This window comes from Saprospiraceae bacterium, from assembly GCA_016709995.1.
In the GTDB taxonomy this organism is placed as follows: Bacteria; Bacteroidota; Bacteroidia; order Chitinophagales; family Saprospiraceae; genus JADJLQ01.
In genome coordinates this window covers 854,387-912,057 of the sequence record JADJLQ010000001.1, presented here as the reverse complement: position 1 = coordinate 912,057, position 57,671 = coordinate 854,387, and the positions used below count along the sequence as shown (strand labels likewise).

Below are 57,671 nucleotides of genomic sequence, written 5' to 3'. Positions count from 1 at the left end.
ATATGATTTGATGGTAGACTCAAGTTGTCTCACTGACCATTCATGCAATATGGCCTCCTTAAATAATTTTATTTGCAGCACCAGATTATCGATACCCGCCAAAGCCCTTGCATGACCCATTGATATTTTCTTCGTTTTTACTGCCTGTTGAATATCAGGTGGCAACTTAAGCAATCGCAAATAATTCGTGACGGTACTCCTGTCTTTACCCAGCCTGGAAGACATATCGTTATGGGTAAGTTTGCATTCTTCTATCAGCCTTGCCATAGAGATAGCGACTTCAATAGCGTTGAGGTTTTCCCGTTGTACATTTTCAATCAGGGCCATTTCAAGCATGCTCTGATCATTGGCTGATCTGATATAGGCCGGCAGTTCTTTTAATCCGATTAATTGGGCTGCCTTGGTCCTGCGTTCGCCGGATATGAGCTGGTATCGATTATTCGCAATTTTTCTAACGGTTATCGGTTGAATGATCCCATGAATCTTAATGGTAGCGGCGAGTTCATCCAGCGCATTCTTCTCAAATTCATTTCGGGGTTGATATGGATTTTTTTCAATTTGCTCGATAGGGATCATTTGCACGCTGGCCAAAGGTGACACCGAGGTGGATGGACTGGTTTTGTTTGTATCCATATTTCCAAGCAGCGCCCGGATCCCTTTACCTAATTCTTTTTTTTGGTCCATGGTGTCTATATGCTTTGTAATACCGGTTGTTTTTTCAAAAATTCGTCAGCCAGGTTCAAAAAATTGATGGTTCCTTTTCCAGCAGCATCGTACAATAAAACAGGTTTGTGCACACTTGGGGCTTCCCCGATTTTTGAATTTCTATGTACAATTGTTTTAAATATATAGTCTTGTGCATTTGTCCTAAGTTCATTGACCACGAGATTGGCCAGGCGAAGCCTTTGATCAAACATTGACAGGATGATGCCCTCGACTTCAAGCCCCGGGTTGAGATTTTCCTTTACCAGGGCAATTGTTCTTTTGAGCCGGCTCAGGCCTTCGAGGGCAAATATCTCGCATTGAATGGGGATCAACACACTATCCGCCGCAGTCAAAGCATTGATCGTGATCAAACCTAGGGAGGGTAGACAATCTATGATGATGTAATCGTATTTGTAGCTGACTTTGTCCAGTAATTTTTTAAGGATAAACTCCCGATTTTCTTTATAAACCAATTCTATTTCAGCTCCTACCAAATCGGGGTTGGAAGGCAAAATATCAAGGTTGGGGGTTTCTGTGGATAAAATGGCGTTCTGAGGATCTGCGTCGTTGATCATACAATCGTATAAGGTAGTAGTCAGATCATCCACTGCGATACCTACACCAGAGCCGGCATTGGCCTGAGGATCAGAGTCCACCAGCAATATGCGTTTTTCCAAAATCGCCAGGCTGGCGGCCAGGTTGATAGCTGTCGTAGTCTTCCCTACTCCTCCCTTTTGATTGGCGATAGCGATGATTTTAGCCATTGACTTCTTGCTTTAACATAAATAGCAAATTTACACCTTTTTAGATAAGCTATGGAGCCTCTGTTGTTTGTCCATGCCAATCTTAAAAATCAAATTATGGCCTCCTCCCCTGTTGTATTGACTTATGCACCTCTTTTTTGACCTAATTTGCTACATTTACAGCTATGACCAGAATCTTAGGCAGGCAATCATTTGGTTCCCCTGATCATACAGGAAAGTTACTCACTAAGGAGGAAGCCGGTGATTTATTAGCATCCTGGGTACCCAATATCAAACTTAGAAACCATATGTTTCAAGTGGGATATTTATTAAAGTGTTGGGCTGCAGAAAAAGAATCTTTACCTGAGGAAGACCAATGGAAATGGCAGCTCACAGGCTGGTTGCATGATGCTGACTGGGATCAGTGGCCTGACCTGCACTGTCAAAAAATAGTCGAAGAACTCGAATCCCGCAATGTAGACCCTGAAGTCATACATGCCATCGCGGCTCATGGCCCGCTTCACTTTGGCGTAGAACCTGAGAATAAATTGGACAAAATGCTCTATGCCTTTGATGAATTGTCAGGATTTTTGCATGCCTATTCCCTGATGCGTCCCGGAGGCTACGAAGGCATGGAAGTGAAGGGGGTTTTGAAGCGGCTTAAAGATAAAACCTTTGCAGCCCAGGTATCCCGAGAAGACATAGCAGATGGAGCAGCCCGACTTGGTATTCCGCTGGAAGAACTCATCCAGTTTGTTATAAATCATCAAGCCCATACCCCTGAATGCAAATAAAACACTTCTTCATTTTCATACTGGTCTCCTCGTGTAGCCTTTTATTTTTTTATTGTACATCTGACAAGGCACCCCGGCAAACACAATCTCTGGAATATGACATGATCTCCGTCAAAGACAGCGATGTAAAGACTTTAATAAAATATGATAGCCTGGGTCAGAAACTGATAGAAGGAAATGTCATCAATGGCAAAAAAAATGGTAGCTGGATCACCTACGCACCCGGAGGCGGGATCATGGACATCACCAATTATATCGAAGATGTCAAACAAGGTCCTTATATCAAACTCAATGGTGGTAACAATATCGTCGAGCAAGGCTCTTTCAAAGACAATAGTTTACACGGCCAGGTGATCAAATATTTATACGGCCATCTGGATGAGAAAATTGAATTTAAAGACGGTGTCAAAGATGGATGGGCCAGAAAATATTATATGCATGGTGGCTTACAATATGAAATGCAGGTCAAAGGTGAAATACAACAAGGACTGTACAGGTTTTATGGTGAGGATGGCAAACTGCAAATAGAAGAAACTTTTAAGGACGGGAAAAAAATCAGTGGAGGTATGGTCCATTAAGTCAAGCCGACATGGAATTAAATTTGTTATCCAAAAACTTTACTTTAAAACTCGATCAAAGTCTTCCTGAGAAAAGAATCTGGGACCTCATCAGAAAAAAATGGGTGGTATTTACCCCTGAGGAGATGGTGCGACAATTGTATATTCAATATCTACTCATTGAAAAAAAAATCCCGCTCTCCAGGATAGCGGTCGAAAAAGAGATAAAACTATCCAAAAAATCTAAACGCTGTGATATCATCCTCTATGATCATCAGGTGATCCCAAAAGTGATTATTGAGTGCAAGTCTCCGGATATTCAGCTTGACCACAAAGTGGTATCTCAAGTCGTCAGGTACAATCAGGCTTTAGAGGCGCCTTATCTTTGTATCACCAATGGATTGGTGCATCAATTTTTCAATAAAAACCATAATGGCTTTTGGCAACAAATTGACGAAATAGACTTTGACTCCATCCAAAAGGAATAAACCAAAAAATATTTATCAGTCAGGAATATTAACTTTACCCTATGCGACCCACCAAAATTTTGATCACCGGAGCCAATGGCCAGGTAGGTACAGCGCTGGCAGCAGCACTGCGTGAACATTATGGAGAAGATAAAGTGTTGTGCACCGATATCCGGAAACCCAAAGTAGAACATGGCCCCTTCGAAATGCTCGACATCCTCAATGTTCAACGAATGGCAGAAATCATAGAAGATCATCATATCACCCAGGTCTATCACCTGGCTGCTGTACTCAGTGCCAATGGTGAGTGGAATCCTAAAAAGACCTGGAATGTGAATCTCAATGGCCAACTCAGCATCCTCGAACTGGCTCATCAATACCAGATGGATAAAATTTTTTTTCCCAGTACCATTGCCGTCTTCGGCAAAACAACCCCTCAACAAAATACCCCTCAACATACCGCCGCAGAACCTGTGACCGTATATGGTATGAGCAAATTGGCCGGCGAATTATGGTGTCAGTATTATCATCAACGTTATGCAGTAGATGTCCGTAGTCTCAGATATCCAGGCATTATTGGTTGGCAAAGTCTGCCTGGCGGTGGAACGACTGATTATGCCGTAGAGATATTCCATCAAGCCATCAAATCCGGTCAGTATGAATGTTATTTGAATGCGGATACCACCCTTCCAATGTTATACATGGATGATGCTATACGCGCCACGATCGAGTTGATGGAAGCTCCTGAAGAAAATATCAGTATCAGGACCAGCTATAACCTGGCAGGTATCCCGGTGAGTCCTAAGCGTTTGTACGATGAGATCATTAAATATTACCCGGATTTTAAGCTGACTTACAATGTAGATTTCCGGCAGGAAATAGCGAATACCTGGACAGAAAGTATAGATGACCATGAAGCTCGTCATGACTGGGGATGGAAGGAAAAATTTGATATCACGAGCATGTCACAGGACATGATCATGCATTTAAAACACTATTACCATGCCTGATCATGATGCAATACTCTTAGACTTATATTCTATGTATTTTTTAAAAATAAATCAATCATGAAATTGAGACCATTATTAACAAATATATGCCTGGTACTATGCATGGCAGGTATATTCGGTCAAGATCAACAAACAAACTATCAGCTGCCTCCCAAAGCCATCATGGACTTAGCGACGGCGCCCCCCACCCCTACGGTATTGTTTACCTCTGACGGTACCTGGATGGTGATCATGCAACGCAATGCATTTATGAGTATCGAAGACCTTGCTCAACCTGAACTCAGAATAGCCGGCTTGCGCATCAATCCCAAATCTTTTGCGGGCAGCCGAATCCCGTTTATTGTCGATGTAAAATTTAAAAATGTCAAAAGTGGAATAGAATATGTCATTAAGGGCATGCCCAGGGATTCAAAAATATCCAATTTACAATTCTCTCCATCTGAAAAAAAAGTAGGTTTTATTCACCAGGGCACTGAAGGAAATGAATTTTGGGTAGCTGACATCAATACCAGGTCTGCCGAGAGATGGGGCAAAGCCAGCTTAAACTCTACGATAGGCAAACCATTTCAATGGATAGATGATAATAACATTTTAGCCAAAACCGTGAGGCTATCCAACTCGCCACCACAGATAAGTGCTATCCCTACCGGTCCTACCATACAAGAGACTGATGGAGTAGCCGCTCCTGCTGCCACCTACCAGGATCTGCTCAAAAACCCTGGTGACGCTATGCAATTTGAATATTATTGTTCCAGTGATTTGGCCAAAATCAGTGCTACAGGATCAACCAATATCGTTCAAAACAAGATCATCTCGGGTTTTGATCTTTCTCCTGATAAGAGATATATCTTACTGAATGTTGTAAAAAAGCCTTTTTCTTATTTAGTACCCTATTCACGTTTTGCATCGCAAATCGAAATCATCGACCTCAATGGTAAATCTACCAGGGTCCTGGCTGATAACCCTGTAGACGAAGTAAGACCGAAAGGTTTTGATGCTACTACCAAAAATCCACGAAACTTCCTGTGGAGAGACGACCAATCCGCCACCATCGCCTGGGTACAGGCTTTGGATGAAGGAGATGCAAAAAAAGAGGTTGAATTCAGAGACGCTATACTCCAGCTGCAAGCTCCATTCACTGGCAATCCATTCACCATATATAAGTCCGACCTCAGGCTCAGAGATATCAACTGGGGTGACAAAGAAATGGCCATCGTGACCGAAGGCATGTTTAGTACCAGGCAATCAATGATCAAACGATTTAATCCCATGCTGCCGGATTTGCGGGCTGATACTTTATTTAATTATTCTACAGATGATGCTTATAATGATCCCGGGAGAATCGTCACGACTCTCAATGATTATCATCGCGAAGTAGCCCTGAGTAATAACACCAAATCAAAGATTTATACCATCAGCCAGGGTGCTTCTCCGGATGGCAATATGCCTTACCTGGCTGCTTTTGATCTTAAACAAAAGACGCAGGAAATCTTATGGAGATGCAAAGCTCCTTATTATGAAATCCCCGTGCAAGTGATCGATTTACAGTCGGGTACTTTTTTTACTTCGAGGGAGTCTGTCACAGATGTGCCTAATTATTTTCTTAGAAATTTCAAAGGACTTAATCCGACTCAGATCACCCGATTTCCCAATCCACAGCCGCAAATGGATGGAGTAAAAAAGGAAAAAATTCAATACACCAGGGCTGACGGACTCAACCTGACAGCTATGCTGTATACCCCAAAAGGATATGATAAAGCTAAGGATGGACCGCTGCCGGTCCTGATGTGGGCTTATCCCCGGGAGTATAAATCTTCTACAGATGCTGCCCAGGTACGGGGCTCAAAATATATGTTTACCAGGGTGAGTTCCGGTTCACCACTATTTTGGGTATTGAGGGGTTATGCTGTGATGGATCAAACCGAAATGCCTATCATCGGCGAAGACAAAGATGAACCCAATGACACGTATTTACCTCAATTGGTACAAAATGCAGAAGCCGCGGTCAATAAGATCGTAGAGCTGGGTGTGGGTGACCGCAACAGAATTGGTATCGGAGGTCACTCCTACGGAGCTTTTATGACCGCCAATCTACTGGCGCACTCCGATTTATTCAAAGCAGGTATAGCCCGGTCCGGAGCCTATAACCGGACACTCACTCCTTTTGGTTTTCAGAACGAACAACGCACCTATTGGGAAGCACCGGAAATCTACAATGCCATGTCTCCTTTTATGCATGCGGATAAAATCAATGAGCCTATTCTCTTGATTCATGGTGAGGCAGATAATAATTCCGGCACTTTTCCCATACAAAGTGAAAGATTATACAGCGCCATTAAAGGCAACGGTGGTACTGCCAGGTTAGTGATGTTGCCTTATGAAAGCCATGGCTACACGGCCAAAGAAAGCATCTTACATATGTTATTTGAAATGGATAACTGGATGGAAAAAAATGTAAAATATCCCGGGACCATGAGCAAAAAACCCAAATCCTGATCTGCATTTTTAAAAAAAAGTCTTTACAATGAATGAGCATTTTTTATCTGAACTTCAGTCAGAACTGCAATCACTGCAGTCAAACAATTTATATAAAAAAGAGCGCATCATCACCAGCCCTCAGGGCCCTGTGATCCTAACAGCAGCAGCCGGCGAGGTCATCAATTTTTGTGCTAACAATTACCTGGGCCTATCCAGTCATCCTGAAGTCATACAGGCTGCCAAAGCGACGATAGACTCCCACGGGTATGGCATGTCCTCTGTTAGATTTATCTGTGGCACACAGGATATTCACAAACAGCTGGAGCAGAAGATTGCCGATTTCTTGGGGATGGAGGATGCTATACTCTATGCAGCGGCATTTGATGCCAACGGCGGTGTCTTCGAGCCCTTACTTGGTGAGCAGGATGCCATCATTTCAGACGAACTCAATCATGCCAGTATCATCGATGGAGTCCGATTGTGTAAAGCCAATCGCTATCGGTATAAACACAATGACATGGATGATCTTGAGGTCCAGTTAAAAGCTGCCTCCCAACACCGAAGAGTCCTGGTAGTCACTGACGGAGCCTTTTCGATGGATGGCACTATCGCTCAGCTCGATAAGATTTGTGATCTGACTGAAAAATATAACGCCCTGGTCATGATAGACGAATGTCATGCGACGGGTTTTATGGGTCCTACCGGCAGAGGCACTCATGAATACAGAAAGGTGATGGGGCGAATAGATATCATCACCGGCACTTTTGGTAAGGCCCTGGGTGGAGCCAGCGGTGGATTTACAGCTGCCCGCAAAGAAGTCGTAGAAATATTGCGGCAGCGATCAAGACCCTATTTATTTTCTAATACCCTTGCGCCTTCCATTGTAGGAGGATCCTTAAAAGTACTAGAGTTGTTAAATGCTTCTACGGCTTTACGGGACAGGCTGGAACAGCATACGAAGTATTTTAGAGCAGCCATGACCCAAGCAGGCTTTGACATCATACCCGGCACACATCCCATCGTGCCTATCATGTTGTATGAAGCCGAGATCGCTCAAAGGTTTGCCGCCGAGCTCCTGGCCGAAGGCATCTACGTGATAGGATTTTTCTTTCCGGTGGTGCCCAAAGGCAAAGCCAGGATACGGGTACAAATATCTGCTGCCCATGAGCAGGAGCATCTGGACAAGGCTGTGCGGGCGTTTACAAAGGTGGGGAGGGTTTTAGGAGTGATTCAGTGAGTGTATTCGATGACTTTGGGCTGGAGGCTCTGGATCAACATATGAAGCTAATATGGATAGATTGATAGTCATCTTTCAACCTGCGACAAATGTAATTGGAAATATAAGGTTTCCCCAACTATAAGGCCAGCATTGATTTTAGGTGCTGTTAGCGGATGTCCTTCTGTCTACCTATAATTGGAGTTGTATGTCGTCTTCTTAGATGAATACAGTTATGGCATATTCAATTAGGACTAATCTATTGTCTGTATTTTCTTACCAATTTATCCCAATCCGATAGCTTGCCTACAACAGGAACAATGGCGTTCATTATAGCCATAGCAAATGCAGGTTGAGGAGTTGAAAATTCTTTCAGTCCAAGTCTGGGACAGATATAATCGGTTCCTCATAAAGTTGTTTGAATAATTGTTTCACAATTTTAGAACGAAGCTTTGTGGTCTTTAAGCGACTTCACTTTAGGTTTGATAAATAATCTTGCAATAGCTGCAAACATCGTGAATATGGTGCCCGCTGCACCTGCAAACTTGTATTGTCCGGGAATTTGCTTGAGCAAATAGTCAAAATCAACTAACATCTGAAAACCCGGTTTATTGGGATTAGCTTGACTGTTTATTATTTCAAACCCCTGCACCAAGACATATTCAATGTCAAGTGCAGGTTTATATGTCGCTCTGAACTTTGTCTCTCTGTCAAGTGGATTTGAAAAGGTGTGTGCCGTGTTTGCTGAAACATTAAAACTTTGTCCTTCTTCAAGAACAATTTTCTTGCCTTTAGCCGAAAGTTCAAGTTTTCCTTCAATAACTTCAAAAATTTCATCTTGCAATGGATGAATGTGTGGCGGTGGACCATCTTTTCCAGCTGGAATAGTGCAGATAATTTCCGTAAAAGCACCTTGAGTGTCTTTACTTGTCTTTACAAAGGTGATTGTTTCACCAGTTGATTTTTCTGTTATGGATTTCATATTACCTTTATTTATTTTTGTGTTTAATATTAATTGCTTCTAACTTCCGGTTTAGTCGTCTATTCGATACAATTTGAACTTGGCCACCGTCGACTAGCAATACGCATAACGGTAAATTGTATGAGTAGTGTCAGATAGCGTGGTACATTCCTGTCTCACCGCTACGCAGTTTGAACGGGCTGCAAACCTTGATATGTAGACACTTTCTGCTATTACTTAACAAAATGTTGGTGGTTCGTTTTTATTCTACTATTAAATATCCATTCGTCTCTTCTACATATTTAGTAATGCATTGGCCATCCTGATACAATTCGACAATACTAAAGAAATCATCATCAATTGCACCAATTTCTAACCAAGTTTCCATAAAAATAGCATATCCACCTGGCCCAATATCCTTTTCACCAATTGTTTCACTTGAACTATTTTTGACTGATAAATGGATTTGCTTCTCACTCATGTTTGAAACAAGAAATCGCTCATTTCTATAAAATTGATTTTTATTTCTCGAAACCAAACCTTCACAACTTATCTGCCTGAATGAATTTAGGTTTAAACTTTTATACAATTGATGCAGACGACCAGCGTCGTAATTATGACGAATGACTTTTATCCTTCCTAATAATTCCATTGTAACACCTCTGTGAAACATAGTAGTCAATGTCATTTCTGAAGTTTTTGCCCAATAATTAAGTACCCTTTTTTTGTAGTTTTCATCGGTAATAAAAAAGTGGTAACGCTTTTCAATTGAAGGAGAATCTGCTTTAGCTATCCATAAACAATTAGACATTAGAAAATCTATGTTACCATAGAAAAAGTTTTTTAATGGTTCCTCTGTATAGTCATTATAAATAATTGACTTAATTAATTCCTTTGCGATCTTTATGATAGTTTGATATTTAGAGGAAATTAGCTCTTCTTTTTCTATCAATTTATTAATGTTTTCAGTGTTTAGTCTCAGTAATTGGTTCCTAAACAATAGGTTACCTAACATTTTATCATTGTAATAATCCTTGATTGTTACCTCTTCGTTAATTATTTTTCTTGTCAGCGAATCATTTATATAATAAATCTCAATAGCATCACTGGTCGCCTTAATATTCTGTATCAAATCTTCTTCTACTTTATCAAGTAAAACTTCCAATTCAGCATTTCTGATTCTTTCCTGATTCCAGTTGTTTAATTGCACTGCAATGAGGATTCCAATTACCACAAGGATAATTTCTCCAATTGCGTAAATAATATATCTTTTCAAGCTTCCTTCATCTAAAATTTTTCGCCTTATTTTTCGAAAGAACTTTATCATAGGATTTTCTTATTGTTTAATTTTTGAATGACGCATAACATTTATAAAAGTATCCGACAGCCCACAAAAGAAGGGCTATGCTCCTCGTTACTTTTATTGGGCCGTCGGTATACTTTTATGTTGACCGACAAGCAGGAGGTAGTATCTAAGGTGTAAAGTATGGATGCATGATGTAGCTTAAGGTGGTGAGTTGTTATCATTTTTATTGGGTGTTGATGGGTTGTAGGCAATTTTAATTCATTTGAATGTTAAATTTATGATTTTTTACCTTGTAATTTACGTATTTGAATACAATTTTTGATTTTTAGAAATAGATTGCACTAGCAAGCTGCCTTGCATAGTAGAGGTGTTGCTCTGGTCATCTTCTCGCCAATTATGAATCATCTTTAAAACACACTGCAACCAAGATCAGTGACAATTTTTGACATTGAGGGCACTGGTTATACCATATGTTATTCCAATTATAGTCGGAATTGTCAAGGTTGCACGGTCGTCCTACGCTTGCCTGTAACACAAAGGAATGTTGAATGAATTCCCTCATGCTGCGTCCAAAAATAAGCAATTCTTTCAAAGTGGGATTCATCAACATTCCAAGTTGAACGAAGCCGCTATCCTGGCAAAGAAAATCTCAATTAGTCCAGTAAAGGGTAAGTGTGATAAGAGTGAATGGTGGTTTAAAACGATTTTGACCCCTTACGGAAGGATAAATATGATGGCTTGCATAGCAAAAAATATGTAGCTGAATCATGTGGTGCAAAAGTTAGTCGTATTGATCTTCTTTTATGCATTCGAATGGATGAAATGTTTGTGTGATGGAATAGGAATAGCATGAGCACCAGGTGATTGCATCATATTATTCTGAAAATTGGGTTTAATATCTGGATTCATTGGAGGAGGAGCTTTAAGAAAATCTAAAGAAATAAATTTAAAAATGTAATTATTGTCAGGTATTACGATTTCCATGTAAAGCTGATCAGAGCCACATTGATCACACTTGAAGGCGGATTGCTTGCATAGCTGAGTAATGATTTGAAATAAAGTCCTCACAGTATCAGACTCTCTCCGTAAAGCATCGGGAATAGTATGAGTGCATTTAAATGAATGGTGATGAAGACCATACTTTCTGGTTTTTTGAAAATGAGGGGGAGTACATGTTCTAGTATCTGATGAATAGCGGGAATAGGATCGAGTTCTTTAAACGCTTTGGGGGCAGGGCAGCCAGACAGCTGATTTTTGTAATCATTATACAGAATGATTACTTTATGATTGTCTTTGAGGTATTGTAATCTATTATTGGAAATGGCCACGCGATTAATATATCGGGCAAGATATTTTTCGATTACAATAGTATTCATGGTAGGGTGAGTACTGTGTACTACCCATCTTATTTTTGAACTTCATGGAGTATATCATCTATGGGTAAGTGATAATTTATTTTATGAGTATGATAAAGCAATAAGAACTCTTGAATAAAAATATTTTTATAGGTGCTACAGATCGTGCGATACCGCTCGATTTTATCACTGAATTTCGGAAACCTCCATTGGTTGGTGTGTACATCTCCGCAGGATGCTTTGCATAATCCGCCAAAGGTGACCAAAGCGTGGACATGAATATGATACTTCATGTCTGATCCAAATGTATGGAGTATTGAAGTCATGCCAGGCGTAGCACAGTATTTGGCCATAATTGATTTTACAGTTAGCCATGCGACACGAAGGATAAGTGAATACATAATAGACTCATTGTTGCGAGCAAGTCCATTGAGCTGATGAGGTAACGTAAAAACGGAATGGATATATGGTACTTGTAGTAAAGTATTGCTGAGCTTATCCAGCCACTGTTCACGCTTGATGCTTTGACAGATCATGCAGTGACTATGACCACAGCTATGATAAACAAAATGTTTATGACCACAATCTTTGCAAATAAATACATGACCACCTAAAGCAGGCGTTTTGCATACCCGAATCGCGCGTATGAGTTTTATTTGTTGAATCGAAGGTTTGTAGATGCGGATATACTCTTCACCATGGTCTCTGAAAAGAGCACCTATGCTATTGGTGTTGGAATACCCCGATTTGGTTGATAACGGATCTGTAGAGAGTCGATTGGGTGTTTGATATATCGATGCCTTTCTACACATAATCCAATGTAGCGAATGGTGGTACGCAGATTTTTATGCCCCATTTGCTCCTGTAGGAATACTAAATCTGTGCCACCTTCGAGATGATGGGTTGCATAACAGTTTCGTAGTGAGTGTATAGAACATTTCTTGTTTATATGTGCCAACTTTTTACTTTGTGCCATGGTAAGCTGTACAGATCTGGGAGAGTAAGGCTTTCCCTTGTGAATACCATTAAATAAATATTTTATGGGTTTTACTTTTTATAATAATCTCGTAGAAGATCAATGAGTACAGGGGCACCAATATAAATCGATCTTTATTGCCCTTGCCTTTATTTACTCGTATCTGTAATCTATTACTGTCAATGTCTTCAAAACATACATTAATAGATTCGCTGAGTCTCATGCCTGTGGTATAAATGAAGGTGAGTAATACCTGTTGTTTATAGGTAGGGGCATTCTCAATGATTTTGACTACATCTTCTTTGGATAATATAGTGGGTAGTTTCTTCTCTTTGCGCGGTCTAGGTATTTTTTTAATATTCCAGGGCATTAAGATTATATTCTTATAAAATTTTGAATAGAAGAATAGTCACTGTTCACGGTCTGCCAGTCAAGACCTAGAGCATATCGATGTAATATATATTCTTTAGCTATGTCGTCAGTTAACTCTTCGTTGGGATGATGATCATGACAGTATCGAAGATAATAATGCACTATTTGATAATAGGTCTTGATAGTCCGGGGGCTAAAATTTTTAAGAATCATAAAATTCTTGTACTCTAGTAAATGCGAATCATACAATATCATAGAATATAGATTTAGTGATTGAATTCATTGATTCAAATGTAAATACTATGACGAGTATGTTGATGAAAAAAGCGATGATGAAACAGACTTTAGCAAAAGGGTTTGTTCAACGGTTTGGCAGTGCGGCGTGCACGATAGGAGGTTGACGTCATGTACATTGTTATGTGCATTCTTTCTTATATTTTTCGTCAAAGAAATTGAAACCTAAGTGATAAAACTGAGGATGCATAAAACCAATTTTATCCGATAATTCAATGGCTTCTATTAATCTTTTCTGTTCTTCATGAGATAGTTTGTCAAATATTGCTGGTGATATAAATCCATTTTCAAATTTCATTTTACCATTAGGCTACAGGTTACGGATCTCAAATCATTAGGTGTGTTCTAAATCATCTAAATATTTCATTGCCTTTTTGGGTTGGAATACAAGCATATAATATGTGGTATTATTTTCTGTTGGTGAACTGTTAAGTATACATGTTCCTACTTTACATTTGGATCATAAAATTATAAAATAGTATCAAGTAAAATTTTGGAGACATAACTGATGTGCAAGCAATCGGAATTTGATAATCTACAGTATGTACAAAATTCTTAGATCTCTTAAATTACTTGTTTTAATATGTTGTTTGTAAAGTTCTATGTTCTTCAAGTTCATCTACAGCCGCTTGACTTCAGTAATTCCACTTTGTTGTATCAGCTAAGTTCAGGTGATTGAATAAGGCTGTTGAAATGATTTTACTTGTTCTATTTTCGATGATAGTTCTCGCTGCAGCTCTTAGCATAATAGAAATTTATGTTCATATCTGTGATATCGACAGGATTATTTTAATCTTTTGGAACAAATGTATCGTGTTTATCACAAAATCCAAAGAAATGTTGATGCTGCTCCTTTTCCAACCTTTTTAAAATTCAAAAGGGTTTTATCCATCCTTGAAGACACCATGTTTCATCCATTCAAATTCGATAATCTTAAACTCCGTTTCTTTGAGTAAGCTTTCTTTATTTTGCCTTCACACTGGTTTGTCCGTGAAGAAGCATCTTTAGTTCTCCCGTTTTCAAGTCTGTTGCCCTTCTAAATTCTTCAAACATCTTTTGAAAGTGTTCCAGCATATTTTCCTTTTGATTGCATATAACATTTATAAAAGTATCCGACAGCCCACAAAAAAGGGCTATGCTCCACGTTACTCTTATAGGGCTGTCGGTATACTTTTATGTTGACCGACAAGCAGGTGGTAGTATCTAAGGTGTAAAGTATGGATGCATGATGTAGCTTAAGGTGGTGAGTTGTTATCATTTTTATTGGGGTTGATGGGTTGTAGACAATTTTAATTCATTTGAATGTTAAATTTATGATTTTTTACCTTGTAATTTACGTATTTGATTACAATTTTTGATTTTTAGAAATAGATTGCACTAGCAAGCTGCCTTGCATATTAGAGGGTGTTGCTCTGGTCATCTTCTCGCCAATTATGAATCATCTTTAAAACACACTGCAACCAAGATCAGTGACAATTTTTTGACAATGAGGGCACTGGTTATACCATATGTTATTCTTTTCTAATAATCTCACATGCCAAGGGACTTTTACTTTTGCAGGATGATAAGGGAGATTTAAATAGTAAGAAATCTCTTCGATATTAGCTTTACGATTTCTATTACTGAGATAACCATAACTGCGGATTTTAGTAAAATATTTAGGTAAAATATGTTGTTCAAACCTGCGGATAAACTCATTAGCCCCGAGTTCCATTTCTTTCACTTGACCCTCTGCTGTATAGTCTTTATAATCAAATGTTACAGTATCAGAATTAATATCGATTTTTTTGATTCTATTGTTAGTGATGGCTACCTTATGTGTATACCTTCCGAGATATTCGATGACTTGTTGAGGCCCACCGAACGGTTTTTTGCATAGACCACCCAATCTTTAGAGTATAAGGGACTTATAAACTCCTGGATATCTAAGTGAAATGGCACTGTTACATCTTGGTTAGCAATTAACTTCTTCAATCCGTGCAGATATTTTGCTCTGAACACAATTGCCATAGCTTTTACCGGGAAAAGAAAATCATCCTTGTTTCGTACTGCGTTTTTCCATATCATTCCGTCTTTGGTTTTTATCATACCACCTCCACTAACTATGCAATGAAGATGGGGATGAAAGCTAAGTTGCTGTCCCCAGGTATGCAAAACAGCCAGAATGCCAGGAATAGCCCCTAAATGCTTTGGGTTCTTTGCAAAATCAAGGAGTGTTTCGGCAGTCGCATCAAAGAGCAGCTTGTAAAGTACTTTACGATTACCCAATATTATACTATTTAGTTCATGTGGTAAAGTGAATACTATATGGTAGTAGCTAATCGGTAATAACTCACTTCTCCGATCATCAACCCACTGTTCTTTTTGCATCGAACCACAAGCAGGGCAGTGGCGGTTTCGGCAACTGTGGTACTGGTATTTTAATTTCATGCAGTCGTTATTGTTGCATTTATACAAGTGGTAGCCAAGTTGTGCAGTCCTGCAACTCTTAAGTTGGTTGAGGACATGCTCGACATGAGGATTTTTGAATGAGTATGATATTTATTTAATATGGACTGAACAGTGGCTACCTTTGGGCTGGTAGCAGTATTCATGGCGTTTGGTCGGGCTTTTTATTAATATGGGAGATCATTGCATCAAACGGATTCATGATTTGATTTAGACGCTTACTACTCAAATGTAGGTATTGAGTAGTTTGAGATAGATGACTATGGCCCATCATCTCCTGTACGACTTGCAAATCTGCACCGTTATCTACCAGATGTGTAGCGAAACTATGCCTTAGTGTATGAACCGTATAATTTTTACCTCCTAATCCGATTTTTGCTAATGTCTTTTGAAGAATAACCTGAATAGACCGAACTGAATATTTGCTAGCAGTTCTATAGCCATTAAATAAATAATTAACAGGTTTGTAATATAAATAATACGTTCGAAGCTGGTCCAAAACTAATGGTGATAAGGGTACAAATCTGTCTTTTTTTCCTTTTCCATTCACAATTTTTATCCGCATGAGCTTACTGTCTATATCGATAAGTTTAAGGTTGGTAATTTCACTCACACGCATTCCTGTACTGTATAAAAGAATGATCAACGTTTTGTGTTTAACATTTTTATTGTGGAAATAACATTAAAAACTTCCTGTTCTTCCATAACAGGAGGCAGCTTGTGACTATGAGCCGCAAATAATATACTTGGTATTTTGTAAGGTTTATTCTGAACTTGCCTGAAAAGAAAGCAAAACTATTGGCTGCCATTTTTGATTTGACCCTGCTACAACCCTAGCGTTTTATTCAGATAAATGAGATAATTAAGCGAGTCTTCATAGGTAATTTGAGACGGCCTGACATCTCCATAATAGCTAAAAGGTATCGAAGTTCACTTAAATAACTTCGAATGGTTCCGGGGCCATATTCACCTAGATTTAAAAGGTCTTTGGTGCGTTGCAATGCATTGATTGCATACTGCGATAAAGTTTTTTTTCTTGCATAATATTAAATTTTAGCTTAACAAGATAAGCCAAAATTTAAGGCAAAACCCGTTGCGAAGCAATGTTGGTTCAACATTTGTGTTTACGAATGTTTACTGCGTATATTTCCTTATATCCACGCATCTCTTCCCTCTTATGCATCCCAACCATATAATTTACTATTCATTGATTTTCAGTATATTACTCTTACTTTAGCGGTTTTAAACGGTAATATCCATTTACCCTCCCATATTGATACATTTTTCAGAAGTGGTGCCCACATTTCAGAGTTTTATCTAAGGATATCTATCACTAATGTTCTAGCCAAATCGGTTCCCCTCTTCTTTAAAACTATTTCCAGCTCATCCTTATACATCACCAATCCCCCTTTTAAAGTACACGTTTTAACCTTTATATTAAAATATTCATTTGGCTGTTCATGAAATTCGAAATATAAAAATAGGTCATAATCCAGATTCTTGCAAAACTTAATTAATTCAAGATCCAAAAGTTCGCCATAGTCAATCCAAGATCGCAAAAGCAGACCATGCTATCAGTTACTAGCTCTATTCCAAATCAGATATTTACCCTGATCGGTCTTAAATACCAGGGCACCTTCATGAAAGAGATACCGGTTGAGTCGTATATATTGAGCCTGGCCGGCGGGACGGACATACATGATCTGATCTTTGGTATACCAATGTCCTTGGACATCTAATTCGCGTCGGGAGTTAGAGCTCCAGGTAGAACCGCCGCCTGCACTGGCTTTTTCCTGGATAAAGGTGCCATCCGCATTTATTGTGAGAAAATAAATCATAGCTAAACTTGCGGCATTGTCACCAAAGCCTGAGTTCATCACCTCCTGTTGTGACCAATGACCTATCACTGCCGGGTCCCTTTCAAAGCCATCATGGGGTGCAGTGACCTTTGCAGTGACCGTTGGCTGCTGGATGGCGGCATTTGATTGATTGGACTCCAAACCCATCCTGGTAAAGCTTGCTTTTAAAGGAGTGACGCCCAGCAGCAGCATATCCATGGTCAAGACATTCCTATCCAGCATGGCTTTAAATGTGCCAAGCTGCAAGCCGGTATTTTTAATCAATAATTCTCCTTCAAAATGGGTAGAAGATTTGAATTGACCTTTGATATCATATTCGTTGGAGGTTTCGACATAGGTCCCACTGATTTGTTCTCCAGTTAATATAATATTGACAGTAGTGGGATCACCATTTACGGTTCCCTGGTAGGCGCCTGCCAATCCCTGGCTCAGACATAAGCCATACCCACAGATACCGAAAAGAAAATATATCAGTCGCATAGATCAAATCAGTTTTGGTTATCAAATCGTTGATCTTCCTTTTCTGCCATTTGCACAATCTTTTTTATAATCGTTATCATCGCAATAAACAATAAGTATATCGGGCAAAAAATAAAGAATAACCATCGGTAACTGCCGGCTTCGTCCATGCGGAGGCCACTAAATCTTTGTGCAAGTAAAATAAATGCAAATATCAACCCTGCAAATCCAGCCAACGAATAGATCCAATAATATGGACCTTGATCGATCGCCAGTCCTATCATCACATTGTACAGGATATATAGCAGCAAAAATGCGATGGCCAGGGTCCAGGCTATGCGTTGTTCCGCCTCAAATCCCCTACTGACCAAATAACTCAGGCAAAAAAGCACCAAAACAAGGAATGCCTGAAGAAAAGGGTTTTTAATTTTTTGTAAAAATTGTTGATACATAGAGCTGTCTTGCTTAATCAATGATATCGCCTATCAGATCATAGTCGTCTGCTTCGGTGATTCGTACGCTGACAAACTGACCAGCTGTCAACTTCAACTTCTTATTCAATATATGTATTTCCTGGTCTACTTCCGGGCTGTCCGCTTCAGATCTACCACTATAACCTGATTTTTCTTTTCGATCGATGATCACCCTCATCTCTCGGCCCACCATTTTAAGGTTATGCTCCAGGGAGATTTCTCTTTGGATTTCCATCAATTTATTTTGGCGCGCTATTTTGACGGATTCCGGGATATCATCTTCCAGTTTGTACGCGCTGGTATCTTCTTCATGAGAATAGGTGAACACCCCTAAACGATCAAATTTGTATTCTCTGATAAACTGGCATAATTCTTCAAAATCCGCTTCACTTTCGCCGGGAAATCCAACCAGCATCGTCGTCCTCAGGGTGATGCCCGGTACTTTGGCCCGAATCGTATTGACCAGATCAATGGTTTCTTGTTTGGTGATTTGGCGCTTCATCATGGCGAGCATCCGGTCGCTGGCATGCTGTAGGGGCATATCCAAATATTTACAAACAACAGGGTTTTGGGCGATCGAATCCAGAATCTCGACAGGAAACTTAGAAGGATAAGCATAGTGTAGCCGGATCCACTCAATCCCATTCACTTCGCTCAGTGCATTCAACAATTCGGGGAGTTTCCTTTTTTTGTAAATATCCAACCCATAGTAAGTCAATTCCTGGGCGATCAATATCAATTCCTTGACGCCCCTGTCTGCTAAAAAGGTGGCTTCATGCACCAGGCTTTCTATGGTTCTGCTTACATGTTTGCCTCGCATCAAAGGGATAGCACAAAAACTGCAGGTACGGTTACACCCCTCGGAGATCTTGAGATAAGCAAAATGAGCAGGTGTAGTGATCATCCGCTCACCGATGAGTTCCTTTTTATAATCCGCTTTCAAAGAAGCCAATAATGCCGGCATATCCATGGTGCCAAACCAGGCATCCACTTCCGGGATCTCCTGCTGCAGTTCATTTTTATATCGCTGAGATAGACAGCCGGTGACCAATAGCCGGTCTACTTTGCCCTCGTTTTTAGCCTCCGCATACTGCAAAATCGTATCGATTGATTCTTTTTTGGCATTTTCTATAAATCCACAGGTATTGATGATCACTATATTGGCATCAGAAGCCGAGGCATCATGGTCGACATCATACTGATTGTGCCTCAGTTGGGTGATTAGATTTTCGCTATCGACTGTATTTTTTGAACACCCCAATGTAATGACATGCACTTTATTTTGCTGATGGCCCTTTGATCTCACTATCTTGTAATAAATTTATACAAAAGTAAAGCTTACCTAAGGCAATTCTTAATATTTTTTACCGTTTGATACTTTGAGCTCTATGTCCAGAATCTTTATCATCATCGCTGTGTTCTGCAGTTTTCGGGGTTATAGTCAATTTGGTTTTAAGGCGGTAAGTACTTTTCCTAAGAATAGAATCGCACAAATCTCGACCGGTAATAAATTATTTCCTTTCATCTCCGGGGTGGGCGTCGACTATTGGTTTAGGTTGAAAAATTATCGGCTAGAGTTTTTACCTGCAGTGCATTTTCAATACGGCCACGAGCGCCTGGATCTGGATCAGAATATTGAAGGTGTGCTCAACTGGTCTGTGATAGATTTCGTGCCCTCTGTTCAATTTTATCCACTTGATTTTTTCAATGATTGTTCGTGCCCTACTTTTTCTAAACAAGGAGAGTTTTTAAAAAAAGGGCTATTCATCAATATTACTCCTGGTGTAGCCCTGAGCAGGCTGAGTAGTAAACAAACCTCGATCAACGCAGTCAACGAAACGATCTTATTTGGCAGAGCCGGTGTCGGACTCGACATAGGCTTATCTAATTTGCTGACGATATCTCCCTCTGTGAGCTACCAGTTGAGTCAACGGCTGGATTGGAGTGACCTCTTTGTGACCACGACATCCAACACCTTAAATATCTATTCCGGAGTCTTTGTGAGCCTCAGGGTGGGCATGCGCCTGGACAAAAAGAATTATTAAAGGGCTTCCGTGTAAGCCGGGGCACCTTTCAACACTTTTTCTTCGATGAGCCTTAGGAATGTCTTCAACCCTTCGTCATACGATGGGTCTAACTTATAGCGGATATTTTGAGCAAAGTAATTGACCAGGTCACAGCCCTCAGGCCCGTTCCATTGAGATACCTGGGTCGGAATGGACTCTACGCCTGAACTCAGAGCCTCGTTAAACGCCTTAAGGAAATCAAGATCCGTTTCTTCCCTGGCCAACCAAACGGCATATACAAACGGCAAGCCAGTCATTGATTGCCATGCCTCGCCCAGATCATATACATAAGGATATTTATGTTTGACCTTCAATGCCCGATCACCTATAATCAAACCAGCTTCCGCACCACTCAGGTTTTGTTCATATCCTGCACTTGCCTGGACAAAATTTGGTCGGATATGCCAGTATTCCTGGCTTAAAAGTCGCACCAGCATCACAGAGGTCCGGGATTGGTAGTCCAGATAAATCGTTTTAATTCCCTCCAAAGGCACCTGTGAAAACAAACAAACACTGGATACCGGACCATCACTGGCAATGCCATAATCCGATATTCGCTCAAAAGGCTGGCCTATCAAAGCACCCACCGGAACCAAAGAGATATCTACCTCATGCTCTAAATATAAAGAGGCACACTTTGCCGGGGAACACTCTATTAATTCGATTAGATCGCAAATCGGATGTGATCTAATGCCTTCAATAAATGGTTTGGTATTGAGGTAATTGACTATAGCTACTTTGTACTTTTCAGGCATCTAATTTTCTATCACAGGTAAAGCAAAATAAGATCTAAGTCGACCGGCTGCAATCGGTTCATTCCATTCTTTTACGACATTATACAGGGTATCTCTTTCTACTGCCTTTCTGCCTGCTTTTTGGATGAGCTGAACCAGCTCTTCTGTAGTCATAGCTGGGTTTTGTTCTTCAGCACCTGCCATCGAGTAAATTTTAGTCGTATCGTCTATAGTCCCGTCGATATCATCTACCCCATAGGACAAAGATAATTGCGCCATATCTCTACCCAGCATAGGCCAATAGCTCTTGATGTGATCAAAATTGTCCAGATACAACCTGCTCACTGCATAATTCTTCATATCCTCCAAAGAGGTCACTTCGGGAACATGAGACATCTGATTCTCCTTGTTTCTAAATTTTAAAGGAATATAGGTTTGAAATCCACCTGTCTCGTCTTGTAAACTTCTAAGCCGGTCCATATGGTCTATACGATGAGTATAAGTCTCGATATGACCGTATAGGATGGTTGCATTAGACCGGCCTCCCAGTTGATGCCAGGCGCTGTGGATTTTGAGCCAATCTTCGGTGCCGCATTTATCAGCACAGATCTCGTTTCTCACATGATCGTCAAAGATCTCTGCTCCGCCACCAGGTAGTGAGTCTAGACCGGCAGATTTTAATGATGTTAGTCCTGCTTCAATGGATATTTTGGCCTTTTTGAAGATATAATACAATTCTACAGGCGTCAGTGATTTGATATGGAGATGTGGGTACTCCAATTTGATACTTTTAAATAAATCGATATAAAAATCCAAATCGTATTGTGGCAACACTCCCCCAACGATATGTACTTCCGTAATTGGTTTATCTTTTTGAGTCCTGAGAATATCCATCATTTGGTCCTTAGTATACTCCCAGCCTTGATTCCTTTCTTTGATCAGCCTGGAATAGGAACAAAATTTACAATCATAAATACATACATTAGTGGGTTCTATATGAATGTTACGATTAAAATAGGTTTTATCCTCATGTCGTTGCTCCCTGACCCAGTTTGCCATCGCAGCGGTCAAACCCAGTGGAGCTTCTTCATATAAGTACAGCGCATCAGCAGGTAACAGTCTTTTGCCTGCCTGGATCTTGTCCCAAATCAAGCCTTGCTCCTGATGATTTATCAATATCCCGATAGCAGATTCTTTCATGAACTATGCACTATTTAAGCACAAATTTACCCATAAGTTGGGATAAGATATTTAATAAAAGCAACCCTCTATGGAACAAAAAAGGCGCAACTTTAGATTGCGCCTTTTGTATTGCTGAATAGCTCAGAATATTTTTAGTTTTTATTGTAACTGGTCTCATTTTTTCCACCAGCTTCCAGCACTTCAAGTCTTTTCTTGAATTCGTTGGACAAATCAAATTCATTTTTTCTGGCATAAATCTCTTTAAGTGCGATCAGACAGTTTCTGTCGTTAGGATTTAAAGATTCAGCTTTATTAAATGAAGGTAAACTTTTGTCAAACATACCGAACACTTCCACTTTGATAGCTTCATACTTTTTGGTACCCTCTTTTGAGTAATCATCTGCCAATTTATTGAGTATAGCCGTCATCCTGGCAGCAACATTATAATGGAATGCACCTTGTCCATAATGAGCATCAGCATTGGTTGCATCCAATTCGCTGGCCTTCGTAAAATAGGATTCTGCATTCTGATAGTTGGTATTGCTAATGATAGAAGCCAGAATGGTATAAGTGCCATTTTTGTTTTCCATTATCATAGAATCTTTTTGGTACAAATTGTCATATACATTTCCAAGGGTAGTATATAAAGACACATTATTTGGTTCTTTGGTTATAGCAGCCTTTAATTTTTCAACTAAGGCTTCTAATTTTCCTAAACGAATGAAGTGATTGATCTCCTTAAACATTAAACCTACATCGTCCGGCATCTTTTTGCGCCCTTCTTCCAAAGCCATTTCTGCCGCTTTGTTGTCACCTGCATTTAAAGCGATCTCATATTGGTTTTCATAGATTCCACCATCCTGGTAGTCAGCAGCTATTAATTTGTCATTGTATACTTTGGCTTCAGCATATTTCTTTGCTTTCACAGCAGCGGCTGCGATGATAAACAACTGATTATTATAATCTTCAGGTTTATCCAATACGCTTACTTCACTGACTGATTTCAATTTATCATGAATGTCTAAGGAGGCAACAAAATTATTAAACGCACCTTCATAGTTGCCTACATTGTACAATTCATTGCCGGTGTTATTCAGATCGCCGGTGAGACCTTGCAGGCCTTTGATGGCATCCGCTTTTTCAAATTTTTTCTGTGCTAACTTTAGTGCTTCAGCATATGCCTGGTATGCAATATAAGAGGCAGGAAAATCAAGCGTACTTTTATATGCCGGATTTAAAAGCTTGGCTGTCTGATCTCTGGAAATGAAGCCAGCGTAGATCTGGCCTTTGGCCAATTGGGCACTCACATTAGATTTCATCGCTTCTGCTTGAAAGACCTGATCGATGATGCTTTTAGCTTCATCCAGGGATGCCCCTTTAGCTGTTTGTTCTACATTGAAGGTGTTAAACGCTTTGACAGCTTTTTTAATCATTTTTTCAGGATCTTCCTGAGAATAAATTATGGTGAAATTTACTAGAGCAAGTAAAGTCAACAAAAAGAATTTTTTCATTTTATGGTTTTGTTTATTTTAAATGTTAGACGAAGATAATCGATCTACAAAGTTTATAAAAAGTTAAAATTTAAAAAAAAATTCGTTAACAAATGAATTTTATTCAGTGGGATCTACTAAATCAGCTTCTGAAGCTGACTCATCCACTTCGTGATCTCCGGCTTCCAGGTTCGTTTCAGCGATATCATCAATAGGACTATCATTGGCTATCAGTGCACCATTTTCTTCCAATTCAAGTATCTCTTCCTGAGCCAACACAGCTACATCTGCTATCTCGTCATTATCATCTAGTCTGATGAGTCTGACACCCTGGGTGGCTCTTCCCATCACCCGCAAAGCCTCCATTTCCATTCTTATGGTGATGCCTTGTTTGGTCGTGATCATCAAATCGTCCTTGTCTGTGACCGCTTTTACAGACACCAGTGACCCTGTTTTGTCAGTAATATTGATGGTTTTAACTCCTTTACCACCCCGATTAGTGACCCTGTAATCCTCTAAAAGTGATCTTTTGCCACTGCCCAACTCAGAGACGGCCAGTATGGTGATATTTTTATCTTCAGGATCTACACAAATCATGCCTATGACTTCATCATTTTCTTCTGCCAGATCCATTCCTGTGACCCCGGCTGCATTTCTACCCATAGATCTTACCTTGGACTCATTGAATCTGATGGCCCTACCCTGTTTATTGGCGATGATGATTTCATGAGCGCCATTGGTCAATCGGGCTTCTAATAATTCATTTCCTTCATTGATGGTGATGGCATTGATACCAGAAGTGCGTGGACGGGAGAATTCTTCCAATAATGTCTTCTTAATGACCCCTTTTTTGGTACACAATACGATATAATGATTATTGATAAAGGTTTCGTCATTCAGATCTTTGATTGAGATATATGCCCGGATTTTATCTTCGGGCGGCAGCGATATGATGTTTTGAATAGCGCGACCAGTACCTGTTTTAGCGGCTTCTGGTATTTCGTATGTTCTCAGCCAATAACATTTGCCCAATTGGGTAAATAATAAGATGTAGGCATGCGTAGTAGCAGTGAAAAGATGCTCTATAAAGTCCTCATCCCGGGTGCTGCTACCTTTTGAACCACGGCCACCCCTTCCCTGGGATCGGTATTCGGTGACTTTGGTCCGTTTGACATAACCGAGGTGAGATATCGTGATGACCACTTCTTCATTAGGGATGATGTCTTCGATATTGATCTCACTTTCATTGATAGATATCTGGGTCCGCCTGGCATCACCATATCTTGATACGATCTCTAATAATTCTTCTTTGATAATCTCCTTTTGAATATTGACATCACCCAGGATTTCAAGATACCTGGTGATCATTTTTTGCAGCTCGTCATATTCGTCCTTTAACTTGGCACGCTCCAGGCCGGTTAATTGGCGAAGGGTCAATGCCAGTATGCCTTTGGCCTGGATCTCGCTCAAGGAAAAGCGAGCCATTAATTGGTCCCTGGCTTCATCAGGGGTAGCAGAGGCTCTGATCAGGTTGATCACTTCATCCAGGTGATCTATCGCGATCAGCAAACCTTCCAGGATATGGGACCTGTCCTGGGCTTTCTTAAGCAAAAAATTGGTCCTGCGTACGATGACTTCCAGCCTAAACTTGATAAATTCCTGGATGATTTGTTTTAGATTGAGTAGCCGGGGACGCCCATTGACCAACACTATATTATTTACACCAAAAGAGGATTGTAAAGGGGAGTATTTGTACAGTTGATTGAGTACGATCTGAGCGATAGCGTCCTTTTTTAGGGATACGACCAGCCTCATTTTGAGTTCGTCACGGGCGGACTCATCTCTAACATCATGGATGCCATCTATTTTCTCTTGTATGCGTAACTCATTGATCTTGGCGATCAGGGTTGATTTGCTAAGCTGGTAAGGAATCTCAGTGATAATAATCGCCTCATGACCATGCACTGTCTCAATCTCGGTTTTGCCACGGAGAATGATGCGTCCTCTGCCGGTTTCAAAAGCATCCTTAATCCCTTCCGTACCATATATAATGCCGGCTGTTGGAAAATCGGGGCCTTTGACATACTCCATTAATTCCGGGATAGTGATTTCCGGATTATCGAGGCTGGCAATGATCCCATTGACTACTTCTGTGAGATTATGGGGCGGCATATTAGTCGCCATACCAACTGCGATACCGGATGCACCATTTAAAAGCAAGTTGGGCACTTTCGATGGCAGCACAGATGGTTCGTCCAGAGAATCATCAAAATTGGGCCTAAAGTCCACCGTGTTTTTATCCAGATCTTCCAACATCTCTGAACTCATCCTGATCAGTCTGCCCTCCGTATATCGCATAGCCGCAGGACCATCACCATCCATACTACCATAATTGCCTTGTTTGTCTACCAGTGGATATCGTAAGGACCAGGGCTGGCCCATTCTGACCATGGCTTCATAAACAGATGAATCTCCATGAGGATGATATTTTCCTAAAACTTCACCGACGATACGAGCAGTCTTTTTAAATGGTTTGTTGTAGTCCAATCCCAAATCGGACATGGCGTACAAAATCCTTCTTTGTACCGGCTTCAGTCCATCACGCACATCTGGCAAAGCTCTGGATATAATCACCGACATCGAATAATCGATGTAGGCAGTTTTCATCTCTTCTTCGATATTTACAGATATAATCTTGTCTACTGCCATATAATTTTATAAAAGGAACGCAAAAATAGTAATAATTAATCAGAAATCATCAATATACTAAAAACAAATTACTATTTATAATAGAATGATTATCAATAACTTGACGAGCTTATTGTCGTAATTTTATTTAATTCTGCTCAGCCAGGTTTTTAAGCAGGCTAGTAGTAATGTATTTTTACCAAAAATTAACTAAAGTCCTATGATCAAGCCCTATTCCAATGACCAATCCAAAAAGCAACAGGTCAGGGAAATGTTTGATGGAATAGCACCTACCTACGATTTTCTTAATCGGTTTCTTTCGCTGGGTATTGATGTGTCGTGGCGAATAAAATCGCTCAAAATGCTCGAAGAGTATCCAATACATCATCTGCTGGATATAGCTACCGGTACCGGGGACTTTGCGTTGATGGCAGCTGATATTTTAAAGCCGGATCGGATCGTCGGACTGGACCTATCAGCGCAAATGTTAGAAATAGCAAAAAAAAAGAACAGAGCCAATATTGAGTTTATTCAAGGTGATTCAGAAGCTTTACCTTTCGAAGCAGGCTCTTTCGATGGGGCTATAGTTGCCTTTGGAGTTCGCAATTTTGAAAATTTAGGTGCCGGACTCAAAGAAATACATCGTGTACTGACCTCAGGAGCTCCATTTCTGGTACTTGAATTCAGCAGAATCGAGCGATTCCCAATGAAACAATTATTTTTCTTGTATTCACGTTATATACTGCCAGTGATCGGAAAACTATTCTCCATGGACTTCAACGCCTACCATTATTTGCACGAATCTATGCATGCTTTCCCTTCCGGTACAGAATTTGCTACTAAACTCCAGGAAGCTGGCTTTAAATTCGTCAAACTCAAACCATTTACCCTCGGCATATGTACTGCTTACCTCGCAGAAAAATAATTTTAGTCTCTGTTTTGGCCTGGATGGCATTCTTTTGCCAGGCACAGGATAAATATTCAGGTAATAATTATCGCCAGTTTTTGGGGAAAAACTATTATTTCGGTCTTTCCTTAAGCCTTAATAATTCTACCTATAAATTGTACCGGTCAAATTATTTTATCAGGCAAGACAGTTTGTTAGTGACTGAATCATTAAAAAACCCGGGTTTTTCTGTTGGGATCATCACCAATGCCAAATTTGGAGATCACTTTGATTTTCGTTTTATTCCTACTTTTTCTTTTGCCAATCGAAATATTAGGTACAATGACCGGGTAAGTGAGATCGATCGTCGTATAGAATCCACCTTTCTGGAGCTACCCCTCCACATAAGATTTACCTCCCTACCCTATAAGGACATGAAAGTTTTTTTGGTAGGTGGTATTAAATATTCTTATGACATTTCCAATAAATCGCGCACCAAAAAATTTGCTAGTTTAATCAAACTGACCCCGCATGATTTTTCCGCCGAAATCGGGGCAGGCATGCAATTCTTTTTCCCTTATTTTATATTCTCTCCCGAGATCAAATTTTCCCAGGGAGTGGGAAATATCCTGATTTATAATGGTAACAACTCTGAGTCGTCTGTGCTCGAAAAAATCCTGTCCAGAGCGTTGACGATCTCCTTTAATTTTGAAGGTTAAGTCTATAATGTTCAGTTTTTTTGACCATTTCTGGAAAGGCTAGATTAAAATGTATTGCCAACTCAGGATATAGCCTGTTAAAATCAATCTCCGCCTGATCAAAATGATTCGGAAATCTTGCCCTCTTTTGCAAATAACCAAAGGTGGTGGGTATCAAGGCAGCTGACTTATACAATGATAAAAAATCATTGGATATCATTCGATTTACCCTACGTATGATTATTTCATCTTCCAGTTCTTGAAGGTTAGCTTCGATACTTTCATACATCGTAGATTTAAATAAGTCAAAAGACCTATCAGCGTAAGCGGCCCAATGGTCGACTAAAAGATAATCGTAAAACATGTCTGCCACCACAGGCGCATATTTGCCTTGAGTTTTTCGCAAAAGTCCGATTGATGATCTGAATACCTCATTGGTATCAATGGATAGATCAATAAATTGATGAAATTTTATACCAGACACTACATCAGAAGAAAGATGAGTTATTTGATTTGGTTTTATAAAATCGGCTATTAAATTGCCCAATAAGAGGTGGTGGTCATTACCTGTTAAAAATAAATGAGAAAGGTGATTCATACATTATACACTGCTCTTAACCATTTTAATTTGAGGCTAGCAGGATCAACCTGCATACATATAAACCGTTCAGATATTGAAAAAGTTGTCTTCAAACTTTAGCAGGATCTGGCTAAACTTATAAGATATGGGCTCAATCAGGGTTGTAAGATGTACATTTGCACCTCAAAAAAGTAAAAATATGCCCTTAAGAGGAGGAATCGTCGGCTTACCAAATGTAGGCAAATCAACTTTGTTCAACGCGCTGACTTCCGGCAAAGCGCTCGCTGCCAACTACCCTTTTGCCACTAAAGATCCTAATATAGGGATGATTATGGTCCCGGATCCGAGGTTAGACGAGCTTGCCAGGATAGCTCAGCCCCAAAAAGTGATCCCAAATACCATTGAAATCGTAGACATAGCCGGGCTCATCAAGGGAGCAAGCCAGGGTGAAGGCTTAGGCAATCAATTTTTGGCAACCATTCGCGAGGTAGAAGCTATCGTGCATGTGGTCAGGTGTTTTGAAGATGACAATGTGATCCATGTAGATGGCTCAATAGACCCTGCCCGGGATAAAGAGATCATAGATATAGAGCTCTTATTTAAAGACATGGAGACACTTGATAAAAGGATTGAGCGATTAAAAAAACAAACGAAGGGCTCGAATAAAGATGAAGCGAGACAGCTAGAGATCGCCCTGGAGCTCAAAAAACATCTTGAATTAGGCAAGGCTGCCAGGCTTTTTTCTTGTGAACCTAAGGACCAACCGCTGGTAGATGAGCTTTTCCTATTGACTGGTAAACCCATCGTCTATGTTTGCAATGTAGATGAGCCGTCCGTCCATACCGGAAACAAGTATACTAATGCACTCAAACAAGTCATTGATGCAGAAAATAAAATAGCCGGCCCACATGCCCAGGCTGAAATGATATTGATCAGTGCTGCGATAGAAGCTGAAATTGCTCAGCTGGATACCAAAGAAGAACGCAAAGAATTTATTGAAGCCATTGGCCTTGATGAGCCCGGAGTAAACAAAGTGATTAGGTCTTGTTACAAATTACTCAATCTCATCACTTACTTTACCGTAGGAGAAAAAGAGGTCAGGGCCTGGACGATTCATAAAGGCGATTTGGCACCGCAAGCAGCCGGAGTGATCCATACTGATTTTGAGAAAGGTTTTATTCGTGCCGAGGTAATGAACTATGACGATTACACCAAATACGGTTCAGAGTTGGCAGTCAAAGAGGCCGGCAGATTGATGGTCCAGGGTAAAGAGTACGAAGTCAAGGATGGGGACATCATGCACTTTAGGTTTAATGTGTAATAAATTTTTATAAGGCTAGGTTTTTTATCTTGGGCCTGAAAAGAAAAATTTCGAACCCAATGAACAAAAAATCGGATTCAAATGTAGCAGTTGAAGCTAGAGAGATTTTTATGCCGGATTGGCCTGGTGATATTCATTCGTTAAATGCTGCAAACAAGGTTCAACCTCAGATTACTTGCTCAAAATCAATCATATAGCCAGTCCAACCTTATAGCGAAGGTCATTTTTGCCATCGTAGAAATCCTTAAAAAGATGTTCCAAATAATCGAGGGATATTTTGTTACTTTGATAATAAAGACAATATTGGGTCTTTATTCAAGCTAGAACTTCAAAATGGAACTCAACAAATTCAGCAAACATGTCACTCAAGACCCCTCACAGCCTGCCGCACAAGCGATGCTTCATGCGATAGGGCTTTCTGATCGGGATATGAAAAAGCCCCAGATAGGCATAGCCAGTACAGGCTGGGAAGGGAATCCCTGTAATATGCACCTCAATGGGTTGGCCGCCAACATCAGGGATGAAATCAATAAAAAAGATTTAATAGGTTTGGTCTTTCATACGATCGGTGTCAGCGACGGAATCTCGATGGGTACAGATGGCATGCGCTATTCCCTACCCTCGCGGGACATCATAGCAGATTCCATAGAAACCGTAGTTTCTGCACAATGGTATGATGGTTTGGTGACCGTCGTAGGATGTGATAAAAACATGCCTGGTGCATTGATGGCCATGGCCAGGCTTAATCGCCCATCGCTTTTAGTGTATGGGGGCACGATAGCTCCTGGCATATATAAAGGCAAAAAGCTGGATGTGGTCTCGGCATTTGAAGCATTGGGCCAAAAAGTGAAAGGAGATATTACTGAAGCTGAATATCAGGAAGTGATCCACCGTGCAGTACCTTCATTTGGTGCTTGTGGAGGAATGTATACTGCCAACACGATGTCTTCCGCCATTGAGGCTATGGGCATGGCATTGCCATTTAACTCGTCCAATCCTGCTGCTTCTCCTTCTAAAAAATTAGAAGCTTCTGACATAGCTACCACCATCGATTATTTGATCGGTCATAACCTGAGACCAAGTGATATCATCACCTGCGAATCTTTTGAAAATGCGATGACACTGATCATGATCTTGGGTGGGTCGACCAATGCGGTACTTCATCTGATCGCGATCGCCAAAGCAGCCGGAATAGATCTTACCATTGATGACTTTCAGCGAATCAGTGACAAAACTCCTTTTCTGGCTGACCTCAAGCCAAGTGGTAAGTATGTCATGCAGGATCTGCATGAGATAGGCGGCACGCCTGCAGTCATGAAAATGTTGTTGGAAGCAGGCAGACTGCATGGTGATTGTATGACTGTCACTGGTAAAACCATTGCGGAAAATTTAAAAGATGTACCAAGTTTGTCCATTGATCAAGACATCATCAGACCCTGGTCCAATCCAATAAAACCTACAGGTCATCTTCAAATATTATACGGCAACCTCGCAGAAGGCGGAGCAGTGGCCAAAATCACCGGCAAAGAAGGTGAGTTATTTGAAGGACCTGCCCACGTATTCGATTCAGAACAAGATCTTAATCAAGCAATTATAGATCAAAAGATCAAAGCTGGTGAAGTTATTGTCATCCGCTATTGTGGTCCCAAAGGAGCACCCGGCATGCCGGAAATGCTCAAACCAACGAGTGCATTGATGGGTGCAGGATTGGGCGACAAAGTGGCACTGATCACGGATGGCAGATTTAGTGGAGGTACCCATGGTTTTGTGATCGGGCATGTTACTCCGGAAGCACAGGATGGGGGCAATATAGCACTGGTAAAAAATGGCGATATTATCAAATTGGATATCGCCAACAATACGATGGATGTGCTTTTGACTGAAGCACAACTGGCTGATCGCAGGCGTCTGTGGGACAAACCAGCATTAAGAGCTACCAGTGGAATACTTAAAAAATATGCCATGACCGTTTCTTCTGCCAGCGAAGGTTGCGTGACAGATCAATTTTAAAACAAACTCATCTCCTTTCATTTAAATTATCATTATATGTCTACCTTGATTCAGGAGAAAAAAAATGCAGAAACTGCAGATAGTACAGATCGTCAGATCAGTGGTTCTGAAGCAGTATTGCTTGGTCTGATTGCTGAGCAAACTGAGGTTATATTCGGATATCCCGGAGGAGCCATTATGCCAATATATGATGCTTTGTATCATTTTAATGATCGGCTGGAACACATCCTTGTCAGACACGAGCAAGGTGCCATCCATGCCGCCCAAGGCTATGCCAGAAGCTCTGGCCGTACAGGAGTGGTTTTTGCCACAAGCGGGCCTGGTGCCACCAACCTGGTGACTGGCCTTGCAGATGCCATGATAGACAGTACCCCTTTGGTTTGCATCACAGGACAAGTCTTTGCCCACTTATTAGGTACAGATGCCTTCCAGGAAACAGATGTGATCAACATCACTACACCAATCACCAAATGGAATTATCAGGTCACTGACGCCAGTGAGATTTCTGCTGTACTGGCCAAAGCCTTTTATATAGCTAAGACTGGTAGGCCCGGCCCTGTGGTCATCGATATCACCAAGAATGCCCAGTTGCAAATGATTTCAAACTCAAAGTATGTAAAGTGCAAACATATAAGGAGTTATCGTCCAAAACCAGTCATAAGAAAAGAATACATTCAAGCAGCTGCCACTTTAATCAACGAGGCAAAACAACCTTTGGTTATTTTTGGTCAAGGGGTAATCCTCGGTAAAGCCGAAGCAGAATTTTCTGCTTTTTTAGAAAAGTCGGGCATCCCTGCTGCCTGGACCATATTAGGTATGAGTGCGATACCCACTGATCACCCAAATGCGGTTGGTATGTTAGGGATGCATGGTAATTATGGCCCAAACTTGCTCACCAATGAATGTGATGTGCTCATTGCTATCGGTATGAGGTTTGATGACAGAGTGACCGGCAGATTGGATAAATATGCCAAACAAGCTCAAGTCATTCATCTTGACATCGATCCTTCCGAAATCGATAAAAACGTAAAAACCACTGTGCCGGTGTGGGGTGATTGTAAAGAGACTTTGCCCTTACTGACCCAATTACTTGTTCAAAAAAAATATCCCGAGTGGTTTCAAAGATTTCATGAGTGCACCAGATTAGAAACAGAGAAAGTTATTTTTGACGAGCTCAATCCGACCAGTAATGAGCTGACGATGGGCGAAGTCATACAACAGCTCAATATTCTTACTAAGGGGGAGGCCATCATTGTCACCGATGTAGGCCAACATCAGATGGTGACCTGCAGATATGCTCAATTTAAAAAATCAAAAAGTAATATTACTAGTGGTGGTTTGGGGACCATGGGTTTTGCTTTGCCTGCAGCCATCGGCGCTAAATATGGTGCCCCGGAGCGTGAAGTAATAGCGATTATAGGTGATGGTGGTATTCAAATGACCATCCAGGAACTTGGCACCATTATGCAGTTTAAACCAAATGTCAAAATAATCATCCTGAACAATAATTTCCTGGGTATGGTGAGGCAATGGCAAGAATTATTTCATGAAAACCGGTACAGTTTCGTCGCCATCACTAGTCCTGACTACGTGCAGGTCGCAAAAGGTTATTACATTCCGGCTGCCTCTGTCTCACAGCGGCAAGATCTGATACCCGCTTTGACCACCATGCTAATGAATGAAGGAGCCTATTTATTAGAAGTGATGGTCGGTAAAGAAAATAATGTATTCCCCATGGTGCCACAAGGCAAAGGCGTATCCGAAGTCGTGCTGTGTAAAGAGGATCTTCAAATAAAATAAAAATTGATTAATGGACAAGCCTGAATATACATTGACCGTCTACACTGAAAATCAAGTAGGGTTACTCAATAGAATAGCGATTATTTTCTCCCGCAGGAAAATAAATATTGAAAGCCTCAACACCTCTCCAAGTGAAATTGATTCTGTACACCGGTTCAATATCGTCATCACTGAAAATGAAGAGGTCGTACGTAAGCTCTGCCGGCAAATTGAAAAACAAGTAGATGTACTGAAAGCATATTACAATCGAAATGATGAAATAGTCTGGCAGGAAATGGCCTTATATAAAGTGCCAACGCATATTATAGCAGCAGAAGTACAAGTAGAGCGTCTGCTAAGTCTTTATGGAGCCAGAGTAGTAGTCATCAGGACAGATTACACCGTATTTTCTGTCACTGGTCAACGGGAGGAGACCGACAAAATGATCAAAATCCTGGAGCCCTATGGCCTGATCGAATTTGTACGAAGTGCCAGAGTGGCGATCATCAAAGACAGCGAGGGATTTCATAGGAAACTAAAAGAATTTGAGTCCCACGAGCCTGGAGAAGATGCTGCTGAAAACGAATTCCTAAACCAGCAAGACAAGATATTTTCTATGTAATCAGATCTTTTAAAAATTTTAAAATAAACACTAAACTTTAATAAATGGCAAAACTAAACTTTGGCGGAGTAGAAGAAAATGTAGTTACCCGCGACGAATTTCCACTGGAACATGCACGGGAAGTGCTTAAAAACGAAACTATTGCGATTCTTGGTTATGGTGTGCAGGGTCCCGGACAGGCCTTGAACCTACGCGACAATGGTTTTAATGTAATCGTAGGTCAGAGAAGCAATTCTCCTACCTGGGATAAAGCAATACGGGATGGTTTCGAGCCAGGAAAAACGCTTTTTTCTATCGAAGAAGCAGCTCAAAAAGGAACCATCATCCAATATTTGCTTTCTGATGCCGCTCAAATAGCTGCATGGCCAACGATCAAACCTCATCTGACCGCGGGCAAGGCTTTGTATTTCTCTCATGGCTTTGGTATCACGTATAAAGAAAGGACCGGCATTATTCCTCCTGCGGATATAGATGTCATACTTGCTGCCCCCAAAGGGTCAGGCACTAGCTTGAGGCGTATGTTTTTGCAAGGTCGTGGACTTAACTCCAGCTTTGCCATTTTCCAGGATGCTACTGGTAAGGCCCGGGATAGAGCTATTGCGTTGGGTATCGGTATTGGATCCGGTTATCTTTTTGAAACTACTTTTCAGCGAGAGGTATTCAGTGATCTGACCGGAGAACGCGGCACCTTGATGGGAGCCATTCAAGGAATCTTTGAAGCACAATACACCGTCCTTAGAGAAAATGGGCACTCTCCCTCAGAGGCATTTAATGAGACTGTAGAAGAGCTCACTCAAAGTTTGATGCCGCTCGTAGCAGAGAATGGTATGGACTGGATGTATGCCAACTGTAGTACCACCGCTCAGCGTGGCGCCCTGGATTGGAAAAATAAATTTAGAGATGCCACTGCGCCGGTTTTTAAAGAATTATACGCTTCTGTGGCGCGCGGAGACGAAGCGCAACGTTCTATAGACAGTAACAGTCAACCTGATTATAGGGCTAAGCTCGAAGTCGAACTGGCTGAACTCAGAGATTCAGAAATGTGGCAAGCTGGCAAAGTGGTTCGAAGCCTTCGACCAGAGAAACAATAAGAATTTGATTAGTTTAACGATTTGTATGATTAGGTAGATGGGGTTCCAGATTGATCTGGAGCCCCTTTTTCTTTTAGCTTTGCTAATTTCGGAAGTGGACCATATTTACATTCCCTTCTTCAGGAGATCTTTTACAGCAGCAAAAGCACGATTCATCCTGGGTATCGATTCATGTTGCACATAAGGATTTTCAGGATGATGTTTTACATAATCTTGATGATAATCTTCTGCTAACCAAAAGGTTGCAACGGGTACCACTTGAGCGGCAATAGGTTTTGAATATTGACCTTTTATAGAAGCAATATAGTCTTCAATAATTTTTTTCTCCTCACTATTCCTGTAAAAAGCGATCGTTCTATATTGAGTACCATGATCAGGACCCTGTCCATTCACTTGTGTTGGGTCCTGGGCAGCAAAAAACACCCGGACGAGGTCTTTAAAACTTACCTGCGAAGGATCGTAAACGACTTCAACTGACTCGGCATGACCGGTCATTCCTGAACCCACTTGCTCATAAGTAGGATTTTTCTCCGTGCCACCTGCATAACCTGAAACCACTGATTTAACTCCTTTGATGTTTTCGAACACAGCCTCCAGGCACCAAAAACAACCAGCTGCAAATACTGCCTTGGAGTTAGTTTGAATCACAGCATTCTTTACAAATTGGAGTGCGACCCCATCCATACAATACCTGAGACCCGTAGGCTTTGGGCCATCATTGAATACATGACCCAAATGAGCGTCACAGCGGGCGCAGGAGATTTCATCCCTGACCATACCTTGGGAGTTATCCATCGACACCTGGAGGCTGCGACTATAAAAAGGGGCATAAAAACTAGGCCATCCTGTACCAGAATTAAATTTTGTTTCAGAAGAGAATAAAGGATTTTTACAGCTAAGGCAGATAAATACCCCTTTATCGTGATTATCATTGAGGGGACTTGAAAAAGGTCTCTCTGTGCCCTGCTCCCTGGTTATATAATATTGATCGGCAGTCAGGATTTTTTTCCATTCTGCTTTAGATTTGACCACTTTTTCCGTCCAGGAAGTATCGATATCGGAATTGACGATTTCGTCGAAGTGTTCATGGGCGGCCATTGCAGCGTCAGAAGTATTTGGAGCGGACCCATTTTCACTGCATTGTGACATGTTCGCTAATAGCATGAGGATTAATAACCAGTTATTCATAAGATGTTTTTTTTTGATTTCACGATACAAATATCGCAGGATGTTATCACACAACTATCACAAATCTTAAAAGAATACCGCTAAAGATTATTACTATGTTAGAGATCAAGCTTATTCCTGGAGTTTTGCTTAGACTCCAAATCAAGAGAACACACATAAAAAGCATATCTGAATTTTAAGAGGAGGTCTGCCAATCAGAATTCTTTTGAGATCTCACCTGTACATTTGCATCCTCCCTCAAACCAGGTCACGACCATGATGGCGTGATTTTATAAGATTCCTCAAATTAAATTATTATTAAAAATCCGTCCAGGCCCGACCGCTGCTTACCGTCTTGACCCACATTCAATTACCTTCAGTCGGTACAAACTTACATTCTATAGATGATCCTTGTCCATCGCCCAAACTAATAGTACCTTTGCCGCCTTTAATCAAATACATGGATCGTAATAATATTATTGGGTTTGCCCTGATCTTCGTCGTCCTCATGTTGTGGTCGTACTTTAATACCAAGCAAACACAACAACAGCTGGTACAAAAACGAATTCAGGATTCAATAGATATGGTACAGGCCAGAGAAGACAGCCTCAGAAAGCTCATCCTCAATCCCGAAGCCGCTACCATAGAGGCCACTACCCCATCTGCTACGAATGGAGTGGTTCCGGTGACCCATCTACCAACAAGTATCTTCAACACAGATTCTGCAGCAAAACCTGGTGAATACATTTTAGAAAATGATGTAATAAAACTAACATTCAACAGCCTGGGTGGTAAAATCACCAAAGCAGAATTGAAGAAGTATTTTAAGATGGTAGAAATGAAAAAAGGGCCTGATCTCAAGACCCCACTTTACCTGCTGGACAATCCAAGGAATGACTGGAACCTTCGATTTGAGCTCACTGGAGCAGCTGTTCAAACCAAGGATATTGTATTCAAAGTTGAAAATCCAACAGCTCATTCCATAAAATTTATGGCCAGTACGGCCTCCGGCCAACAAATCATCCAAACTTATAATCTTGGCAATAGCTATTCTATAGATTATACCATTGATGCCCCTGGTCTGAATGCCCTAATGCCCAACCCTACTGCGACGCTCCAATGGCAGAATATCCTGGACGCCAAAGAAAAAGGAGTTGCATACGAAAAGACACGTACGACTACTCATTACAAACCGCTAAATGAAAGAGAAGAACACTTGAAGTTTGGTGGAGATGATGAGGAGGCTTATGCCGGGGCAGTTAAATGGATTGCCAATATTCAACAATTTTTCAACACCTCCATTATCGCTGACCAATCATTTAAAAATATTAAGGTCGCTGCGGTACATGCTCAAGATCCGACCGAATACCTGGCCAAACTCAATACTTCGGCCGATATCTCTCTGGCAAACAATGAATCGGCCAAACTCAGGCTTTTTATCGGTCCAAACGAATATAAACTTCTTGAAAATCAGGGAAATGACCTGGAAGATATCATCGCTTTTGGCGCCAGTATTTTGGGCACTGTCAATCGATGGATTGTACGACCCGTATTCAATTTTTTATCAGGATTTTTCTCAAATAAAGGAATCGTCATTTTGTTGTTGACCTTTATCGTTAAGTTGATCTTGTTTCCATTGAGTTATAAAATGCTCCATTCTCAGGCAAAAATGGGTGCCCTCAAACCAGAGATGGCTCACCTTAAAGATAAATTTAAAGACGACGCCCAGGGCATGCAGGTGGAATCCATGAAGATGTACCGTGAGTATGGTGTCAACCCATTGGGAGGTTGTCTTCCTATGGTGTTGCAGATGCCCATTTGGCTTGCTCTCTACCAGTTTTTCCCTGCTTCGATCGAATTTCGCCAGTCTAGTTTCCTGTGGGCCAATGATCTTTCTTCCTATGATGTATTTGCCAAATTACCGATGAAATTACCATTTTATGGTTCGCATGTCAGCCTATTTACCCTAATCTGGGTAGTGTCTACCTTGATATTTACCCACTATAGCACCAAAGACCAGGATTTTTCTGTCAATCCTGCTATGAAATATATGCAGTACCTCATGCCCTTATTTTTCTTATTCTTTTTCAACAATTCTGCATCCGGATTGACTGCGTATATGGCATTTAGCAACATTTTGAACATCATTCAGACCGTAGGCGGCAAAGCTTTGTTTTTTCCTTTACCTAAAATGCAAGCGGAACTACAAGCTTCACGAAACAAACCCAAGAAAAAAGGAGGATTTCAGGACCGCCTGGAATCTATGATGAAAGAACAACAGCAAAAATTAGATCAAAAAACAAAACAAGGTAAAAAATGATCTCAAAGTCGTTTTTATTTATCACCTGTGTACTGGTTTTATTTTCATGCTCTGCTACCCAAAAATCAGCACAGTCATCGCCTCCAACCCAGCAAAATCCTTCGCCAGTTATTACTACTCAAGTGACCCCACCAAAACCTGCCATTAAAACCTCCATATCTGATACGATACCTCCTCCAGCATTTAAAATTGATACTTTGATATCTTTTTCTGCAGGAGCTTGTGTGGGACATTGCCCTGTGTACTCATATACTATTCTTAATGACGGATCTGTGAGTTGGCATGGCCAAAATTATATTACCCGAATAGGCAATTTTATTACCAAACTCCCTCATGATAAAATTGAAGTTTTAAGTCAATGGATATCAGAATATGCTCCACAGATGAGTGCAGAGTATCCCAGGTCCAACGATTTTATACCTGATTTCCCCCTGACAAAGATTTATCTCAAAAATAAGCAGACCCCTAAATCCATTGTCGTCAATCACTCCGCACCTACTGAGCTAAAAAATATGCTTTCGAAGGTCGAATCCTGGCTGGAGCAGACTGAGTGGAAAACTATTTCCAATTGATTTGGAAAGCAAGATAGGAATTGTAAATTTTACAGCTTACATTAGACACGTATGAACCAAGTAGCAGTGATAGGTGCTGGCAGCTTTGGGATAGCCATTGCAAAGTTACTGTCCCATAATGTCGATGTCCTGGTTGTGAGTAGAAGTCCGGATACATTGAAGAAGATTAACGAAGACCATTTTTTGTTTCAGACTCCCCTTTCTACACGTATCAGGGCTACCCAATCTTTAGAAGAAGGCATCGCATCCAGCAAACTCATTTTCCCTATCATTCCTTCCGACAACTTTCCTCAAATGATCAAAGAAGCGTCTGCTTTTTTGACTCCAGCTCATATCCTGATACATGGCACCAAAGGCTTTGTCCTTTCAGGTATAGACGAAACCGAACTCGTAGCCAAGACCCTCAGAAAAGATCAGGTACTTACGATGAGTGATTTGATAAGGAAAGAAACTTCGGTATTGAGAATAGGCTGTCTTAGTGGTCCAAACCTGGCTAAAGAAATATTAGTGGATCAGCCCACTGCCACAGTGATCGCGAGTGAATTTGATGAAGTGATCCAGGTCGGAATTCAAGTGCTGAGTAGCAAGAAATTTTTTGTATTCGGCAGTAACGACCTCAAAGGTGCACAAATAGCAGGTACTTTAAAAAATATTATCGCCATTGGCAGCGGTATGCTGGATGGGCTCGGTATGGGCAAAAATATCCAGGCTATCCTCATCACGCGAGGACTGAGTGAAATCATTCATTTTGGTCAAAAAATGGGAGCTAGCAACACGGCATTTTTAGGAACAGCCGGCATAGGTGATCTGATCGCTACCGCCACCAGCCCCGATAGCCGGAATTATCAATTTGGCAAGCGATTGGGTAAAGGTGAAAATTTTAACCAAATCATGGGTACCAGCGATGAGCTCGCCGAAGGTGTGCGCACCTTAAAGATCGTATACTTTCTCCTTCAGGCATACGATCTTAGATCTCCGATCATCGAGATCCTGTACAAAGTAGTCTACGAAAATATGGATATCATGGAAGGGATCAACATGCTTATGAGATATCCCATAAAAAAAGATGTCGATTTTATGGAAGAATCTTGACATTTGTACCGCAATGCCACGTAGCCTGATTTATTGGTCGTTAGGAATATTATTATCCAGTGTAGTATTATTCCCTGCCATGCCAATGATTTACCTGGACCTTCAGGTTAGTCTTCATCGGTCATATATGCATGGACCACATATTCAAACGGGAACAAACGTAGATGTGTTTGTTTTTCCTGCTGCAGCATTAAGAGCGTATCAGATTGATGACCATGAAATGGTTTATAAGGATACTAGATATGATATCGTAGAAATCAAACAAATTGGTCTGGATTCTTTCGAAATCAGCGCTGTCCGTGATAGCTATGAAGATATGCTTCTTGAACGAATGGCCGATTTACATGGCTCGAAAAAAAATGATGATCCTTTGATTGTACACTTGATGCAACCTGATTGGAGCACAACATCCTTACCACAACTCAATGCAAAGTTATTATATATCTCATCTGATTTAGTACCCCGGACTCATAATCTAAGGAGTACCCTGGCTGGTAACTGCTGGTATCCGCCTCCTGATCAATCATTCCTTCTTTAAAGCCCTGGACTTATGTCCGTGGATTGAGTCAGTCTATATTGGCCATTCATTTTTCAATTTGAATCAATCGAGTCAGGTTTTAGCTACGTGCTATCAAAGATTCATCTATTGATTTGAATAGTGAGACATACTGATTCAAGTTTGATCACTTTTTAATAAGGGTGACAACATTGCGTAAAATATTCATTTTATCGAATTGCAAACAAATCTTCATATGAAAAAACATCATATTCTAATCTTATATTTCCTGCTCCTGTTACCTCCATTTTTGACTGCACAGGATTCAATTTCGTTCCGCAAAAATCTGGAAGAGGTCACGGTAAGTGCAACCCGAACTGCAATGACTTACCGGCAGGTAGCACAATCTATATTTTCTATCCAATCGGATAAAATCATCAATATGTCCCCTCAGACTGTACCGGAAATACTCCAAAAATCCGGCTTAGTGACTGTGCAAAAAAGTCAGCAAGGTGGAGGCAGCCCAATTTAGAGGCATGGAAGCTAACCGGGTACTTTTAGTCGTAGACGGTGTCCGGATGAATAATCTTATCTACAGGGGGGGGCACCTACAAAATGCTATCACCGTAGATCCTAATATGCTGGACCGAATGGAGGTCTTGTTTGGGCCAGCATCATCAGTTTATGGGTCGGATGCCTTAGGGGGTGTAGTCCACCTGATCACCAAGAGCCCCTCCTTTGGAGATATGAAAAAACTATTTTCACACATTTCCTCCAGGTATAGTACCGTAAACAATGAAAAGATGTTGCACTATGATCTCGAATTAAGGTCTAATAAAATAGCTGCCATTTTATCAGCTACTGTCTCTGACTATGGTGATTTAAAAGGGGGCAGAAATAAAAATATGTTCTATGCTTCCAAATATGGAGACCGATTAGGGTATTATCGTATAGAAAACGGCAAAGATGTACTGATCAATAATGCTGCTACCCCTTGGATACAAACGCCTTCAGGTTACTCTCAGGTTGATCTAATGGGGAAAGTGAAATTAAAATCTAAAAACCTCGAACATCTGATAAACCTGCAATATTCCAATTCGACAGATATCCCCCGTTATGATCGGCTCACCGATCCCAATCGGGATTTTCAGTACAATTCGGCTGAGTGGTATTATGGGCCGCAAAAACGAATGCTGGCAAGCTATGAGACAGCCCTCACCGGAAGCTTTCCTCTTAAACTAAATATCAACTATCAATCTGTCGAGGAAAGCAGACATGATCGAAAAATAAATACTCCTACCCTACGCAATAGAACAGAGCAGATTGATGTCCTTGGATTCGACTTATTTCACAATAAAAGCCAGGGGGTAAACCAATGGATGATTGGTATCGATGGTCAATATGAAACTGCCCATTCTACCGCTTATAAATCAAATATCATCAGTGCCGAAAGGGGTGCTCTGGACACCAGATATCCTTCCGGCTATAATCGAATGATGAGATTAGGGGGCTACTCCATATTCACTCAAAATCTTGAGCCCAAGTTTAATCTTCAGGAGAGTGTACGCGTTGGCTACACGGGGCTTTCATCAGATTTCGGCACCAACGAGTTTTTTAAGTTTCCGTTCCAGAATATCCGGCAAAATAATTTTGTCTATTCCGGCAATATTGGTTTAAACTACCTGGACACCAAATTTTCCCGATGGGGCCTTGTGATTGCTACCGGATTCAGGGTGCCCAATGTCGATGACTTGTCTAAAGTTTTCGAATCTGCTCCAGGCACCTTGGTAGTGCCCAATCCAGACCTCAAACCTGAAAAATCGACCACTTTTGAATTAAACTATAAGCTGAACTATTCAGACGAGAAGTCATCCTTTAGCTCAAGTATTTATCTGACTCAATTGACTGATGTCATAGTGACCAGGCCGTTTAAATTTAATGGCAGTGACCTAGTCGATTACCAGGGAGTATCCAGCAAGGTTTTGGCCAATCAAAATCTATCCTCAGCGCGCATCTTTGGACTTACGATGCATGGCCAGGCATATTTTGCCAATGATTTAAGTCTTGTCTATGGTGGCAATTATACTGTAGGCCGGATCCTGCACCAGGGCACAAGGACACCGCTTGATCATATTCCGCCAATATCGGGCTCATTGTCAGTGGTCTATGATAAAAAACAAACCAGGTTAGAATTTAACCTATTGGGAAATGCCTGGAAGCGAATCAATGATTACCTGCTCAATGGAGAAGACAATGAACAATATGCCACCCCAGATGGTATGCCGGCATGGCTGGTATTCAATATAATGAGTTCCTTCCAGGTAATGCCCAATGTTAAACTTGGGCTTGGATTGGAAAATATATTTGATACTCAGTATAGAGTTTTTTCGAGTGGGATCAATGCCCCTGGCAGAAATCTGACTATTAGTGTGAGGGCTAATTTCTAACAGGATGATTGTGTTATAGAAGAGAAATGGATGGAGGGAGCGGCGAGGTGATCATAATGAACTTAAATCTAGGAATCATTATGATTATACCCAAGCCGCAACCCCATATAACTAAAAATATATATATATTGCAGACTCTAAATTAACAGAATCTATATGCAAAAAATAAATTGTCCGGCTTGTGGACATGGTTTTCATGCGGAGGAAGTCATTAGTCAAAAACTTACGCGTGAATTAGAAAAACAATTTCACGAAAAAGAACATGCTCTCCAGAATGAAGTCAACAAGAGGCTTCAGCTTCTCGAACAGAAAGAAAAAGAACTTGAATCTAAAAAGCTTCGGGAAAATGAAATTTTTGCTGAAAAATTAGAGAAGGAGAAATCAAAAATCATAGAGCATCTAAAAACTCAAAATGACAAAGACTACCAGCTTCGTCTGTTCACCATGGAAAACGAGCGTAAGGATATGTCTGAGCGTCTGGAGAAACTCACCAAAGCAGCCATTGAAAATGAACAATTAAAGCGTAAGATGGATTCTATGCAATCGCAGATCGAGCTAAAGATGCAAGAAAAGCTTACTGAAGAGCTCAACCGCCAAAAGGAGGATATCAGACAGGATGAACAAAAAAGATCAGAATTGCGTCAAAAGGAATACGAAAAACAACTAGAGGATCAGCGCAAAATAATTGACTCCCTTCAGCGGAAGTCACATCAAGGATCCATGCAATTACAAGGAGAGGTGCAAGAGATGGCCATTGAAGAATTTCTCAGGGACCAATTCCCGATGGACGAAATAGAAGAAATTCGAAAAGGTGCCAGAGGTGCAGACTGCCTCCAAAGAGTGCATACCCGAAATATCGCTAATGCCGGCACCATCTATTATGAGAGTAAGCGCACCAAAGACTTTCAGGCAAATTGGATCGAAAAATTAAAAGATGATATGCGACTGGTTGGGGCCGATTTGGGCATCCTTATTACCCAAACTATGCCTAAGGATATGCCGCACATGGGCGAGCGACAAGGTGTATGGATCTGTAGTTTTGATGAATACAAACCGCTTATTCCTGTCCTACGCCATGGACTTATACAGGTAGCAGAGGCTATGCATTCGCAGGAAAATAAAGCAGATAAACTAACCATGTTATACGATTACCTCACTGGAAATGACTTTAAAATGCAAATCGAGGCCATTGTCGAAGGTTTTCGTCAAATGCAGGAAGATCTTCAAAAAGAAAAAATAGCGATGCATCGGATATGGGCTCAAAGAGAAAAAGTGATTGAAAAAGTAATGATCAATACTTCAGAGTTTTATGGTAGTGTCAAAGGCATAGCGGGCAGTGCCATCCCTTCCGTAAGTGTGCTGGACCTACCCGGTGAGTATTAAATATTAAATCATCCTGCTCTGTTTTAGGCAAATGGTGGTTTTTCTAAATGACTGAAGAGGAAAATATTTTGATCCGTAAAAATCCTACATTAGTATGGCGATTTAACACACTTGACGATAAGCCTTTTAGTTGTGAGATAATACCCCGATCATTGTCTTTTTAATCAAAATATATAATTAATGTCCTATACACTCGAAGATATATTTAACGCCTCTGCTCTTGACTCTAAAAGTGTTGAGTTTTTGAATAATGCTTTAAAAGCGAATACCCTGCAAGGTTTTGATTATCTTAAGTTTAAACAATCAGTGATTACGCTGCAACTTTCGATGGGCATGTCAGAGGAATCAGCAGTGCGATCTACTTTTGCTACTGCATCGACATTGGGAGTCACCAAGGAAAAACTGGTAGAAAGTATACAGCACTATGTGCAAATACTACATAAAGAAAAAATCGAATTTGATGCTGCTCATAGCAAACAAAAAGACATCAAAATAAACCATAAACAAAGTGAGACCAATTTTTTACAAGAAAAGATTCTGTCCCACAAAGCCCAAATCGCTGAACTTGAAAAACAAATAAAGGAATTTCAAGCCAAAATAGACAATGCGGATAAAGAGATAGAAGAAGCAAGACAAAAAATACAAGAAACAAAAGTTCGATTCGAAGAGACCTATACTCATTATGAGAAAGTGTTAAAAGACGATAACGATACATTCAATAAATATTTATAATTTTAGATCACAAACATTATTTAAAATATCATGGCTGAAACACCATTTAATCCTGCCCCCGCCACTCCTAAAACATTTTGGAAAAGGCCCGAAGGCGTCACAGGCACCGTTTTTTTGTTGGGCTTATTGGCTGCTGGCGGGTACGTATTAGTCAAAGCACTACCAACACTTATTGCATTGGCTAGCAATATGTTATATCTCTCCTTGATGTTGCTTGCTTTAGGGGCAGTGATCTATATGGTACTCGATCCTAAAATGCGTAACCTGGTGAGTTATGGGTACAAAAGCATCATGCGTTGGGTCACTGGATTATTCATCACGATCGATCCAATAGGCATACTTAAAAACTATGTAGATGACCTTGAAGACAATCTGTCAAAAATGAGCACACAGATCGGCAATCTTAAAGGCCAGATCAGGAAGTTGACTACGATGGTAGAGGATAATATCAAGGAGATCAACCAAAATATGCTTTTAGCGTCGAAGGCTAAAGAATTAGGGCAGGAAAACCAAATGATACTCGCTAGCCGAAAAGCGGCCAGATTAAAAGAAGTCAATGTCAAATACGACGAACTCAGAGCCAAAATGGACATCCTGTACCGGGTACTCACTAAAATGTATTCTAATTCAGAAGTGCTGCTCGAGGATACCAGGGATCAGGTAAAAATAAAACAAGAGGAAAGAAAAGCCATCCGGGCTTCTCACAGCGCGATGCGATCGGCCATGTCGGTGCTTTCAGGGGACAAAGACAAACGAGCCATGTTTGATGCAGCTCTGGAAAACATAGCAGATGATGTAGCGGCCAAAGTCGGCGAAATGGAACGATTTATGGAGCTTTCATCCAACTTCATGAATAGTGTAGACCTGCAAAATGGGGTCTTCGAAGAAGAAGGCGCTAAGATGTTAGAGAAGTGGGAAAAAGAAAGCTCGCTGATGCTGATGAGCAGCAAAGAAAAATCCTCCTCTGATTATCTTAATCTCAATGAGCCTCAAAAAATTTCTCGTGGTAATGGAGGCTATGAAGGCATGTTTGAAGGCAAATAATTCTTACATTTTTTCAAAATTGTCAACCGGAAAGGGTTTGTGCTTTATTATTTGGATCAAATGAATTAATGCATCTCTCAAAGAGTATTGTTTGTAAAGCGTTGAAACTTTAGTATGCTTCTCAGAGGCAAAGTTTAATCCATCAGAACTTTCCTGATTGCATGCTTGTATTTTAGCCATTATCTTTAATGGCTAATCTTGACTTCGATGAAGTATTATTTGTTGTTTTTTATGTTCGTTCCGTTAGGGTTAGATGCCCAATCTACTCCAGGCCCTCAGACGGAGTATAAAACCATCAGTATATTTTTTAGAGGAGGTTCCTACTATGTCGACGACACCGAAAAAGAAAAAGTCCGGGATTTTTTAAGTAAAGAAATACTGAGCAATTTTGAAATTCATATCCATAGTCATACAGACAATATCGGTGGTGTAAAATTTAATGAGTGGCTTTCTAAAATGAGGAGCCAATCTGCACTAGAGTTTCTTACAGAGGACGGAGTGCCTACCAATAAATTATTTATCAAAGATCACGGGCTCGAAGATCCCAATTTTGACAACAGTACTTGGGATGGACGGTTAAAAAACAGGAGAGTAGATGTGGTGCTGTGGCCACTCCCCTTCTAGATAGGCAGTTAATCCAAAATGATCGTCTTATTGCCCGATACAAAGACCTTATCTTCCAATACAATTTTAAGTGCTTCAGCCAAGACCGCTTTTTCAATTTCGTGACCGGATTCAATCATATCGCGGAGCACATGTTCATGATCCACTTCGATGGTCTTTTGAGATATGATAGGACCTTCATCCAGATCATTTGTGACAAAATGGGCTGTGGCCCCTATGATTTTTACTCCTCGTTCGAAAGCACGTTTGTACGGATTGGCTCCAACAAATGCAGGTAAAAAAGAATGATGAATATTGAGGATACGATGTTTAAATGAGCCTACAAAATCAGGAGACAAAATTCGCATAAATTTGGCCAATACAATCAAATCTGGTGCAAGGTCTTCTATACAATTCTTGAGCGCCGTCTCAAAATCCGACTTGTCCTTATCAGCGTGTGATACAAGATAGAAAGGAATGCCCAGCATAGCACAAAACGGCTCTAAATCACTGTAGTTTCCGATCACACCAACGATTTCGGCATGCAATTCATTAAAATGATGCCTCACCAAAAGGTCAGTAAGACAATGATGTTCTTTTGTCACCAGGATCACAATCCTTTTTTTCTTCTAGGTATGATACTGATGATCGCTTTTTGAGGCAATAATGTTTTAAGTTCAACAGCAAGTTTTTCAACATTGAGTTCTCCAGAAAGTTCAAGTCGGGCAAAAAAAGAATTTGTCACTTCATCCACATATTCTTTCATCACCAGGACATTGTGATTATTTTCAAATAGAATACCGGATATTTTTGCAATCAAACCCTTTTTATCTGCACACTGTATTCTGATTACATGATTAGTATCCATACAAAACAGGAGCCAGTATTTAAGACTTGGTCAATTTTTTCTCCAAATCCTCCAGCGAAATTCCTTTGGTTTCGGGCATGATTTTCCACACAAACAAAAGTTGTAAAACCATCATCACTGCAAAAAATGCAAAAATGATCCCACCGCCTAATTTTTCATTAAAAAACGGAAACAAACCCGCAATGAGTGCAGCAAATAACCAATGAGTGCTACTACCCAGGGATGCCCCCCAGGACCTTACTCTATTGGGAAATATCTCAGATATGAAGACCCAGATCACTGCTCCCTGGCCTATGGCATGTGAAGCTATGAACATAAATAATAAAATAGGTACCAAAGCACTTCCCTTACCTAAAAAAAATGCAATGGATATCGCTGAAAGCGAAATGATGTAACCAAGGCTGCCGATATACATTAAATATTTACGCCCAAAACGATCAATCATTCTTAAGCCCAACATAGTGAAGATCAGATTGACCAGTCCAATACCTGCTGTTGACAGCAATGCAGTCTGAGCTCCTAGTCCGGTCTCTTCCAGGATTCTTGGCGCATAATAGATTACCGCATTGATACCGGATAATTGATTAAAAAATGCAAACAAAAAAGCTAGCAGAATAGAGAAATTAAATTTGCCTGAAATAAACTGTTTAAAAGAAGATCCATCACCGCTCGTAGGTGCCTGGATGGCAGCCATCGAAGCTTCCACAGTAGTTGGGTCTATAATATGCAGGATGGCTCTGGCCTCTTCTATTTTCTTTTTAACGGTGATCAACCATCTCGGGCTTTCTGGAATAAAAAATAAAGAAATAATAAAAGCTATTGAAGGGATAGCCATGATCCCACGCATGACACGCCACGCCTGTTCTCCAGTGTTGCCAATAAGATAATTTGAAAGATATGCTAATAGAATCCCAAGGACGAGATTGAATTGGAACAAAGCAGTTAATTGACCACGTTTTTCCTGGGGAGCAATTTCTGATATATACATTGGTGCCACCACTGAGGAAGCCCCTACTCCTAAGCCCCCAATAAATCTAAAAAACATGAGCGTATATACATCCGGGGCCATTGCCGAACCGATAGCACAAATTAAAAAGAATATACCAATGATGAGCAGCGTCCATTTTCGTCCATATTTTTCAGCGGGTATACCTCCAAATAAAGCGCCTACAATAGTGCCATATAAGCCCATGGCCACCATTTGGCCCACCATAAAATTACTTAAGCTCCAAAGTTTCTGGATAGCTTGTTCACCACCAGATATCACTGCGGTATCAAACCCAAATAATAAACCGCCTAAGGATACGGACAAAGACCAAAACAAGACATTACCTTTTACATTTTTCATATTCAATTCATTTAAGCCAAATGTAAGATATTCTGCCTGATTATTGGAAGTACCACTCGAATTGATTCAACTTCGTCTAATCTTGTGAAGTATGGTGCTACCCAAATCAGTACATGACAAAGGAGTCACCAAGTGCTAACAAACCAAAAAAAAATAGCCTCTATATTTATAAAGGCTATTTTTTCTTATTTTGAAGTATAATGAAGGCTATTCGAGAATAATCATACTGACGCTTCGGTTAGCATGATAATCATGGAATAATATAGTCCTAAAGGACGCAATGCAATTGCTTGTTGGAGCTATTATTCCATAATTATCATTTTCTTCGTAGCCCTAAAAGATCCGCCTTCAAAACTATAATACAACACTCCGCTGGCTTTCATCTCCCGACGATCAATCCACACTTCATTATATCCTTTAGCCCATTCCTTTTCGATCTTTTTGATCGTACGACCCGTGATGTCAGTCACTTTGAAGGTGCCTCTACACTGCTCAGCAAGATTGATGCCGATCACGGTACGGTTATCAAATGGATTGGGATAGTTTTGATACAACGCTGATTTTGTAGTGATCTCCTGTCCGTTTTGGCTGACAAACCTGATCGATAGATTGCCCAATTCTCCTTTGCCTTCATAGCTCTCCGCCAATGTCTTTTGTGAACTGACTCGAAGCACTTCTGACAAGCTGCCAGAACTCTGAGCAGTGAAGACTAAAGTGAATAATACATCTTTGTCCTCAAGATCTATGCTACGATTGGTATTCCAGCTCATGGTGATAAGGCCTTCATTTTCCCATCTTCGACCAAAATTATGATCTGATACATGTAGACTTCCTGGTTCTATTTTGTCTATTGCCAATTGTTTATTGCCTATTGACATAGTTCCCTGGAAACCTGATATTCCTTTAAAATTGGGTGAAGTGAATGATACTTCTACCCGCTCTCCGGCTTTGAAGGTGCGATCTTTTACTTCTAAGATCAATCCTGAACCACTGCCTCTTACTTCTGTATTCATCAGGCTGTGAGGTGCTGCAGTGGCATTGACATCCCCGATTTTGATACCAACAAAATCTTGACCATAGCTCCTTGCGCAACTACGATTTGCTCTTCGTTTGGTGCGGACCAGGGGTTGAGGATATCATCAAACCGATAAGACTTAGGTACAAACTTCCAACTGGTGTTGTTAGGTAGTTTGTCGTATAGACCCAGGATTAATTTTCGAAGTTCGATCAGATCGATCGCACTTACATTCTGATCATTGTCTGCATCAGCAGCGATGATCTTGTACGGTGAAGTGAATCGCTCCGTACCAAGTATATGTTTCTGGATCAATACCAGGTCGAGGGTCGATACTCCATTCATCGGATTGTCATCCCGCATGGCGGAGATACTATAACTGCCGGATGTAGGAATAGAATTAAACTGATAGCTGCCATCGATGCTGCTCTTCCACGCTGGGATACCGGATGGCGTAGCAGATTTAATTTGCACGGTTGCAGATTCTACACCCTGCTGATCTTCTGTCAGCAGTTTGCCACTGATGGATGCCAGTGAGGTGGTGGTATCTTTACAAGCTCCTTGCGGTAGTCCACCAGCTACATCGGCATTGTCCTGGAGTTTGATATAGGTCTTGCACAGATCCTGGTTGCCGGCTTTGTCCGTCACCCAGATCTCTACTTCAAAGATTTGGTTTTGACCGTCGATGGTCATTTCTGCACAGGTAAACTGTTTGCTGGCTGTAGTGACATCAGCAGAGAAACTGTATTTCAAATCCGCAGCCGGTGTACAATTGTCACTGCTGTTGAGATTGAGGTCCTTGGCCCAGACGGTGACCTGGCCATTGCTCGGCATGATGACCGTGGCGATGCCATTGTAGCAATATGGTGTCGGTTTTTTGCAATCCTTGATTTCAAATCTGAAGCTGGAAGTATCTGCATTGCCACAATTGTCTATACCCACTACATGCACCACATGTCTGCCAGGAGCGCCTAATAAAAAGACGAAGTCTTTGACATACTGTGTACCACCCTGATCTATACTGGCCTTATCAAACAGTCTTCCATTGTAGACCGCATCGGTTGCATTCAAGTCGATGAAATAACGGAATCTGATATCCGATGCGGCAGCACAATTGTCTGTTGCACTCAGCGGAATCACTACACTTACCAAACAATTGTCACTGTATACACATACCGTGGTATCCCTGGTAGTCACTACCGGCGGAGTCTCATCGATCACCTTGATGATTTGCACATAGGTCATATATCCGTCATTGTTGTCTTTGATATTGCGGTACACACATGAACGGTTAGTACTATTGGCCCTCAATGAATCATTGACGATCACATCAGGATAGTGACTATGTTGATTTGGATCGTAGATACACCAGTCGATGAGTGTCCAGGTGCGGACAATCTTGTAACAGGCAGAATCCTCTACCGTGAATATTTCATCGGAATATCTCACCCCGATTTGTTCACACTCGTCATCCTTAATTATTGGAACTCCTGCGTGACCCGTATCGGTGCGATTCAATCCCGAACCATCGGGATCACAGGTCACTACTTTATCTTCAGGGAAGATTACTTCGAAATCACTGCGATGTTTGACGATGATCTTCTGGGTAGCAGTTACTGCATTACCACACTTGTCTTTGATCGTCCAACTGCGCTGGATCCAGCCTTCGCTGCAACCGTTGAGCGTACCATTATCCACTACGGTAAGCGTCGCATCATCCAAACGACAGTTGTCCGTGATCGTAAACTCATTGGATTTTAATACATGATCGAGTGGTCGTTTTTTGTCGACCTTGACCAATGTCGAGAAATAATCTTTGGATTGACATGTCCTGCCTGATCCCGCCTGACTGTCGGGCAGGGAAGCTATCTATGTACAACCAACTTCTGCAATAGATCGGAGCCCAGCCTTTATTGAATTCGCAGGCATCCGGATCACTGTGATCGGCCGGATCCGTATGAATACCTAAAAAGTCTGATCCTCCATAGTACCCATGCACCACTCCTTTGGAATCTTTTAATTGGAGAGGCCATTTATCAAAGCGTTCGCTGTGTTCGCAATTTGGGTAGCCGGCATAGTCAGGAGCTCCATCACAATAGATCGTTACATCTTCGAGATGATTGACTACCGGAGCTTGTTTGTCATCAACTAATACCGTCACCATACAATCATTGTACAGTCTTTGAGAACAATATTTGCCTGGTGGAGTCTCTACTTTATGCACATTATCGCATTGTGCGATTAGATTGGGGAAATAGAAAGGCACCTGGCAATAGTCGTACTGCGCTGCCCCTATATATTTGGGTTCAAAATAGCCCTTGGTATAATAACCTGCATAGCGCTCATCCAGTTTACTGACCGATGTAAGGCCTGGCCTGTAATTGCACGATTTCGGCCCTTTAGAATCAAACCAATTGTAATTAAAATCCCCAAGGTGCAAATAAGTATTGTAACAGAACCATGCATGTGGGCTACATGGAAAAATATGCGGGTCAAACCTTGGTACACCACAAGCTTCATACACTCGGAGTACTACCTGATTCGTACCGCACTCATCAAAATGCACCGTATCGCTGAATACATAACAATTGATCCAATCTTCGATAAGCGCATCATAATTGTCTTTATCCTTCCAGAAGGCTTCTTTACCCACTTCTGTTTCCAGGGTAGTATTCCAATAATTTCTCCAATAGGTGATGCTGTCCATAGGAGCAGCTGCAAAGTGTAACACATTGCAGCAGTTGTCTCTTGATCCATTATCCAGATCTTTGGCGGCGATCGCTGACCAGCAAGTAGCCGGGTCAACGGTGGTTTGAGTCACTTCAACACAAATCGGTGTCGGTGGCGTAATGTCAACGACTGCTATCTCTATTTTGCCAAAACTTTCATTGTAGCATGCATCTACCAGGCGGACATCGATGCTAAAATATCCCACCGGTAGCCAGATACGACTGGCTGGCAGATCTCCACTCAATACGCGGGTAATACCTTCTTCCTGAATACTCACCGAATAAGTTTGCTTGACATCATTACAATCTTTGTATGCCAGTGCCGGCAGATCTACATATTGGCCGCAATCGTGCGGGCTGGATGCTACCACACCTAATTCTTTATTGGTAGGTACTGGTGCCACTTTATCATCGATGGACAGGTACTGTACACAAGTCTTTTCTGTCACGGTACACCAATCCAGTATGGTCCATTCACGGCGGATTTTTACTCCAGTACCACAGATGGCTAATGGCTTGTCGGTATAGGTCGCATTGATTTTACATATGCCGGACGCGGCCAGGTACACGCTGTGTCCGTCCACATTGGGCACAACCGAAATCGATGGATGGAGTACTTTGTCTTTGGTGCCGTCTTTAAACTCCCAGGTTGCTTTTTGAAGACTAAGTAAAAATTCCGGAGTCAATTTTTTCTGATCGATTTGAATAGGTACTTTCAATTCTTTCGGAGTAGCATAACTACCCAATTGATGAGTGATCGTACAAGGAAAATCAAATCCTTGAGGGCAATCTACACTATCCAGGCTGGTCTTCTTAATATAAATCGTACTGGTACAAGTACGACTGTTTTTCCAGCGGTCACTGCCCCAGATGGTTCGTTCTACATAACCTAGGTAGGCAGAGTCACAACCCCAGTCTACCCATTTGTCGCTGAGTAATTTGACTTCGTCACCGCTACAATCATTAGTCGGCTCAGCTAGGAGTGGCAGGTCATTGAATTCGAAACAGGAGACCGTATCATTTGCACAATTTAACCGTGGAGGGGCTTTGTCTTCAACGCAGATCTTGCCCCAGGTTTTATTATTGGTGGCTATATCGCGAACACTATACACCATACAATAACCGACATGGCTGATGTCTACTTTGGTGGGTGGATCGTAGGTATTGGTACCATAGGGATAGATAAGTGTGACCTCAAAAGCATTCCTGCAGCCTTGTACATTTTGAAGCAGATCGTCTGGACCAAGTACTTTCATACAGTTCTGATCGAGGGAGACATTGAGCTGATCATTACCTACTAAGTCTTTGGGGAAAGTATCCAGGACTACCACTATCTTATGACATAAATCAATGGTATCACAGTTATTGGTTAACCATAATTGCAGGTCATTTGCTCCCTTATCATCACAATCAAAAGGGATGCTCTCCGTATCAAGATATTCTGAAGCAACCCCATCATCCATTACGATCAAATGATATCCTTCCGGTATAGTATCCAATAATAATGAATCAACCGGTAAATCAGGTACACTACCATCCTTATTAACATATAAAGTATCTGTATCGCAATTTAACAACTTCTCATATGGACCAATATCGATAATGCCGTTAACGATACGATTTAGTCCATCCAGATCTGTCCCGAAAGTGTTATAAGAATTGTTACCCATATCAATGGCTGGAGACAAAAACATGACATGGAAATCTCCATCTGTAGTTGGTGCGGCAGCTGCCAAAGGCGCCATCATAAATAAAGGATCCACAAATTTATTATCAGATGACATGGTAATATTATCATTTCCTCCAGTTACAGAGATATCATTGATTGTAGGACCACCCTGGATGATGCAATACCTTACCGCAGGTGCGGCATTACTTCCTCCTGTCTTTCTATTGAAAAATACATTTCCATTGGTTGCTGCATTGTTCCAGAATATAGAATTGCCAATTCTTGGTGCAGTATTGCTAGAATTCTGCTGAGCACCTGTCGCATTGTTATACATCGCTCCTCCATTATCCACTGCAAGGTTACCATTAAACGAACAATTGATAAAATCCGGACGACTGCGACCACCACTAGAAGATGAGTTAAAAACAGCACCGCCATCCTGATTACATTTATTGCCTGAAAAAATACAATTAATACATTCAGGACTACTGGTTCCACCATTATTGGCATCATTGACCATGGCACCTCCTCGGTTCGCTGCACTATTACCCAGAAATTCGCAATTTATTAATTGAGGACTGGCTTCACCTGCATCCGTACCAAGATTAATCATAGCGCCACCATTTCTGGCCATGTTTTCAATAAATTGGCAGTTGACGATCGTTGGGTTAGAACTTCCCTCTCCTGAACCATCATTATACCATCCGCCACCTGAATTATGAGGCATTGTTTGTTCATCCGCTCTACCGCCGGTGATGCAAAAGCCATCCACCACAGTCTGATCGCTCACATCGAAAGTAGTCACTACGTGATAACTGTTATTGGTATTATCGTTATCCTGTTGGATCTCGCCGCACAGGATAGTCTTATTACAATGAGGATCCCGATTCAATGCAATTCCTTCAAATACCAAATAACCGCCCAGGATAACTGTAGAGTCCAATATGTTAAAACTTTCCGCTCTATTGGCTGGGGTGATCATCATCATACCTGAACAGACATCTATGGTGGTGTCAGGACTGCTGGGATAATACGTTCCTTTTGCAACCTTAATGGTATCTACTCCCTGACAGGTGGCCAGTGCCAATAAGGCATCCTGAAGATCTTTAAAAGCATCAGTCCAGGAAGATCCATCGTTCATACCAATGGCTGCAGAGTCTACATATACAAGCCCGGAAGTAAATAAACCGCAAAAAATACCATCAAACTCATAAGCTCCCATATCAATGGTGCGGACTATACGTGGCTTGCCATCCAAATCAGTCGGATAAGTATTGGCAGCATCGTCGCCCATATCGATGACAGGAGAATTGTTTGTCAGATGAAAGTCACCAGCAGCAGTAGGAGCAGCACCGGCTAATGGTGCATCAACAAATAATGGATCGGTGCCTTGTGGTTTATTGGTAGGTGATAAAATAGTAGTTCCTATATCAAGGCTGCCTGCTTGAATGATGCTGTAGGTGATAGTAGTAGTAGAGGCATCATTTTCAGAGATTATTGGGCCTGTTGGTGCTGAATTAGTCCAAAGAATAGAATTGGTTAAAATGGGACTACTAATGCCATTACTTGTGGCAGAATTATACATCCCGCCGCCAAAGAGATTTGCATTATTTCCACTGATCACCACATTGGTTAAAATGGGACTACACGTGCCTGGGGAACCAAAACCGTCACTAGCATTAAACATACCGCCCCCACGATTGGCAATATTGCCACTGATTACCACATTAGTTAAAATGGGACTACTAGTACCTCGAAGGCCACTATTAAGAATCCCACCACCTCCACCAGTTTCCGCAATATTTCCGCTGATTACTACATTGGTTAAAATAGGGCTACTTGTGCCGTTTTCGTCGCCATTATTATACATCCCACCTCCACCTCCACTAGCAACATTTCCACTGATCACGATATTATTCAAAGTTGGATTTGATCGATTACCAGATCCACTACCATTGTTGTACCAGCCTCCTCCACCGTTATTTGGAAATGTCCCATCCGCCTTGCCACCTGTGATACAGAAACCATCTACAACAGTAGCCTCTGATACATTTGTGGTCGTCACTACGTGATAACTATTATTACTATTGGTGCCGTCCTGGTCTATATCGCCACAGAGAATGGTTTTATTGCATACCCAGTTTCTCGGACCCATGCCTCCGGATGAAAAACCACCCATAACTACGGTAGAGTCCGGAATATTAAATGAAATAGTGCGATCTGGAAGTCCTATGGCAGGTATAATGACTGCATCGCCATTGGAATGATTGACATAACAATCTCCAACTTCAGGGGAAAAATAATTGGTTACCACTCTATAGGTTCCAGGTGGTAGATTTACAGAAATAGTTATCCCTTGATCACAATTTGGAACAGCATGACCCGAGGTAGTAGTATCGCATAAATAGCTCATATCTAATTGAGGATGAATGAAAGTTGAATAACTACTATTCCAAATTTTTACATATTCGATATTGTTTGTAAGGAATTTAATAGAAATGCTATCATTACCTGCCGTAATAATTGCGTTGTTCTGGCCATTACAGAAATCAGTATAAAAATTATA

The 57,671-nt window shown here is 41.0% G+C and carries 49 protein-coding genes and 1 pseudogene (2 of these 50 running past the window's edge); 24 read left to right on the top strand and 26 right to left on the bottom strand.

Annotated elements, in window-relative coordinates; translation table 11 throughout:
- Together IPJ09_03815 and IPJ09_03810 are read right to left on the bottom strand one after the other, a co-directional pair.
- On the bottom strand, positions 1 to 684 hold the 5' portion of the coding sequence (locus IPJ09_03815) for a ParB/RepB/Spo0J family partition protein (protein ID MBK7370561.1). The gene continues 201 nt to the left of window position 1, outside the view; 684 of the gene's 885 nt are visible here — the first part of the coding sequence; it begins with the start codon at positions 682 to 684; its stop codon lies beyond the left edge, outside the window.
- A 5-nt stretch (positions 685 to 689) separates the two neighbouring features.
- Positions 690 to 1,469, bottom strand: a complete 780-nt coding sequence (locus tag IPJ09_03810) for a ParA family protein (GenBank protein MBK7370560.1) — start codon at positions 1,467 to 1,469, stop codon at positions 690 to 692.
- Between the two features lie 164 nt (positions 1,470 to 1,633).
- Here IPJ09_03810 and IPJ09_03805 point away from each other — a divergent pair, with 164 nt between their 5' ends.
- The 6 genes from IPJ09_03805 (at position 1,634) to kbl (ending at position 7,991) form a co-directional block, all read left to right on the top strand.
- Positions 1,634 to 2,242 (top strand): hydrolase, encoded by a 609-nt coding sequence (locus IPJ09_03805; protein MBK7370559.1) that lies wholly within the window; start codon positions 1,634 to 1,636, stop codon positions 2,240 to 2,242.
- A 101-nt stretch (positions 2,243 to 2,343) separates the two neighbouring features.
- Positions 2,344 to 2,820, top strand: a complete 477-nt coding sequence (locus tag IPJ09_03800; GenBank protein MBK7370558.1) for a hypothetical protein — start codon at positions 2,344 to 2,346, stop codon at positions 2,818 to 2,820.
- An 11-nt stretch (positions 2,821 to 2,831) separates the two neighbouring features.
- A complete protein-coding gene (locus tag IPJ09_03795) occupies positions 2,832 to 3,287 on the top strand; it encodes a type I restriction enzyme HsdR N-terminal domain-containing protein (GenBank protein ID MBK7370557.1) in 456 nt (151 codons plus the stop codon).
- Positions 3,288 to 3,328: 41 nt separating this feature from the next.
- Positions 3,329 to 4,276, top strand: coding sequence for an NAD-dependent epimerase/dehydratase family protein (locus tag IPJ09_03790; GenBank protein MBK7370556.1), 948 nt, complete (start codon positions 3,329 to 3,331; stop codon positions 4,274 to 4,276).
- Positions 4,277 to 4,333: 57 nt separating this feature from the next.
- Positions 4,334 to 6,772: a S9 family peptidase gene (locus IPJ09_03785; GenBank protein ID MBK7370555.1), complete on the top strand. Its 2,439-nt coding sequence runs from the start codon at positions 4,334 to 4,336 to the stop codon at positions 6,770 to 6,772.
- 28 nt (positions 6,773 to 6,800) lie between these two features.
- Positions 6,801 to 7,991, top strand: coding sequence for a glycine C-acetyltransferase (kbl, locus tag IPJ09_03780; protein ID MBK7370554.1), 1,191 nt, complete (start codon positions 6,801 to 6,803; stop codon positions 7,989 to 7,991).
- A 418-nt stretch (positions 7,992 to 8,409) separates the two neighbouring features.
- On the opposite strand, the gene IPJ09_03775 is transcribed toward kbl, so the two are convergent.
- The 13 genes from IPJ09_03775 to rimO all read right to left on the bottom strand — a co-directional run bounded on the left by IPJ09_03775 (position 8,410) and on the right by rimO (position 19,779).
- Complete coding sequence (locus tag IPJ09_03775; GenBank protein MBK7370553.1) at positions 8,410 to 8,952, bottom strand: cupin domain-containing protein; 543 nt, start codon at positions 8,950 to 8,952, stop codon at positions 8,410 to 8,412.
- 241 nt (positions 8,953 to 9,193) lie between these two features.
- The gene (locus IPJ09_03770) at positions 9,194 to 10,258 is read right to left on the bottom strand and encodes a hypothetical protein (protein ID MBK7370552.1); all 1,065 of its coding nucleotides are present in this window, start codon (positions 10,256 to 10,258) and stop codon (positions 9,194 to 9,196) included.
- Between the two features lie 1,043 nt (positions 10,259 to 11,301).
- Complete coding sequence (locus IPJ09_03765; protein MBK7370551.1) at positions 11,302 to 11,613, bottom strand: transposase; 312 nt, start codon at positions 11,611 to 11,613, stop codon at positions 11,302 to 11,304.
- Between the two features lie 29 nt (positions 11,614 to 11,642).
- Positions 11,643 to 12,404 carry a transposase zinc-binding domain-containing protein gene (locus tag IPJ09_03760; protein MBK7370550.1) on the bottom strand — a complete coding sequence of 254 codons (762 nt, stop codon included), beginning with the start codon at positions 12,402 to 12,404 and terminating at the stop codon, positions 11,643 to 11,645.
- Positions 12,311 to 12,568 carry a tyrosine-type recombinase/integrase gene (locus tag IPJ09_03755; protein ID MBK7370549.1) on the bottom strand — a complete coding sequence of 86 codons (258 nt, stop codon included), beginning with the start codon at positions 12,566 to 12,568 and terminating at the stop codon, positions 12,311 to 12,313. The genes IPJ09_03760 and IPJ09_03755 overlap by 94 nt, the downstream gene beginning before the upstream one ends.
- Before the next feature lie 49 nt (positions 12,569 to 12,617).
- Positions 12,618 to 12,938, bottom strand: a complete 321-nt coding sequence (locus IPJ09_03750) for a tyrosine-type recombinase/integrase (GenBank protein ID MBK7370548.1) — start codon at positions 12,936 to 12,938, stop codon at positions 12,618 to 12,620.
- Positions 12,939 to 12,943: 5 nt separating this feature from the next.
- Complete coding sequence (locus IPJ09_03745) at positions 12,944 to 13,153, bottom strand: phage integrase N-terminal SAM-like domain-containing protein (GenBank protein MBK7370547.1); 210 nt, start codon at positions 13,151 to 13,153, stop codon at positions 12,944 to 12,946.
- Between the two features lie 1,525 nt (positions 13,154 to 14,678).
- Positions 14,679 to 15,122 (bottom strand): transposase, encoded by a 444-nt coding sequence (locus tag IPJ09_03740; protein MBK7370546.1) that lies wholly within the window; start codon positions 15,120 to 15,122, stop codon positions 14,679 to 14,681.
- Positions 15,044 to 15,664, bottom strand: a complete 621-nt coding sequence (locus IPJ09_03735; GenBank protein ID MBK7370545.1) for a transposase — start codon at positions 15,662 to 15,664, stop codon at positions 15,044 to 15,046. Before IPJ09_03735 ends, IPJ09_03740 begins: the two co-directional genes overlap by 79 nt.
- 160 nt (positions 15,665 to 15,824) lie before the next feature.
- A complete protein-coding gene (locus IPJ09_03730) occupies positions 15,825 to 16,328 on the bottom strand; it encodes a tyrosine-type recombinase/integrase (protein MBK7370544.1) in 504 nt (167 codons plus the stop codon).
- A gap of 928 nt (positions 16,329 to 17,256) precedes the next feature.
- Positions 17,257 to 18,021 (bottom strand): hypothetical protein, encoded by a 765-nt coding sequence (locus IPJ09_03725; protein ID MBK7370543.1) that lies wholly within the window; start codon positions 18,019 to 18,021, stop codon positions 17,257 to 17,259.
- Between the two features lie 8 nt (positions 18,022 to 18,029).
- On the bottom strand, positions 18,030 to 18,452 hold the full coding sequence (locus IPJ09_03720; protein ID MBK7370542.1) for a hypothetical protein: 423 nt from the start codon (positions 18,450 to 18,452) through the stop codon (positions 18,030 to 18,032).
- A 13-nt stretch (positions 18,453 to 18,465) separates the two neighbouring features.
- Complete coding sequence (gene rimO / locus IPJ09_03715; GenBank protein MBK7370541.1) at positions 18,466 to 19,779, bottom strand: 30S ribosomal protein S12 methylthiotransferase RimO; 1,314 nt, start codon at positions 19,777 to 19,779, stop codon at positions 18,466 to 18,468.
- Positions 19,780 to 19,861: 82 nt separating this feature from the next.
- Between rimO and IPJ09_03710 the strand changes: the two genes are divergently transcribed.
- Positions 19,862 to 20,518 (top strand): hypothetical protein, encoded by a 657-nt coding sequence (locus IPJ09_03710; protein ID MBK7370540.1) that lies wholly within the window; start codon positions 19,862 to 19,864, stop codon positions 20,516 to 20,518.
- Here the strand turns inward: IPJ09_03710 and IPJ09_03705 are convergent.
- The 4 genes from IPJ09_03705 to gyrA all read right to left on the bottom strand — a co-directional run bounded on the left by IPJ09_03705 (position 20,515) and on the right by gyrA (position 26,654).
- The gene (locus IPJ09_03705) at positions 20,515 to 21,294 is read right to left on the bottom strand and encodes a menaquinone biosynthesis protein (protein ID MBK7370539.1); all 780 of its coding nucleotides are present in this window, start codon (positions 21,292 to 21,294) and stop codon (positions 20,515 to 20,517) included. The genes IPJ09_03710 and IPJ09_03705 overlap by 4 nt on opposite strands.
- On the bottom strand, positions 21,295 to 22,473 hold the full coding sequence (locus IPJ09_03700; GenBank protein MBK7370538.1) for a CofH family radical SAM protein: 1,179 nt from the start codon (positions 22,471 to 22,473) through the stop codon (positions 21,295 to 21,297).
- Positions 22,474 to 22,607: 134 nt separating this feature from the next.
- Positions 22,608 to 23,966: a hypothetical protein gene (locus tag IPJ09_03695; GenBank protein ID MBK7370537.1), complete on the bottom strand. Its 1,359-nt coding sequence runs from the start codon at positions 23,964 to 23,966 to the stop codon at positions 22,608 to 22,610.
- Positions 23,967 to 24,065: 99 nt separating this feature from the next.
- Entirely contained in the window at positions 24,066 to 26,654 is a 2,589-nt protein-coding gene (gene gyrA / locus IPJ09_03690; protein MBK7370536.1) for a DNA gyrase subunit A, read from the bottom strand.
- 199 nt (positions 26,655 to 26,853) lie between these two features.
- On the opposite strand from gyrA, the gene ubiE reads away from it, so the two are divergent.
- Both ubiE and IPJ09_03680 read left to right on the top strand, forming a co-directional pair.
- Positions 26,854 to 27,558: a bifunctional demethylmenaquinone methyltransferase/2-methoxy-6-polyprenyl-1,4-benzoquinol methylase UbiE gene (ubiE, locus tag IPJ09_03685; GenBank protein ID MBK7370535.1), complete on the top strand. Its 705-nt coding sequence runs from the start codon at positions 26,854 to 26,856 to the stop codon at positions 27,556 to 27,558.
- A 23-nt stretch (positions 27,559 to 27,581) separates the two neighbouring features.
- Entirely contained in the window at positions 27,582 to 28,238 is a 657-nt protein-coding gene (locus IPJ09_03680) for an outer membrane beta-barrel protein (GenBank protein ID MBK7370534.1), read from the top strand.
- Here the strand turns inward: IPJ09_03680 and IPJ09_03675 are convergent.
- On the bottom strand, positions 28,222 to 28,815 hold the full coding sequence (locus IPJ09_03675; GenBank protein MBK7370533.1) for a DUF479 domain-containing protein: 594 nt from the start codon (positions 28,813 to 28,815) through the stop codon (positions 28,222 to 28,224). The two genes, IPJ09_03680 and IPJ09_03675, sit on opposite strands and share 17 nt — an antisense overlap.
- 181 nt (positions 28,816 to 28,996) lie before the next feature.
- Between IPJ09_03675 and ychF the strand changes: the two genes are divergently transcribed.
- The 5 genes from ychF (at position 28,997) to ilvC (ending at position 35,620) form a co-directional block, all read left to right on the top strand.
- Positions 28,997 to 30,118: a redox-regulated ATPase YchF gene (gene ychF / locus IPJ09_03670; GenBank protein MBK7370532.1), complete on the top strand. Its 1,122-nt coding sequence runs from the start codon at positions 28,997 to 28,999 to the stop codon at positions 30,116 to 30,118.
- 333 nt (positions 30,119 to 30,451) lie between these two features.
- Positions 30,452 to 32,128 carry a dihydroxy-acid dehydratase gene (gene ilvD, locus IPJ09_03665; protein MBK7370531.1) on the top strand — a complete coding sequence of 559 codons (1,677 nt, stop codon included), beginning with the start codon at positions 30,452 to 30,454 and terminating at the stop codon, positions 32,126 to 32,128.
- Positions 32,129 to 32,164: 36 nt separating this feature from the next.
- The gene (ilvB, locus tag IPJ09_03660; protein ID MBK7370530.1) at positions 32,165 to 33,928 is read left to right on the top strand and encodes a biosynthetic-type acetolactate synthase large subunit; all 1,764 of its coding nucleotides are present in this window, start codon (positions 32,165 to 32,167) and stop codon (positions 33,926 to 33,928) included.
- 10 nt (positions 33,929 to 33,938) lie between these two features.
- The gene (ilvN, locus tag IPJ09_03655; GenBank protein ID MBK7370529.1) at positions 33,939 to 34,529 is read left to right on the top strand and encodes an acetolactate synthase small subunit; all 591 of its coding nucleotides are present in this window, start codon (positions 33,939 to 33,941) and stop codon (positions 34,527 to 34,529) included.
- 44 nt (positions 34,530 to 34,573) lie between these two features.
- The gene (gene ilvC / locus IPJ09_03650) at positions 34,574 to 35,620 is read left to right on the top strand and encodes a ketol-acid reductoisomerase (protein ID MBK7370528.1); all 1,047 of its coding nucleotides are present in this window, start codon (positions 34,574 to 34,576) and stop codon (positions 35,618 to 35,620) included.
- 105 nt (positions 35,621 to 35,725) lie between these two features.
- Here the strand turns inward: ilvC and IPJ09_03645 are convergent, their stop codons facing one another.
- A complete protein-coding gene (locus IPJ09_03645) occupies positions 35,726 to 36,808 on the bottom strand; it encodes a bifunctional methionine sulfoxide reductase B/A protein (GenBank protein MBK7370527.1) in 1,083 nt (360 codons plus the stop codon).
- A 439-nt stretch (positions 36,809 to 37,247) separates the two neighbouring features.
- Between IPJ09_03645 and yidC the strand changes: the two genes are divergently transcribed.
- The 10 genes from yidC (at position 37,248) to IPJ09_03595 (ending at position 47,497) form a co-directional block, all read left to right on the top strand.
- Complete coding sequence (gene yidC / locus IPJ09_03640) at positions 37,248 to 39,107, top strand: membrane protein insertase YidC (GenBank protein ID MBK7370526.1); 1,860 nt, start codon at positions 37,248 to 37,250, stop codon at positions 39,105 to 39,107.
- Positions 39,104 to 39,679, top strand: a complete 576-nt coding sequence (locus IPJ09_03635) for a hypothetical protein (protein MBK7370525.1) — start codon at positions 39,104 to 39,106, stop codon at positions 39,677 to 39,679. Before yidC ends, IPJ09_03635 begins: the two co-directional genes overlap by 4 nt.
- 51 nt (positions 39,680 to 39,730) lie before the next feature.
- Positions 39,731 to 40,771, top strand: a complete 1,041-nt coding sequence (locus IPJ09_03630; protein MBK7370524.1) for an NAD(P)-dependent glycerol-3-phosphate dehydrogenase — start codon at positions 39,731 to 39,733, stop codon at positions 40,769 to 40,771.
- Between the two features lie 13 nt (positions 40,772 to 40,784).
- Complete coding sequence (locus tag IPJ09_03625; protein ID MBK7370523.1) at positions 40,785 to 41,309, top strand: hypothetical protein; 525 nt, start codon at positions 40,785 to 40,787, stop codon at positions 41,307 to 41,309.
- Positions 41,310 to 41,523: 214 nt separating this feature from the next.
- Positions 41,524 to 41,799, top strand: coding sequence for a hypothetical protein (locus IPJ09_03620; GenBank protein MBK7370522.1), 276 nt, complete (start codon positions 41,524 to 41,526; stop codon positions 41,797 to 41,799).
- Positions 41,780 to 43,714: a TonB-dependent receptor gene (locus IPJ09_03615; protein MBK7370521.1), complete on the top strand. Its 1,935-nt coding sequence runs from the start codon at positions 41,780 to 41,782 to the stop codon at positions 43,712 to 43,714. The genes IPJ09_03620 and IPJ09_03615 overlap by 20 nt, the downstream gene beginning before the upstream one ends.
- Positions 43,715 to 43,870: 156 nt before the next feature.
- Entirely contained in the window at positions 43,871 to 45,097 is a 1,227-nt protein-coding gene (locus IPJ09_03610; protein ID MBK7370520.1) for a DUF2130 domain-containing protein, read from the top strand.
- 180 nt (positions 45,098 to 45,277) lie between these two features.
- Complete coding sequence (locus IPJ09_03605; protein MBK7370519.1) at positions 45,278 to 45,829, top strand: hypothetical protein; 552 nt, start codon at positions 45,278 to 45,280, stop codon at positions 45,827 to 45,829.
- Positions 45,830 to 45,859: 30 nt separating this feature from the next.
- Positions 45,860 to 46,873: a hypothetical protein gene (locus tag IPJ09_03600; protein MBK7370518.1), complete on the top strand. Its 1,014-nt coding sequence runs from the start codon at positions 45,860 to 45,862 to the stop codon at positions 46,871 to 46,873.
- 207 nt (positions 46,874 to 47,080) lie between these two features.
- Positions 47,081 to 47,497 carry an OmpA family protein gene (locus IPJ09_03595; protein MBK7370517.1) on the top strand — a complete coding sequence of 139 codons (417 nt, stop codon included), beginning with the start codon at positions 47,081 to 47,083 and terminating at the stop codon, positions 47,495 to 47,497.
- A gap of 8 nt (positions 47,498 to 47,505) precedes the next feature.
- Here IPJ09_03595 and purU read toward each other — a convergent pair.
- From purU to IPJ09_03570, 5 genes and pseudogenes are all read right to left on the bottom strand, one after another.
- Positions 47,506 to 48,344: pseudogene (purU, locus tag IPJ09_03590) on the bottom strand (formyltetrahydrofolate deformylase).
- Positions 48,345 to 48,363: 19 nt separating this feature from the next.
- The gene (locus IPJ09_03585) at positions 48,364 to 49,692 is read right to left on the bottom strand and encodes a sugar porter family MFS transporter (protein ID MBK7370516.1); all 1,329 of its coding nucleotides are present in this window, start codon (positions 49,690 to 49,692) and stop codon (positions 48,364 to 48,366) included.
- Between the two features lie 302 nt (positions 49,693 to 49,994).
- Positions 49,995 to 50,705 (bottom strand): T9SS type A sorting domain-containing protein, encoded by a 711-nt coding sequence (locus IPJ09_03580; GenBank protein ID MBK7370515.1) that lies wholly within the window; start codon positions 50,703 to 50,705, stop codon positions 49,995 to 49,997.
- Positions 50,705 to 52,507: a hypothetical protein gene (locus IPJ09_03575; protein MBK7370514.1), complete on the bottom strand. Its 1,803-nt coding sequence runs from the start codon at positions 52,505 to 52,507 to the stop codon at positions 50,705 to 50,707. The genes IPJ09_03580 and IPJ09_03575 overlap by 1 nt, the downstream gene beginning before the upstream one ends.
- On the bottom strand, positions 52,455 to 57,671 hold the 3' portion of the coding sequence (locus IPJ09_03570) for a hypothetical protein (protein MBK7370513.1). Its footprint extends 1,404 nt past the window's final position; the window shows 5,217 of its 6,621 coding nt (coding positions 1,405-6,621); its start codon lies beyond the right edge, outside the window; its stop codon occupies positions 52,455 to 52,457. Before IPJ09_03570 ends, IPJ09_03575 begins: the two co-directional genes overlap by 53 nt.

Coding starts and splice junctions, on each gene's coding strand:
- IPJ09_03810 (MBK7370560.1), bottom strand. CDS start 1,469: ATGGCTAAAATCATCGCTATCGCCAATCAAAAGGGAGGAGTAGGGAAG.
- IPJ09_03805 (MBK7370559.1), top strand. CDS start 1,634: ATGACCAGAATCTTAGGCAGGCAATCATTTGGTTCCCCTGATCATACA.
- IPJ09_03800 (MBK7370558.1), top strand. CDS start 2,344: ATGATCTCCGTCAAAGACAGCGATGTAAAGACTTTAATAAAATATGAT.
- IPJ09_03795 (MBK7370557.1), top strand. CDS start 2,832: ATGGAATTAAATTTGTTATCCAAAAACTTTACTTTAAAACTCGATCAA.
- IPJ09_03790 (MBK7370556.1), top strand. CDS start 3,329: ATGCGACCCACCAAAATTTTGATCACCGGAGCCAATGGCCAGGTAGGT.
- IPJ09_03785 (MBK7370555.1), top strand. CDS start 4,334: ATGAAATTGAGACCATTATTAACAAATATATGCCTGGTACTATGCATG.
- kbl (MBK7370554.1), top strand. CDS start 6,801: ATGAATGAGCATTTTTTATCTGAACTTCAGTCAGAACTGCAATCACTG.
- IPJ09_03775 (MBK7370553.1), bottom strand. CDS start 8,952: ATGAAATCCATAACAGAAAAATCAACTGGTGAAACAATCACCTTTGTA.
- IPJ09_03770 (MBK7370552.1), bottom strand. CDS start 10,258: ATGATAAAGTTCTTTCGAAAAATAAGGCGAAAAATTTTAGATGAAGGA.
- IPJ09_03765 (MBK7370551.1), bottom strand. CDS start 11,613: ATGAATACTATTGTAATCGAAAAATATCTTGCCCGATATATTAATCGC.
- IPJ09_03760 (MBK7370550.1), bottom strand. CDS start 12,404: ATGTGTAGAAAGGCATCGATATATCAAACACCCAATCGACTCTCTACA.
- IPJ09_03755 (MBK7370549.1), bottom strand. CDS start 12,568: ATGGCACAAAGTAAAAAGTTGGCACATATAAACAAGAAATGTTCTATA.
- IPJ09_03750 (MBK7370548.1), bottom strand. CDS start 12,938: ATGCCCTGGAATATTAAAAAAATACCTAGACCGCGCAAAGAGAAGAAA.
- IPJ09_03745 (MBK7370547.1), bottom strand. CDS start 13,153: ATGATTCTTAAAAATTTTAGCCCCCGGACTATCAAGACCTATTATCAA.
- IPJ09_03735 (MBK7370545.1), bottom strand. CDS start 15,664: ATGAAATTAAAATACCAGTACCACAGTTGCCGAAACCGCCACTGCCCT.
- IPJ09_03725 (MBK7370543.1), bottom strand. CDS start 18,021: ATGCGACTGATATATTTTCTTTTCGGTATCTGTGGGTATGGCTTATGT.
- IPJ09_03720 (MBK7370542.1), bottom strand. CDS start 18,452: ATGTATCAACAATTTTTACAAAAAATTAAAAACCCTTTTCTTCAGGCA.
- IPJ09_03710 (MBK7370540.1), top strand. CDS start 19,862: ATGTCCAGAATCTTTATCATCATCGCTGTGTTCTGCAGTTTTCGGGGT.
- IPJ09_03705 (MBK7370539.1), bottom strand. CDS start 21,294: ATGCCTGAAAAGTACAAAGTAGCTATAGTCAATTACCTCAATACCAAA.
- IPJ09_03700 (MBK7370538.1), bottom strand. CDS start 22,473: ATGAAAGAATCTGCTATCGGGATATTGATAAATCATCAGGAGCAAGGC.
- IPJ09_03695 (MBK7370537.1), bottom strand. CDS start 23,966: ATGAAAAAATTCTTTTTGTTGACTTTACTTGCTCTAGTAAATTTCACC.
- gyrA (MBK7370536.1), bottom strand. CDS start 26,654: ATGGCAGTAGACAAGATTATATCTGTAAATATCGAAGAAGAGATGAAA.
- ubiE (MBK7370535.1), top strand. CDS start 26,854: ATGATCAAGCCCTATTCCAATGACCAATCCAAAAAGCAACAGGTCAGG.
- IPJ09_03680 (MBK7370534.1), top strand. CDS start 27,582: ATGGCATTCTTTTGCCAGGCACAGGATAAATATTCAGGTAATAATTAT.
- IPJ09_03675 (MBK7370533.1), bottom strand. CDS start 28,815: ATGAATCACCTTTCTCATTTATTTTTAACAGGTAATGACCACCACCTC.
- ychF (MBK7370532.1), top strand. CDS start 28,997: ATGCCCTTAAGAGGAGGAATCGTCGGCTTACCAAATGTAGGCAAATCA.
- ilvD (MBK7370531.1), top strand. CDS start 30,452: ATGGAACTCAACAAATTCAGCAAACATGTCACTCAAGACCCCTCACAG.
- ilvB (MBK7370530.1), top strand. CDS start 32,165: ATGTCTACCTTGATTCAGGAGAAAAAAAATGCAGAAACTGCAGATAGT.
- ilvN (MBK7370529.1), top strand. CDS start 33,939: ATGGACAAGCCTGAATATACATTGACCGTCTACACTGAAAATCAAGTA.
- ilvC (MBK7370528.1), top strand. CDS start 34,574: ATGGCAAAACTAAACTTTGGCGGAGTAGAAGAAAATGTAGTTACCCGC.
- IPJ09_03645 (MBK7370527.1), bottom strand. CDS start 36,808: ATGAATAACTGGTTATTAATCCTCATGCTATTAGCGAACATGTCACAA.
- yidC (MBK7370526.1), top strand. CDS start 37,248: ATGGATCGTAATAATATTATTGGGTTTGCCCTGATCTTCGTCGTCCTC.
- IPJ09_03635 (MBK7370525.1), top strand. CDS start 39,104: ATGATCTCAAAGTCGTTTTTATTTATCACCTGTGTACTGGTTTTATTT.
- IPJ09_03630 (MBK7370524.1), top strand. CDS start 39,731: ATGAACCAAGTAGCAGTGATAGGTGCTGGCAGCTTTGGGATAGCCATT.
- IPJ09_03625 (MBK7370523.1), top strand. CDS start 40,785: ATGCCACGTAGCCTGATTTATTGGTCGTTAGGAATATTATTATCCAGT.
- IPJ09_03620 (MBK7370522.1), top strand. CDS start 41,524: ATGAAAAAACATCATATTCTAATCTTATATTTCCTGCTCCTGTTACCT.
- IPJ09_03610 (MBK7370520.1), top strand. CDS start 43,871: ATGCAAAAAATAAATTGTCCGGCTTGTGGACATGGTTTTCATGCGGAG.
- IPJ09_03605 (MBK7370519.1), top strand. CDS start 45,278: ATGTCCTATACACTCGAAGATATATTTAACGCCTCTGCTCTTGACTCT.
- IPJ09_03600 (MBK7370518.1), top strand. CDS start 45,860: ATGGCTGAAACACCATTTAATCCTGCCCCCGCCACTCCTAAAACATTT.
- IPJ09_03595 (MBK7370517.1), top strand. CDS start 47,081: ATGAAGTATTATTTGTTGTTTTTTATGTTCGTTCCGTTAGGGTTAGAT.
- IPJ09_03585 (MBK7370516.1), bottom strand. CDS start 49,692: ATGAAAAATGTAAAAGGTAATGTCTTGTTTTGGTCTTTGTCCGTATCC.
- IPJ09_03580 (MBK7370515.1), bottom strand. CDS start 50,705: ATGAATACAGAAGTAAGAGGCAGTGGTTCAGGATTGATCTTAGAAGTA.